This window comes from Gallibacterium genomosp. 2 (assembly GCF_000771895.1).
GTDB lineage: Bacteria > Pseudomonadota > Gammaproteobacteria > Enterobacterales > Pasteurellaceae > Gallibacterium.
In genome coordinates, this window is sequence record NZ_JPXY01000008.1 from 1 (window position 1) to 48371 (window position 48371).

Below are 48371 nucleotides of genomic sequence, written 5' to 3' on the forward strand. Positions count from 1 at the left end.
CTTGCCGACCGCAACCAGAGAACCATTTTATTTATCCCCATAAGCCCCGAAAAATTGGAGCAAGGCTTAGATAATCTGTTTGAATACATCAATCACAATCCAACGCCGATTTTGCCCAAAACCGCCATTACCCATTTGGAATTTGAGGCCTTGCACCCCTTTCAAGACGGCAACGGACGCATTGGGCGAATGCTGATTACATTAATGTTATGGCAGGCAGGGGCAATTAGCGAACCGCATTTTTATATCAGCGGTTATTTTGAAGAACATAAAGAAAACTATTTAGCCTTAATGCGACAAGTGTCTGAAAATGGCGACTGGATAGCGTGGTGTGAGTTTTTTTTGCAGGCGATTGCCAATCAAGCCCATCACAATTTAACCATTGCTCAAAGTATCAGCGATTTATACGAAAAGATGAAACCCATTTTTAGCGAAACACTATCCTCAAAATGGGCGATGACGGTGCTGGATTTTGTCTTTACTTATCCTGTATTTCGTGGCAACCAATTAAGCGAAAAAACCGAGATTTCCCCAGCTTCTGCTAATCGCTTTGTCCGCACCTTGCACGATAAGGGACTTTTGATGCTAAAAGAAGAAAGTGCAGGCAGAAAATCGGCTCTGTATTCTTTTGAACCGATGATGAATTTGGTACGAGTTTAATTTTAGGGTAAGACGATGACAAATAAAACAATACCAGTGCCGAAAGGGTGGGAAATAAATTTATTAAAGTGTTTGTGTAGTATCAAAACTGGCGATAAAGATGTTAATCAAGGTAATGAAAATGGAATATACCCTTTTTTTACCTGTGCTCAAGAAATCTCAAACTCCGACACTTTTAGCTTTGAAGGAGAAGCGATTTTAATCGCAGGCAATGGTAACTTTAATGTTAAATTTTATAGTGGTAAATTTGAAGCATATCAACGTACTTATGTGTTACAGTCATTTAAAAATGTTAATGGCAAATATCTCTTTTATTTTATAAAAAATAAACTTAATGATATTACAAAAGGCAATCGTGGTAGTACGATTAAATACATTCGTTTAGGTGATATTGCTGATTACCCTATTATTTATCCAACTAATAAAGCCACCCAACAAGCCATCGTCAATAAAATCGAAAGCCTATTTGCCGAAATTGACGCAGGCATAGGGCATCTGAAAATCGCAGAGCAACAGCTCAAACAATACCGCCAAGCCTTGCTGAAAAACGCCTTTAACGGCGAACTCACCAAACAATGGCGAACTGAACACGCCGAAAGCTTGCCCACCGCAACGGAATTACTCGAACACATTCAGACGGCACGCGAACAGCACCACGCCCAACAGCTTGTCGATTGGCAAAGTGCGGTGAAAAATTGGGAAGAAAACGGCAAACAGGGCAAAAAACCGAGTAAGCCGAAAACCTTGAGAAAAATTACTGCTGATATAGCCGATGATGAATTAACAATACCTAAAGAAAATTGGGTTATAGGATTATTCGGTGATTTGGTTGAAATTAAAAGTAATCTTGTTCAACCTGAACAATATTTAGATTTTCCGCATATAGCACCCGATAATATAGAGAAAGAAACTGGGAAATTATTGCCTTTTAAGACTATTCGAGATGATGGTGTGATAAGTCCTAAACACTATTTTTATGCTGGACAAATCATTTATTCAAAAATTCGCCCTAATCTATCCAAACTAACATTAGTGGATTTTGATGGTTTATGTAGTGCTGATATGTACCCATTAGAAAGTGATGTATTTGACCATCATTTTTTAAAACATATGATGCTATCAAGATATTTTGTAAAAAGAGCATCTACGGCTGGTTCTCGTTCAGTATTGCCTAAAATTAATCAATCTGAACTAAGTATGATTCCGTTGCCACTTTGCTCACTTGCCGAACAAGCCCAAATCGTTGCCATTTTAGAAAGCAAACTCACCGCCTGCGACCAGCTTGCCAACGAGATTACAGCCCAACTCAAACAAGCCGAATTGCTCAAACAAGCAGTGCTAAAAGCCGCATTTTCAGGCAAACTACTGGAGCCATCGGAATGAAGCAACAAAAAAGCTGGAAAAGTTTCCAAGAGTAACTGGAAAGGTTACAAAAGAAAGTCCCCAACCTTGTGGATCCAACCACTTAGGTTGGCAAAGTAGGGGGAGTTATTGAGGCGGATTGTAAGCAGATTGAACTGTTAGGTCAAGCCAAATCATCTATTTAAAAAGAAGCGATTTGTTTAACCGTTGCTTAACCAAGAGCTGTTTTTTTAACCAAAAATAAAGCGTGATTTAAATAAAATCAATAAGTTACAAAATAAATTTTGTTTAACCGTTGTTTAACCAGCAGGTCATTTTTTATACCAAAGAGAATGTAAATGAACCATAAAGATATACACCAATTACAATATTTAACTGATGAATTGGTTAAATTACCTAAAGAAAATGAATGGGTTGAGTTTAAAATCAATAACGATGATCCCAAAATGATAGGCCCAGCTATTTCTGCCCTCGCTAATAGTGCTGCGTTGTTAGGCAAACTCTCTGCTTATATGATTTGGGGTGTGGAAGATGTCAACCATAAAATCGTAGGCTCAACATTTCAACCATCAACAGCCAAACATAATCAACAAGAATTAGAAAGCTGGTTATTACAAAAACTTGAACCAAAAATTGATTTTCATTTTTGGGAGTTTGAATATCAAGGTTTTGCTTTAGTCATTCTTGAAATTCAAGCGGCTATCCACAAACCAGTAAGATTTGATGGTACAGAATACATTCGTATTGGATCTTATACTAAAAAACTGCGTGATTTTTCAGAAAAAGAGCGAGAATTATGGCGTATTTTGGATCGTGTTCCCTTTGAAAGACAAATAGCTCTAAAATCTGTAAGTAGTGAAAGAGTGCTTCAATTACTTGAATTTACTAAATATTTTGATATGACCAAGCAACCGTTACCTGATACTTTATCGGGTATTTTGGCTAAATTGCAAGACGATCAATTGATTATTGAAAATGCTGGAATGTGGGACATTACCAATTTGGGGGCGATTTTATTTGCCAAACGTCTTTCTGATTTTGACCACTTAGCTAAAAAAGCGGTACGAATTATTCGCTATCAGGGCAATAATAAATTTACCACAGAAAAAGAAATCAACAGTTTATCAGGCTATGCGGTTGGTTTTGAGCAGATTATGCAAAGTATAAAATCACTGCTCCCCTCTTATGAGGAAATTGGATTAACTTTTCGTAGAGAGATAAATGCTTACCCTGAGATTGCATTACGTGAATTGGTGGCTAATGCTCTTATTCATCAAGATTTCAATATTTCTGGCACATCACCAATGATTGAAATTTTCTCACATCGTTTGGAAATTACGAATACAGGCTCACCACTCATAGAAGTTGATCGCTTTATGGATAAGCCACCTTGTAGCCGTAATGAGCATTTAGCTGCACTGATGCGAAGATTAGATATTTGTGAGGAGCGAGGCACAGGAATTGATAAAGTTATTTTACAAATTGAACTTAATCAAATGCCAGCCCCTTATTTTGAAGACTTAGATCACTATACAAAAGTGGTATTATTCACTTATCGCCCTTTTTCAGATATTACAAAGGAAGAACGTTTAAGGGCTTGTTATTGGCATTGTGTATTTAAATATATCAATCGTGAACAAATGAGTAATACAAGTTTGAGAGAGCGTTTTGGTAATGCAGTGAGTAGTGCGATGATTAGCAAAATTATTAAAGAAGCTCAAGAAAAAGGATTAATTAAAGTTTTTGACGAAGAGGCAGGCTTTAAAGCTAAGAAATATATTCCAATATGGGGCTAATTAATCAATTTGTTTAACCGTTGTTTAACTAAATTATTTTTAAAATTTAAGAGATTGTTATGACCACAACACAAACCTCAAACGCCATTGTTCAAAAAGTGTGGAGCTTTTGCCACATGCTCCGTGATGATGGCGTAAGCTATGGCGATTATTTAGAACAGATTACCTATCTGATTTTCTTAAAAATGGCATTTGAATACAGCCAACCGCCTTATAAACGCGATGTAGGCATTCCCACTGAATACAATTGGCAAAGCCTCACCGACCGCACAGGAGCAGAACTGGAAAGCCATTATCTTGCTCTATTGCGTAATTTAGGTCAGAAAAAAGGCTTGCTGGGGCAAATTTTTACCAAAGCACAAAACAAAATCCAAGATCCTGCTAAATTATCCCGCTTGGTGGCGATGATTGATGAAACCAAATGGACACGCTTGGGCGTGGACGTGAAAGGCGATATTTACGAGGGCATTTTAGAAAAAAACGCCGAAGACACCAAATCAGGTGCAGGGCAATATTTTACCCCTCGATCTTTGATTGAAGCCATAGTGCAATGCGTTCGCCCACAAGCGGATACCCTGATTGCCGACCCTGCTTGTGGCACAGGCGGTTTTTTACTGGCGGCATACGGCTATTTAGAAAAACACGCCAATTTAAATGCCGAGCAAAAAGTGCGGTTAAAAAATGGCACATTTTTTGGTAACGAAATCGTTGCCAATACACGCCGTTTATGTTTAATGAATCTATTTTTACACGGCATTGGGGAAATGAATGGCGAAAGTCCGATTAGTTCCGATGATTCTTTGGTTGCCCCTAGCAAACATAAAGTTGATTTGGTGTTAGCCAATCCCCCTTTTGGCAAAAAAAGCAGTATGACCATCACCAACGCTGAGGGCGAAGCCGAAAGCGAAGATTTTGTTTATAACCGCCAAGACTTTTGGGCGACCACCTCAAATAAACAAGTGAATTTCTTACAGCATATTTACACGATGTTGAAAAACAACGGGCGAGCGGCGGTGGTTGTGCCTGATAATGTGTTGTTTGAGGGCGGGGCAGGCGAAACCGTGCGGAAAAAATTATTGCAGATGACCGACTTGCACACCATTTTACGCTTGCCAACGGGCATTTTTTACGCCAACGGCGTGAAAGCCAATGTATTATTTTTTGATAACCGCCCTGCACAAAATGGCGATGTTACCCAAGAAATCTGGGTGTATGACTACCGCACCAATGTGCATCACACCTTAAAGAAAAAGCCAATGCAATTAGCGGACTTACAAGACTTTATCGACTGCTATTGCCCTGAAGACCGCTCAAAGCGTGCGGAAACCTACCACGCGGAAAATAATCCGAATGGGCGTTGGCGTAAATTCAGCATTGATGAAATCACAAGCAGAGAAAAAACCAGCTTGGATATTTTTTGGCTGAAAGATCACTCGCTCACCGATTTAGACAACTTGCCTGAACCCGATATTCTCGCCGATGAAATCATTGAAAATATCGAAGCAGCATTGGTGAATTTTCGTAGTGTTTCGGGGCAGTTGTCGGGGTGAAAGAAGGGTTAAACAGGCGGTATTTTGGTTATAAAGACAGGGAAACAATATTATCAAGGGTGAATGTTGTTAAGATATTGATTTTTAACAAGAAAATGATAATAGGATTGTGCGTCAGCATATCGGCAAGGAACGACCTTATAAGAAAATCCGTCTGAAATTAAATTCCAGACGGATTGTTATTATTGGATAGAAGTTGTTATTCTTTCTTTTTCCAAGTTTTAGAAAAAGAAGCGCTTCTAGATTCAGGTTTAAATGCAGGCATTTTAATTTTAACTTTCATCGGAAAAGGGAAATCTACACCCAGCAATAAGCATTCGCCTTGTCCCAACACAGGTAAAAAAGAGGCTGAACGATAGTCGATAGATCCGACAGCTTTTTTCACAATTTCCTGATCTTTATCATTCGTTAGGCGATGCACAATAAGTGTACCAATTTGACTTAGCACATCTTCGGGAATATCTCGTGGGCGTTGAGTAGCAATCGTAACATTTAAACCATATTTTCGTCCTTCTTTTGCGATATCACCAAATGCCGTTAAATTCATTTTGCTGACTTCATCACCAATAGATTTATTCAGGAATTGGTGAGCTTCATCAATAAATACAATCAAAGGATTTTCATAAGAAATTTTACCTTCTCTAGCACAGGAAAGTAATTTTCGTCCTATTGCATTTACCAATAATTCTCGGGCATTCGCTTCAAATGGAACAGCAGATAGATCTAAACGAACAATTTTATTTTCTGATGAACATAAACTATCAATAATACTTGGGATAGTTTTTAAAGTATCATCACAATCTAGCATCCATTTTAGATGAAGATTATTTTGCATTGCTTTAATTCTTGATATTAAACTTAAGCAATACCCAATGTCATTATCGGCTCGTTTTCCCCATCTTGTAGGATCTGGAGTATTGATTGTCCCTGCTGTTGGATATACACACTCTGCAATAATCTGCTCCGCTAAATTAGAGAACTTCCATGAAATATTTGTTATATTGCTATTAATATTTTTTACAGCAGTTTCAAATGGCTGTTTTAATTTTTCTGATTTTTCTAGATTATATGTTTGAGTAATAGATAATCCATGATTTGGGATTTTCCAATAACTTGTAACAACTTTTAGACTCCGAATGGCTTCCTCTAATTTGGGAGCTTGGCTTTGCGCTGATGGTCTAAGTAAAGCTCTTATATCTGAATCAGTAAACATCCAATGTGGGTAGGTTACTTTATTTTCATCTGTTGCTTTAGTATGCTCACCAACATAATAATGTTCATAGGGCGAATTTGCATACTCCCCTGTTGCATCTAACAGTAATACTTTACCTCCGTTTTGGTAAATATTATTGATGAGATTTGCCATAGTATAACTTTTGCCACCGCCTGTTGAGCCTAAAATAGCACAATGTCGAGAAAATAATTTTTCAGGGGTAAGGTTAATCGTAACAGATGAATCACCAGCTATTTCCGCAATAGGAAGTTTAATATCATCACTAACATTATTGATTTTTCCTTCTGCTAATAATGAAATTAGCTTTGGATGAGCTGAATAAATTTGAGCACCTAGTTTAGGATATTGTCTTATCCCTTTACGGTTAAAGCCTGTTTCAGTATCTATACTAACCAGTAATTGAACTAATCCAATAGGATTATTATTTGCATAACTATCATCTAAACTATCAACGCTTAATCTTTCTCCATTTTCTAACCAGACTTTTATAACTCTACCTAAAATACAATCTTGCCCACAATCAATAAACACATATTCATTTACTTCACCAACTGGAATGCGATTGCCCAATAACCATACTTGTTCGCCTGTGCCAGCTTTGGTTAAGTTGATTTTCGCTTCTGTTGCGGATATTTCTATAAGGCTACCAATTCTGCGTGTAATATCACAAGGTGAGAACCAATCATTCATGATTTATTCCCCATTGCGAGCTCTTGAAAGATTTTAAAAATATCTTCTTCTGGTGTTGATTTATTTCTATCTGGTAACTGATTTACAAAAGTAGAAAAATCACTATCAACTAAAGAAATTCTTGAATCTCCAGCTTTTACGGCATTCATAAGTAGCGAGCGAATTTCTTTATTGAAAGATCCTTTTTCATCAAATAAAGATCGGGTTCCCACCATTAATAATAATTCAGGATTTGTTCTTAATGCCATAGTTATGGCATTATTAATATGCTTATCATTAAATCCAAAACCTAAGCATAAAATAGCAGTGTTAGGTTGCTGTATCGCATTTAAAAAACTAGCTACCATGTCTAAATAAGGTGATTCATAAGATGTTTGGTATTTATTGCTACTTGGATAAATAATAACAGGCTCACCTTGCTGTTTTTCATTTCTTTTTTTCTGAATGCCTTGCTCGGTTTTTATCCAATCAACTGAACCATGAATTTTATAGAGATGAAATACATTCGGTAAATAGCTCGTTGATTTATCGCTAGATTGTGTTCTGTGTACAATGTCATAAGTAAACCAAGACGGATTAAATCGGTATGGCATAGAATATTCAAAACCATCAATTACCGTCATACCAATATTAGAAGCAGCGGTTTCGAATGCAAGATCATAATTTGTTGTGAATACTTTCAATCTTTTTTGCTTAGCCTGCCTTTTACCTAGTACACGAAGTAATTTTTCATGGTCTTTCCAACTCGAAAGGTCTGTGATTTTTTCGGTGAAATCAGTAACTTCTAGGATTTTTTCTTTAGCATCTTTAATAAATTTAGCTAATTGTTTTAATCTTCTATTAGATAGATTTTCTAATGTTAAGAAAGTATCACATCGGGATAAGAATAATTCAATATCTTCAGCAGTTTTTTCTTCACCTTTTTCATTTTGCCATTTTTCTGCAAAATTATCGTACTCAGTATATGATCTAATATCATCAAATACGTTTTCATTTATTTCTCGGCAATGATTCCATAAATCAGACATACTGGGGGCAATTTTCTCATCATTCTTATTAAAAGTAAGAGATGTGCCTGAGCCTGCTAATACAATAATATTTTCTGCATCTAAAATTTGATTTAAACGGTTTTGTAGTAACGCAAGATACTCTTTTTGATTATCATCTGATAGTGTATTTATAGAAGTAGGTTTCCCTTCTGGGATATCTGAAGATAAAAATTGAATATCCATATGATTTCCTTCGGTAGAAATTTATAGTCTTAATTATAAATTTTGTGGAAAAGTAAGTCATTAGTTATCTAGATTGTAGAGAGAATTTATTTATATCTAAAGATCCTCCTTTAATATCCTAATTTTTTATTTTCCGATGCTAAATCAAGTAATAGGGCAGCTGGTCAAATGGGGAGTAGATTAATACCTAATACTACACCATCTTTGCTATCAACCATTTGCACTATTCACCATTTCAGTAAAAGCCATTATTGAGATATTTAATGACACCTCAACGCCAGAATCAAGCCGCCAAAGGTTAAGATGAGGCTGGCGAAATAGAGCCGAAGGTGGTCTGGTAATGGCAGGCTTGTTGCATTCTCTCGGGATGAGTAAGTAAGCGGTAAAGCACGCTGAGCATCATCACCAGCCAGGTTTTCACTAATGGCGAGTGGGTGTATTGGGCGATAAAAGCGGCGATTTTTTGGTCTTTGCCGATGGGGTGATCTACAATGCCGTGTTCGCGTTTGGCAGGGGCTTTTCGCCAGCCTTCTGCACCTGTGTCAGCCTGTCCCCAACCGTTGAAATTGAAATCCACCGCAGCACGTTTGCCGTTTTCATCACGCACAAACAGCGGAGCGGTGTCACGTACCCATAAATCATTGAGCGGTGCGGCGATTCGCATTAAATCTGCCCGAGCCGCACGGCGTGCCATTCCGTATGCACCTGTCGTCCCCTACGCACCAGCTGTTGCACCATATGCCATCCAAGTGGCTTGATGGGTTGCACTTTCAAACGGCATTACGCTAATTCACGGCGATGACGCATCATTAAATCGGCAATGGGTTTAGTAATTAGTCATTGTTTGCTTTAGCTATCCCATTGTTTATTCAGGCTGCCTGAAAAGTGCGGTGCATTTTTCAAGCTGTTTTTTATAGTAGTTATGAGAACGCCGTGCGATATTCCATATTCCACACGGCGTTTTTCAATCTGGTTTTACCCTCTCGCTTGTGCCAACCATTGCACCATTTTTGGATCGCGGTGATCGAAGATGATTTCATCACGATTCAGCGTGGCGATGGCGGCGAGGTCTTGTGCGTCAAGGGTGAAATCCAAAATGTCGCGGTTTTCACGCATTCTTTCCGCTTTCACCGATTTTGGAATAATGGCGATACAGCGTTGGTTGAGCCAGCGTAACACCACTTGGGCGACCGATTTGCCGTGTTTGGCGGCGATTTCGCTTAACACGGGGTTGTGGAAAATATCGAATTTGCCTTCAGCCAGCGGGCCCCAAGATTATTGCAAAATGCCCAGTTCTTTATGGAAGTCTAATTCCGCTTCACGCTGGTAGAACGGGTGGGTTTCGATTTGGTTCACGGCTGGCACGGTGTCGTGGCAGGTGATGAGGTCGGCGAGGCGATCCATATGGAAATTGCTCACGCCAATGGCACGGGTTTTGCCTGCTTTCAACGCGGTTTCCATTGCACGCCATTCTTCGTGTACATCGCCGAAAGGTTGGTGCATTAAATAGAGATCCACATAATCCAAGCCTAAACGGCACAAGGATTCGTCAAGGGCTTTTTGCGTGCCGTTGAAGGCATCTTGGCGTTGAATCCACAATTTGGTGGTAACGAAAATCTCTTCACGGGCAATACCGCTGGCTTTAATCGCACATCCTACGCCCGCTTCGTTGCCGTAAATGGCAGCGGTGTCGAGCAAGCGGTAGCCTTGTTCGAGAGCGGATAAGACGGCTTTTTCCGTTTCTTCATCGCTCACTTGATACACACCAAAGCCGATCATTGGCATTTCAATACCGTTGTTTAATGTTGCTGTTTTCATTTTTTACTCCTATGTGCTTTGAATAATGACATTATAGAGAGAAAATATTGTTTTGATTAGTGGGTTATTTTTTGATAGCCTGTTGAATATTTTTCAACAATCAAAGAGAGCCAAGATGATTGAAAATATGAATGAATTACGCAATTTTATTATTGTTGCACAAACTGCCAGTTTTACTAAAGCTGCTGCATATTTAGGCGTATCGACCTCAGCGTTAAGCCATTCTATGCGGAAATTGGAAGAACAGCTGAAAATAAAATTGTTTCATCGAACAACTCGCAGTGTTGCCACTACCGAAGCAGGTGAACAACTTTTTAAACAACTTTTTCCATTATTTGAGAGTATTGAAGATAATGTTAATGCATTAAGTCATTTTCGTAACACGCTAAATGGAACATTACGTATTAATGGGGCTGATCACGTTTTTCTCTATGTTATTTGGGATAAGTTATTAAGATTTATGGAAAAATATCCCGAAGTAAAATTAGAGCTAATCAGCGATATGAAATTTACTGATATCGTGGCTGGGCGTTTTGATGCGGGGATTCGTTTAGGCAAAGAAGTAGATAAAGATATGATCGCCATCAGAATTTCAGATGATATGCAAATGGCATTAATTGCAACGCCACAATATTTAGAACAATACGGAATTCCAAAAACAATTGATGATTTAACTTCACATCAATGTTTGTGTGTACGAATGCCAACTTCTGAAGGTATTTTTCCTTGGGAATTTTGTATGCCAAAAGGTAAAGAAGTGGTTAAATTTATGCCATCGGGTCGATTAGTGGTGAATAATAATTTTCTTGCGAAAAAAGCCTGCTTATCTCATTTGGGGTTGGCATTAATGCCGAAAGACAGAGTACTAAAAGAGCTTAAATCTGGTGAGATAGTCGAGGTGTTACAAAATTATGCGATGCGTTACGAAGGCTATTATCTTTATTATCCTAATCGGAGACAGGATTCTCCGTTGTTTAAGGCTTTGGTGGAATGTATAAAATAAAGCAATATATCCAAACAAATATTAAAAAGAGAAACCTCTTTTTTATAAAGGTTTCTCCTAATGTTTTATAATTTATTTTGATAATATAAGAATGCTTAGAATGGCATATCATCATCAAAATCAGCGGTATCCGGATTTACTGCCGCTTGAGGTGCTTTCGCTACTGTCGGTTGTGCAAATTGGTTAGGTTGTGCCGGCTGATTATAAGACGGTTGTGCAAACTGATTTTGTGGTTGAGCCATTGGTGCTGACATATCAGCCCCCATACGATCACTGCGACTATCCAACATCTGTAACGTATCCGCCTGAATTTCAGTAGTATAACGATCCTGACCGTTTTGATCCTGCCATTTTCGAGTACGTAATTTCCCTTCTACATAAACTTTTGATCCTTTACGCAAATATTGTCCGGCAATCTCTGCTAAACGGCGGAATAAAACAATACGATGCCATTCAGTAATTTCACGCCATTCTCCGCTCTGTTTATCTTGCCAACGCTCACTAGTTGCTACGCTGATATTGGCAACTGCATCACCATTTGCAAAGGTTCTTAATTCAGGATCATTTCCCAAATTTCCCACAATAATTACTTTATTAACGCCTGCCATAATTTTTCCTCTTAAATTAAATTAAAACTTCGCTATCTTACCGTAAATCCCCTATGAAAAAAATAAAATAATACTGGATATTTGCACAGTTTTTTCGATTTTGCGATAATCATCGACGTTTTTATTTTTTGATCAGCTATTATGAACAATATCGAAATTCGGGGCGCAAGAACCCATAATTTAAAAAATATTAATTTAACTATTCCTCGTAACAAATTGGTCGTTATCACTGGTTTATCCGGTTCGGGAAAGTCTTCGTTGGCATTTGATACGCTTTATGCCGAAGGGCAGCGTCGTTATGTGGAATCACTTTCCGCTTATGCTCGACAATTCCTTTCTTTGATGGAAAAACCGGATGTGGATCATATTGAAGGTTTATCTCCGGCAATCTCAATTGAACAGAAATCCACTTCACATAACCCTCGATCTACTGTCGGCACTATTACCGAAGTTTATGATTATTTAAGACTGTTATTCGCTCGAGTCGGAGAACCTCGCTGTCCAACGCATAACATTCCATTGGCAGCTCAAACTATCAGTCAAATGGTGGATAAAATTCTTTCCTTGCCAGAAGGCAGCAGAATGATGCTACTTGCACCGGTGGTGAAAGCTCGCAAAGGTGAACACACTAAACTGCTAGATAGCATTTCTGCGCAAGGCTATATTCGTGCAAGAATTGACGGTGAAATCTGCGATCTTTCCGATCCTCCACAACTGGAACTGCAAAAGAAACATACTATCGAAGTGATTGTCGACCGTTTCAAAATCCGCCCTGAATTATCAACACGTTTAGCTGAATCACTAGAAACTGCCTTAGAACTTTCTGGTGGTATTGTTGTTGTTGCTAATATGGATAACAGTGATGCGGAAGAGTTGGTTTTCTCTGCCAATTTTGCTTGCCCACATTGTGGGTATTCTTTACCAGAATTAGAACCACGAATGTTTTCATTTAATAATCCGGCAGGCGCTTGCCCTAGTTGTGATGGATTAGGCATTCAACAATATTTTGATGAACATCGTGTAGTCCAAAATCCAAGTTTATCACTTGCCAGTGGAGCAATTCGCGGCTGGGATCGTCGCAACTTCTACTACTATCAAATGTTAACGTCGTTAGCACGTCATTATCATTTTGATATTGAAACACCTTTTGAAGAATTACCGAAACAAATTCAGCATTTAGTACTTCACGGTTCCGGTCACGAAAAAATTGAATTTCAATATATCAATGATCGTGGAGACACAATTGTGCGTCATCACCCATTTGAAGGCGTATTAAACAATATGGCTCGCCGTTACAAAGAAACTGAGTCAATGTCAGTACGTGAAGAATTGGCAAAATATATCAGTACTCGCCCTTGTAAATCGTGCCACGGCTCTCGTCTAAAAGAAGAGGCTCGCCACGTCTTTATCGACGAAACCACGTTACCACAAATTTCTGAAATGAGTATCGGTGAGGCATTGCATCATTTTGAACAATTACAGTTTGAAGGGCAAAAAGCAAAAATCGCTGAAAAAATTTTAAAAGAGATTAAAGAAAGGCTACATTTTTTAGTCAATGTTGGTTTGGAATATCTATCTTTATCCCGTTCTGCTGAAACACTCTCTGGCGGTGAGGCTCAGCGTATCCGTTTGGCTAGCCAAATCGGGGCAGGCTTGGTCGGAGTAATGTATGTATTGGATGAGCCTTCTATCGGGCTACATCAACGCGATAATGAGAGGTTGTTAAATACACTGATTCATTTGAGAAATTTAGGCAATACTGTGATTGTGGTTGAACACGATGAAGATGCAATCCGTACTGCTGACTATATCATCGATATTGGCCCTGGAGCTGGTGTACACGGTGGTGAAGTGATAGCACAAGGCACCGCTCAGCAGATTATGAAAAATCCAAATTCTCTTACCGGTCGTTTTCTTTCCGGTAAAGAAAAGATCGAAATTCCAGCAGAGAGAACGGCTGTAGATTCACAAAAAATATTACGACTAATTGGGGCAAGCGGTAACAATTTAAAAAATGTAGATTTAGAAATTCCTGTCGGATTATTTACCTGTATCACTGGTGTATCCGGTTCGGGGAAATCCACCTTAATTAACGACACTTTATTCCCAATAGCACAAAATGCGCTTAATCGTGCTGAAAACCAGCAACACGCTCCCTTTAAAGCAATTGAAGGATTAGAATTTTTTGATAAAGTAATCAATATTGATCAAAGCCCAATCGGACGCACACCACGTTCTAATCCTGCAACCTATACTGGAGTTTTCACGCCTATTCGTGAACTTTTCGCCGGTGTGCCAGAAGCTCGAGCAAGAGGATATAATCCGGGGCGCTTTAGTTTTAATGTACGTGGCGGTCGTTGTGAAGCTTGTCAGGGCGATGGGGTAATTAAAGTCGAAATGCACTTTCTACCAGATATTTATGTTCCGTGTGATCAATGTAAAGGAAAACGTTATAACCGAGAAACATTGGAGATCCATTATAAAGGTAAAACTATTCATCAAGTTTTGGAAATGACGGTTGAAGAAGCTCGAGAATTTTTTGATGCTGTGCCAATGATCGCTCGTAAATTACAAACATTAATTGATGTTGGCTTGTCTTATATTCGCCTTGGTCAAGCTTCAACAACCCTGTCAGGTGGCGAAGCACAAAGGGTTAAATTGGCATCAGAACTATCTAAACGTGATACTGGAAAAACACTCTATATTCTTGATGAGCCTACAACCGGACTGCATTTTGCCGATATTAAACAATTATTGGAAGTACTTCATCGTTTACGCGATCAAGGCAACACCATTGTTGTAATTGAACATAATCTGGATGTGATCAAAACTGCCGATTGGATCGTTGATTTAGGGCCAGAAGGTGGCAATGGAGGTGGCGAGATCATTGCAAAAGGCACACCGGAACAGGTCGCGGAAATGACACATTCTCACACAGCAAGGTTTTTAAAACCTATTTTAGATAAACAAAAATAGATCTTGTAATTTATTAAAACCTATCCATTTTCAAATCAAAAAGAGTTGCTAATAGTGTTAATAGATCATCTTTAGCAACTCTTTATTTTCTACCATCACTTATAAAAATGTCTTAATTGTACAATATATTTATATAAAAAGTACTTAATCAATAATTTCAGAATAAAGGATATTATCTGAATGAGTTTAATATTAGCTAAGAAATATTCCAAACAACAGATTAATTTATTAAAAGTAATAGAAGATGGTAGATATATAGAAATGGCTATTATTGGAGAAGAATATTCTGTAATAGATGATATCACCAAGAAAACACCTGAAGATATCATATTATTCAGGCAAGGCAATAATCTGATTATCAGTAGTAAAAATGAAAATATAGATGTAGTTATTCACCAATTTTGGCATAAAGCAGTACCTAGCAAACCTTGCTTTGCTATCTTTGATCTACCAGCAGAGGAAGAAAATCAATCCAATAAATTGATTGTTACGGAAGTAAATGAACAGTTAATTGATCTTATTAGAGATTGTACCGGTAAAAATATAGTAATAAATTTAGCTAATAATCAGCGTATTATGCTTAAAGAACACAAAATATCAGCATCTGATTTAAGTAATACCTCTCTTAGAAACAATTGCACTGAAGAGGATTTTAGAACTAAAGAGACTATAGATGCATTGCGAAAAAAAATCGAATTAATTCAAGATAATCAACGTAATCAAATTGCTCATCTACAAAATAAATTGGTTGGAAAATAATAGAACTTAAGACGATTTAATGTTTTCATCTACAATTAATGGAATACAAAGTAAAATTCAATATAGTTATTCAAAAACTTAAAAGTTTCATTCCCCTACATACTAAAAACCCCACAAGCCAAATCAGATTGTGGGGCGACGAAGATGAATAATTAGCAGAATAAATTAAACATTTTCAATTTGACCGATTAATGAACGTAAACGTTCTTGCCAACGTTGTTGTTCTTCTTTTAATTGCGCATTTTCAGCATTAAGTTGATCTTTTTCAGATTGAAGCGCTTGATTCGCTTGTTCGACATTTGCCTTTTGCTCTTTCAATTCTTCAATTTCCATTTGCAGTAGTTGAATGGTTTCAACCGCTTGTTTAATTTTGGCTTCAAGTTGATCTAAAATTTCTAAAGACATAATTATTATTCCTCATTTGTTGTCCAATACATCAGAATGGATAACATTCTATCCTAGATAGCGCCTTATTTCATCAAAAACCTTCTAAATGATTGAAAGCTCGCCGTTATTGCACAAGGCTTTATCTGTTGTGCTGTGAAGAAATTAAAAAACTTTAATAAATCATTTAAGCAAACGTTTGCTAGGTGCTAGAATGAGGCAATTTTTTGGTTAACTCAATAAGGAAAGTATATGAAAAGAGCATTGGCTATCGAATTTTCTCGTGTTACGGAAGCAGCTGCGCTTGCCGGTTTTGCTTGGTTAGGGCGTGGTGATAAAAATGCAGCTGATGCTGCCGCAGTAAAAGCAATGCGCACAATGTTGAATCAGATCGAAATGAACGGTGAGATCGTCATTGGTGAGGGTGAAATCGATGAAGCACCTATGCTCTATATCGGTGAGAAATTAGGCAAAGGCGGCAATGAAGAAGATATTGCGATCGCGGTCGATCCTATTGAGGGAACTCGTATGGTGGCAATGGGGCAGGCAAATGCTATTGCGGTGTTGGCTGCCGGTGGTAAGGAAACTTTCTTACGCGCACCGGATATGTATATGGAAAAATTGGTGGTTGGTCCTGAGGTGAAAGGAATGATTGATCTCAATCTGCCATTGGAACAAAACTTACGCCGTGTTGCCTCTAAAATGGGGAAACTACTTTCTCAACTGACTGTGGTAACACTGGATAAACCTCGTCATCAAACCGTGATTTATAAAATGCAACAGCTCGGCGTAAAAGTATTAGCGATTCCGGATGGTGATGTTGCTGCGGCGCTTCTCTGTTGTTTGCCGGATACCGGTGTGGATATGATGTATTGTATCGGTGGTGCGCCGGAAGGTGTGGTCGCTGCCGCCGGTATTCGTGCATTGGGCGGTGATATTCAAGCGCGCCTGTTAACCAGAGAGGTGGTGAAAGGCGACAGTGAGGAAAATCGTGCTTTTGCTGAAAGCGAACGCCGCCGTTGTCAGGAAATGGGAGTAGAGGTAAATAAAGTCCTCACTTTGGATCAGCTTGTTCGTGATGATAATTTGGTTTTCTCCGCCACCGGTATTACGCACGGCGATTTGTTAAAAGGTGTTCATCGTAAAGGTGATGTTGCTACCACTGAAACCTTGCTGATTCGCGGACATTCACGCACCATCCGCCGTATTCAATCCTTCCACTATTTAGATCGCAAAGATCCTGAAATTTATCGTTTGATTAATGAGTAGTTGAAATTCCCCTTGTGTAGCAAGGGGAATTTTTTATTTGAACACTTTTAAAGCAATTTCTTTAATATTCTGTTCCGACAACGTTTCTTTTTTAAAGAAATTCTTTAACCAATTTATCCGTTTTTCTAGTGTTTTTGGATAATGTTTTTTCTCTATTGTCTGTAAATGAGCTACGGCACGTTTAATATATGATATTAAAGTGTTCTCTGGAAAACTTACCTGTTCCATAATAAATTTTATCTGTTTATCCGATAAATCTTCCTCTTTTAACACGTTTTTTATCCAATTTAGACGACTTTTTTCTTTTTTCGGTATGGAACGAATTGATTTCACACTAATTTTTATAAGCTGTTGTTGGACTTTAAGGATAGCTTGTTCAATGCTGGTAGGGTATGAACGTTCCTCTGATCTTACCTTTGTAGGGTTCGGTGCTATAAGAGCACAAGGAGAAGTTAATAACGGAAGAGATAATCTATCTGAGATTACATTATTCTCTACTCTTAACGAATTTAATTCTTCAATATCATCAACACGTTTAGCAAAGGCGACTCGTTTTAAAGTTAAATAATGAGAAATAATAGAATCAAACCCTTTATCTTTGGATACAATATAAAGCTCATCGAAGTGTCGTTCTGTTGTAATCCTTGCCATTGTGTCGATAATAATAAAATCTAATGCATTTTTACCTACTCCATAACTCTCAATAATTTGACAATTCTGTCCAAAATGAATTAGCGATTTTACTAACTCTAACGGTAACATCTTCTGTTTTACCCCGACACACACCACAACAAAACTCTCTTCCGGTAACAAAATATTTATCGTTTCCGGCTGAACATTTTCATAATCAATTAATACTAACTTCATCAAAAACTCCCAAACGGATTACTCAGTGCTTAATATATTTAGTGATAGGAAAAAACATAGTTTTTACAGATTAGAAATTATAAAGCAACATTTTATATACTGCTCTATAAATTTAAATATTATTTGAACGGCATAAAAAAATACCGAACGGATTGCTCCATTCGGTATTTTTACTAGAAATTAGCAGCAGAGTTAAATTAATCTTCTACCATATTGAGCATTTCTGCCAAGTTCGCTGTCGCTTCTTCCGCAGTAATGGTTGGTTCTTCCGTTACCAATTCATTGCCGTTATTATCCGCCACAGCACGTTTTTTCGCTTTGCTTTGGTGGTAGGCAAAACCTGTTCCCGCAGGAATTAAGCGTCCAACAATCACGTTTTCTTTTAAGCCGCGCAATTCATCACGTTTACCGGCAACTGCTGCTTCAGTAAGGACACGTGTTGTTTCTTGGAACGATGCCGCAGAGATAAAGGATTCTGTTGCCAATGACGCTTTAGTGATACCAAGCAATTCACGTTGGAATTCTACTAACGGTTTACCTTCTTCCGCACGTTTACGGTTCACCACTTTCACACGAGCCACTTCAACCTGTTCTCCTTCAAGGAATTCAGAGTCGTATGGGTTTGTGATGATACATTTACGCAACATTTGGCGCACGATAACTTCGATATGTTTATCGTTAATTTTTACCCCTTGTAAGCGGTAAACATCTTGAACTTCATTAACGATATATTCAGTAACCGCACGCACACCGCGTAAGCGTAAAATATCGTGTGGTGATTCCGGACCATCAGAAATAATATCCCCACGTTGAACCATCTCACCTTCAAACACGTTAAGTTGACGCCATTTAGGAATCATCTCTTCGTGTGCTTCGCCTTCGTTCGGTGTGATAACCAAACGGCGTTTACCTTTGGTTTCTTTACCGAATGAAACTACCCCGGAAATTTCTGCAAGGATTGCCGGTTCTTTCGGTTTACGCGCTTCAAACAAGTCTGCAACACGTGGAAGACCACCGGTAATATCTTTAGTACCTGATGATTCTTGTGGAATACGTGCTAAAGAGTCCCCGATATTCACTTCGGCATTGTCATCTAATGTTACAATGGCTTTACCCGGTAGGAAGTATTGCGCTGCAACATCTGTACCCGGAATTAAGACATCATTGCCTTGAGCATCTACTAATTTCAATGCCGGACGAAGATCTTTACCAGCTGTCGCACGTTCACCGACATCTTGAACAACAATAGAAGACAAACCGGTCAATTCATCAGTTTGACGAGTTACGGTTAGACCATCAACGATATCAACAAATTTTACGAAACCTTGCGCTTCTGAAACAACCGGCATTGTGTGCGGATCCCAGTTAGCTACGGTTTCACCGGCGGTAACTTCATCACCGTTCGCTTTGCTTAACACAGAACCGTATGGCAATTTATAATGCTCTTTAGTACGTCCGAAAGTATCGATCACGGTTAATTCGGTATTACGTGAAGTAATCACCAATTTGCCTTCGTGATTAGTTACGAATTTCGCATTGGTTAAACGGATAGTACCGGTATTTTTAACCTGAATGCTTGATTCTTTCGCTGCCGCAGACGCCGCACCACCGATGTGGAAAGTACGCATTGTCAACTGTGTTCCCGGTTCACCGATAGATTGTGCCGCGATAACACCGATTGCTTCACCTTGGTTAATTAAGTGACCACGTGCAAGATCGCGTCCGTAACATTTCGCACAAACACCGAAATCAGTATCACAAGTTACAACAGAACGCACTTTAATGCTATCTACAGAGTATTTATCAATCACTTCACACCATTTTTCATCTAATAGTGTATTACGAGGGATTAATACTTGTTCTGTACCCGGTTGCAACACATCTTCTGCTGTTACACGACCCAACACCAACTCTTTCAAGCTGACTTTTTCATCACCGCCTTCGATTAATGGGGTCATCACGATACCTTCGTGAGTACCACAGTCATCTTCAACAACGACTAAATCTTGTGCCACATCAACCAAACGACGAGTCAAGTAACCTGAGTTTGCCGTTTTTAATGCGGTATCCGCCAAACCTTTACGCGCACCGTGGGTTGAAATAAAGTACTGCAATACGTTCAAACCTTCACGGAAGTTTGCTGTAATCGGGGTTTCAATGATCGAACCATCCGGACGAGCCATCAAACCACGCATACCGGCAAGCTGACGAATCTGAGCTGCAGAACCACGCGCACCGGAATCAGCCATCATAAAGATGCTGTTAAATGATGCTTGTTTTTCTAATTCACCTTGACGGTTAACCACTTCTTCTGTTGAGAGGTTTTCCATCATCGCTTTGGCTACACGTTCGTTAGCTGCCGCCCAAATATCGATCACTTTGTTGTAACGTTCGCCGGCAGTTACCAAACCTGAATTAAATTGTTCTTGAATTTCAGCAACTTCTTCTTCGGCAGAAGAGATAATTTCATATTTCTTCTCCGGAATAACCATATCATCAATACCGACTGATGAACCTGAACGTGCCGCATAAGCGAAACCGGTATACATAATTTGGTCGGCAAAGATTACACTGTCTTTCATTCCTAAACGGCGATAACTTTCGTTGATCAATTTAGAAATCTGTTTCTTACCTAATGTTTGGTTGAACAAGCTGAACGGCATCCCTTTCGGTGCAATCATCCACAAAATTGCACGACCGACAGTGGTATCTGTTAATGTGGTTTTCGCTTCAAATTCACCGTTTTCATTCTTCTCATATTCGGTAATACGCACTTTGACACGGGAATGAAGCTCTGCACGACCGGTACGATACGCTTTTTCAGCTTCACGTGGATCTTGCAACAACATTCCTTCGCCTTTACCGTTCACTTTTTCACGGGTCATATAGTAAAGACCCAATACCACGTCTTGTGACGGAACGATAATCGGATCACCGTTTGCCGGAGATAAAATGTTATTGGTAGACATCATTAACGCACGCGCTTCCAACTGTGCTTCCAACGTTAATGGTACGTGAACCGCCATTTGGTCACCATCGAAGTCCGCGTTGAACGCCGCACAAACTAATGGGTGTAATTGAATCGCTTTACCTTCAATCAAAATCGGCTCAAATGCCTGAATACCTAAACGGTGCAAAGTCGGTGCACGGTTAAGAAGGATTGGATGTTCGCGAATAACTTCTGCCAAAATATCCCAAACAATCGCATCTTCACGTTCAACCATTTTCTTCGCTGCTTTAATGGTTGATGCCAAACCACGGCTTTCTAATTTTGCATAGATAAATGGACGGAATAATTCCAATGCCATTTTTTTCGGTAAACCGCATTGATGCAAGTGTAAGTATGGCCCTACTGTAATTACAGAACGACCGGAATAGTCAACACGTTTACCCAACAAGTTCTGACGGAAACGACCTTGTTTACCTTTAATCATATCCGCTAATGATTTTAATGGGCGTTTATTTGAACCTGTGATTGCACGACCGCGACGACCGTTATCCAACAATGCATCAACAGATTCTTGCAACATACGTTTTTCATTACGCACGATGATGTCCGGCGCAATAAGATCTAATAAACGTTTTAAACGATTGTTACGGTTGATCACGCGACGATATAAATCGTTCAAATCAGATGTCGCAAAACGACCACCGTCAAGCGGAACTAATGGACGTAAATCCGGTGGCAATACCGGCAATACGGTCAACACCATCCATTCCGGTTTGTTGCCAGATTGAATAAATGCTTCCAATAATTTCAAGCGTTTAGTAATTTTTTTACGTTTGGTTTCTGAATTAGTTTCTTGTAACTCTTCGCGCAATGTTTCACATTGATGTTCAAGATCCATATCACGAAGTAAGGCTTGAATAGCTTCCGCACCCATCTTCGCTTCAAATTCATCGCCCCAACGCTCTTCCGCTTCTAAGAATTGTTCTTCTGTAAGCAACTGACCTTTTTCTAAATCGGTCATTCCTGCTTCAATAACAATATAAGATTCAAAATAAAGCACGCGTTCAATATCACGCAACGGCATATCCAATAATAAACCGATACGGGATGGCAACGATTTTAAGAACCAAATATGTGCGACAGGTGAAGCCAGTTCAATATGTCCCATACGTTCACGACGAACTTTAGCTTGAGTAACTTCAACACCACATTTTTCACAAATCACACCACGATGTTTTAAACGTTTATATTTTCCACATAAACATTCGTAGTCTTTGACCGGCCCGAAAATACGCGCACAGAATAGACCGTCACGTTCCGGTTTAAAAGTACGGTAATTGATTGTTTCCGGTTTTTTTACTTCCCCATATGACCACGAACGAATCATATCAGGTGAAGCTAAACCGATTTTGATCACATCAAAATCTTCTCTTGATTTAGATTGTGTTTTTAAAAACTTAACTAAGTCTTTCACAGATTTGCTCCCATCGGAGTTAAACTTAATTCAAGTGCGGCTTATACCGCACTTGGGCTAATTTTGAACTTGATTATTCAGCTTGTTCGTCGTCCAAATCAATATTAATTGCCAAAGAACGAATTTCTTTAAGCAATACATTAAATGATTCAGGCATACTCGGATCCATTTGGTGAGTACCGTCAACGATATTTTTATACATCTTGGTACGACCGTTCACGTCATCCGATTTAACCGTCAACATCTCTTGTAAGGTATAGGCAGCACCGTATGCTTCCAATGCCCAAACTTCCATTTCACCGAAACGTTGACCACCGAATTGTGCTTTACCACCAAGAGGTTGTTGTGTAACAAGACTATAAGAACCGGTTGAACGAGCGTGCATTTTATCGTCAACTAAGTGGTTCAATTTGAGCATATACATATAACCTACAGTTACCGGACGCTCAAATTTCTCACCGGTACGACCGTCATAAAGTGTAATCTGTCCGGAAGTTGGTAAACCTGCTAATTCCAACAAGCCTTTAATCTCTTTCTCTTCCGCACCATCAAACACCGGTGTTGCAAGAGGTAAGCCTTTACGCAAGTTTTGCGCCAAACGCATCACTTCTTCATCAGTAAAGGTGCTGAGATCCACTTTTTGACAAGCATCGCCTAAGTCATACGCTTTTTGGATATATTCACGTAATTTGGCAACTTCCTGTTTCTCTTTGATCATACGGTTAATCTGATCACCGATACCTTTTGCCGCAAAGCCTAAGTGAGTTTCCAGGATCTGACCGATATTCATACGAGATGGTACCCCTAATGGGTTCAACACGATATCCACTGGTTGTCCGTTTTCATCATATGGCATATCTTCAATCGGATTAATCTTAGAGATAACCCCTTTGTTACCGTGGCGACCTGCCATTTTATCTCCCGGCTGAATTTGACGTTTCACCGCAAGATATACTTTAACGACTTTCAACACACCCGGTGCAAGATCATCACCTTGGATAATCTTATTACGTTTAACCTCTAATTTATGATCAAATTCTTTGCGTAACTCATCCAATTGTTCGGAAAGCTGTTCCAACTGAGCTTGTTTCTCTTCATCTGCAAGAGATTGTTCAAGCCATTTCATACGATCCATCTGTTCAAGCTTATCGGCACTAAATCCGTTCGCCAACAATAAATTACGCACGCGAGTAAATAAACCGGCTTCAAGAATATCCAATTCCGCAGTTAAATCTTTCTTCGCTTGTTTTAACTGCATTTCTTCGATTTCTAACGCACGTTTATCTTTATCTACACCGTCGCGTGTAAACACTTGAACATCGATAACAGTACCTGTGGTGCTGTTCGGTACACGTAATGAAGAATCTTTTACATCAGACGCTTTTTCACCGAAGATAGCACGTAATAATTTTTCTTCAGGCGTAAGTTGTGTTTCACCTTTTGGTGTCACTTTACCTACAAGAATATCGCCGCCTTTTACTTCCGCACCGATATAAACGATACCGGATTCATCCAGTTTGCTTAATGCCGCTTCGCCGACATTCGGAATATCCGCAGTGATTTCTTCCGCACCTAATTTCGTATCACGAGCAATACAGGAAAGTTCCTGAATATGGATAGTGGTGAAACGATCTTCCTGAACCACACGTTCGGAAACTAACATTGAGTCTTCGAAGTTATAACCGTTCCAAGGCATAAACGCCACGCGCATATTCTGACCTAATGCCAATTCACCTAAGTCAGTTGACGGACCGTCTGCCAACACTTCGCCACGTCCGATAGGTTCCCCTAAAGAAACACAAGGCACTTGGTTAATACAGGTATTTTGGTTTGAACGGGTGTATTTAGTTAAATTATAAATATCAATACCAGCTTCACCCGGAATGGTTTCATCTTCATTCACTTTAACCACGATACGAGAAGCATCAATGTATTGAATATAACCACCACGTTTAGCAACCACTGTTACCCCGGAATCCACCGCAACTGCTTTTTCAATACCGGTTCCGACTAATGGTTTATCGGATCTTAATGTAGGCACTGCTTGACGTTGCATGTTCGCTCCCATCAAAGCACGGTTCGCATCATCGTGCTCTAGGAACGGGATCAACGCTGCCGCAACAGATACGATCTGTTGGGTTGAAATATCCATATATTGGATCTCTTCCGGACGATATAAACCGGATTCACCGTGCTCACCACGTGCAGTAACGAAAGTGTCGGTAAAGCGGAAATTTTCATCCAAATTAGAGTTTGCCTGCGCAATAACATAATTACCTTCTTCAATTGCAGACAAATATTCAATTTCTTCAGTTACCTGACCGTTAACCACTTTACGATATGGTGTTTCTAAGAAACCGTAATCATTGGTACGCGCATAAACGGATAATGAGTTAATCAAACCGATATTCGGACCTTCAGGGGTTTCGATCGGACAAACACGACCATAGTGAGTTGCGTGAACGTCACGCACTTCAAAGCCGGCACGTTCACGGGTTAAACCACCCGGACCTAATGCAGAAATACGGCGTTTATGAGTAACTTCTGAAAGCGGGTTGTTTTGATCCATAAACTGAGAAAGCTGTGATGAACCAAAGAATTCTTTAACCGCTGCTGAAATTGGTTTTGCATTGATTAAATCCTGCGGAGTAACAGAATCAAGATCGCCTAATGAAAGACGTTCTTTAACCGCACGTTCAACACGTACCAAACCGATACGGAATTGGTTTTCTGCCATTTCGCCCACTGAACGGATACGACGATTTCCTAAATGGTCAATATCATCCACTTCACCTCGACCGTTACGAATGTCGATTAATTTCTTCATTACAAGGATAATATCTTCTTTACTTAGGATACCTGTGCCTTCGCCTTCAGGGATATCTAAAGAACGGTTAAATTTCATACGTCCGACCGCAGAAAGATCGTAACGATCTGATGAGAAGAAGAGATTATCAAATAATCCTTCCGCCGCTTCTTTTGTAGGCGGCTCACCCGGACGCATCATACGATAAATTTCAACTAAAGCACTAAGACGATCGTAAGATGGATCTACTCTTAATGTTTCTGAAATATATGGACCATAATCAAGATCATTGGTGAATAGGGTTTCGATTGTGTTATAACCGGCTTGGCTTAAATTCGCCAATAATTCTAAACTTAATTCCGCATTTGCCGGACAAATAATATCGCCAGTGGTTAAATCTACATAATCTTTAGCGGCAACTTTGCCAACAATGTATTCCGGTGGAACAACAACCTGAGTAACACCATCTTTCTCTAATTGACGAATATGACGCGCAGTAATACGGCGACCACGTTCGACATACACTTTACCATTAGCTTCGATATCAAATGTTGCGGTTTCACCACGCAATCTGTCCGGAACTAAGGTCATTAATAATTGATTATCTTTAATTTCAAATACAATTTTTTCGAAGAATAAATTTAAAATTTCTTCGGTTGTATAACCTAATGCACGCAAAATGATTGTTGCCGGCAATTTACGGCGGCGGTCAATACGCGCAAAGAGATTATCTTTCGGATCAAATTCAAAATCTAACCACGAACCACGATAAGGAATAATTCGTGCGTTATATAAAATTTTTCCTGAAGAATGTGTTTTACCTTTGTCGCTATCAAAGAATACGCCCGGACTACGGTGTAACTGAGAAACAATAACACGCTCTGTTCCATTGATCACAAATGTACCATTATCGGTCATCAATGGAATTTCACCCATATACACATCTTGTTCTTTTATGTCTTTTACTGTGCCGGGTGCAGCATCTTTGTCATAGCTAACAAGGCGTAGTTTCACACGTAATGGCGCTGCATAAGTTGTGCCTCGAATTTGGCATTCTCTAACATCAAATACAGGCTCACCTAACTTATAATCTACATATTGCAACTCAGTATTACCATTGTTGCTCACAATTGGAAATACTGAACGGAATGCAGCCTCTAAACCTTGCTGACCTTCAGGATCTTTCTGGATAAACTTCTCGAAAGAGTCTATTTGGATAGTTAATAAATAAGGGATATTTAGAACTTGCGGACGTTTGCCGAAGTCTTTACGAATACGTTTTTTCTCGGTATAGGAGTAAACCATAGGTTCCTCTGCTTGCTGTTCAGACCCACAATCCACACACTCTCGCTGTATTATACAAGGTGGCAGTGTAAAATTGATACCGTTAGGATTGTTTTATATAAAAAACAATAACTTAAATTCCGTCATCACTGACTTCATTTTCACTACAACTATGAGCGTTAAACGGTAATTTCTCATAGTTTCTGAAAGGCACAAAATGGCTGATGATAAAATCACCAGCCATTTTTGCTAAAAATCAAATAATATCAATTATTTAATTTCAACTTTCGCACCAGCTTCTTCTAGATCTTTCTTAAGAGCTTCAGCTTCTGCTTTAGCAAGACCTTCTTTCAAGGTTGCAGGTGCAGATTCAACTAAGTCTTTAGCTTCTTTTAATCCTAAACCAGTTGCGCTACGAACTGCTTTGATTACTGCAACTTTGTTTGCACCAGCTTCTGCTAATACAACATCAAATTCAGTTTTTTCTTCTGCTGCCGCTGCGTCACCGCCTGCTGCTACTGCTACTGCTGCTGCCGCTGCAGAAACACCGAATTTTTCTTCCATTGCAGAGATAAGTTCTACAATTTCCATTACTGATTTTTCAGCAATTGCTTCAATGATTTGTTCGTTAGTTAATGACATAACAATCGTTTCCTAAAATAAGTAAAAGTTTTAAACCAATAAACCGCTAATATTAAGCAGCTTCTTTTTGATCGCGAATCGCCGCAATAGTACGTACAAGTTTTCCAGCCGCAGCTTCTTTCATTGTACCCATTAAACGTGCAATTGCTTCTTCGTATGTTGGTAGAGTTGCTAGACGATCGATAGCTTTTGCTTCGATGAACTCACCTTCAAAGGCTGCGCCTTTAATTTCGAACTTATCGTTTGCTTTAGCAAATTCTTTGAACAAACGTGCTGCAGCACCTGGATGTTCGTTAGAGAATGCGATAAGAGTCGGACCTTTAAACGTATCTTTCATGCATTCAAATGCGCTACCTTCTACGGCACGACGTAATAAAGTATTACGTACAACACGCATATACACGCCAGCTTCACGAGCTGATTTACGTAATTCAGTCATTTTGTCTACTGTTACACCGCGAGAATCGGCAACAACAGCAGATAACGCACCCTTGGCAACTTCGCTTACTTCAGCAACAACTGCTTGTTTATCTTGAAGATTTAATGCCATTGGCTTTTAGCTCCTGAAATACATCAATCTAGTTTCCTAGACATAAAAAACCCTATCTGACAACTTAACAGAAAGGGACGAATTTCGGTGCCAGAAGCAGAAAAATTCTTATCTGTACACCATCTACGTAGGATAATTAAGAAATTACTTTCCCCTACGGTCTTGGATGAGGCTTGAATAGGTCAAGCACCAACCAGAATCTTACTAAAAAGTTAAGGTCGTAGATTATAGAGATAACCTACGACAAAGTAAAGCAGATTATAAGCTGCTTTGATCGATTTCAACACCAGCACCCATAGTTGTTGAAAGGCTCACTTTCTTGATGTAAACACCTTTCGCTGTGCTTGGTTTTGCTTTGTTTAATGCAGCCAACAATGCTTGTAAGTTTTCTTTGATTTGATCAGCTTCAAAGTTTGCTTTACCGATAGTAGTGTGGATGATACCGTTTTTATCATTACGGTAACGAACCTGACCGGATTTTGCATTCTTAACAGCTTCTGCAACATTTGGAGTTACAGTACCCACTTTAGGGTTTGGCATTAAACCACGTGGACCAAGGATTTGACCTAATTGACCAACAACACGCATCGCATCCGGAGAAGCGATAACTACGTCGAAGTTCATTTCGCCTTTTTTCACTTGATCTGCTAAATCTTCCATACCTACTAAATCAGCGCCAGCTTCTTTAGCTGCTTCAGCATTTGCACCCTGTGTAAATACTGCAACACGTACAGAACGACCTGTTCCGTGTGGCAATACAGTTGCACCACGAACGTTTTGATCTGACTTACGCGCATCAATACCTAAATTTACAGCTACATCAACACTTTCAACAAATTTAGCTGTTGCCAATTGTTTTAATAAAGCAACCGCTTCGTTAATTTCGTACGCTTTAGTTGAATCTACTGCTGCTTTGATCGCTTTCATACGTTTGGTTAGTTTAGCCATTGATTAGTCCTCCACTACCAAACCCATTGAACGTGCAGTACCTTCAATAGATTTCATCTTAGTTTCAATTGTTGCACCAGTCATATCAGCCGCTTTAAGTTCTGCAATTTCACGGACTTGTTGACGAGTTACTTTACCCACTTTATCTTTGTTCGGTTTACCTGAACCAGATTTAATACCAGCTGCTTTTTTCAATAATACTGCTGCCGGAGGAGTTTTAGTGATAAAAGTAAAAGAACGGTCTGCATAAACAGTAATAACAACAGGAATCGGTAAACCTTTTTCTAAGCTTTCAGTACGCGCGTTGAATGCTTTACAGAATTCCATAATATTCACACCTTGTTGACCTAATGCTGGACCAACTGGTGGTGAAGGGTTAGCCATACCTGCTGCAACTTGCAACTTAACGTAGGCTTGAACTTTCTTTGCCATTTTAATTTCCTCGTTATGGGTGATAACGCTTTTCAGCTCCCCGTTGTTTCAAAAGCTCGCTATTCTAAATAAAGAAATAGCGTTTTTCAAGTAAATCAGTTAAAAAATTAGCTCAATTTTTCAACTTGACTAAAATCCAATTCGACAGGTGTTGCTCGACCGAAAATAGAAACGGACACTTTCAAGCGGCTCTTTTCATAGTCCACTTCTTCTACTGTTCCATTAAAGTCGGCAAATGGTCCTTCTTTAACACGCACCTCTTCTCCAGGCTGGAACATTGTTTTTGGTCTTGGTTTATCGCTGCTCTGCTCTAAACGATTTAGGATCATTTCTGCTTCACGATTGGAAATTGGTGCTGGATTATCCGGTGTTCCGCCGATAAATCCCATCACTCTAGGAACACTACGCACTAAATGCCAAGTATCATCATTCATTACCATTTGAACCAATACATAGCCCGGGAAAAATTTTCTTTCACTCTTTCTGCGTTTTCCACCCACATTTTCAACAACTTCTTCAGTTGGAACTAACACTTCACCGAACAGCTCTTCCATATTGTGCAACTTAATATATTCACGCAATACAGTTGCAACACGTGATTCAAAACCTGAAAACGCCTGCAACACATACCAACGTTTTTGTGTTGTATTTTCACTCATAATTAGAACCTCAAGTTGGTGATAAAGTTAATCAAAGAAACAATGATCGAATCTAATCCCCACAAAATTAAAGAAACGACTACTGTTACTCCCATTACGATTAACGTAGTTTGTGTTGCTTCTTGGCGAGTAGGCCAAATAATTTTTCTTAACTCAATGCGAGATTCTTTTAAAAATGTTCTTGCAATAGTTCCCTGATTAGTGATTGCCGCAACAAATAATGCCAACAACAATAGCACAACCATTGCTGGAACACGCACAACAGAAGAGAATTGATCACCAAAATAGATATTACCGACCGCTGCAATAAGAACTAATATCACACAGCCAATCCATAATGTGCTATTAAGCCCTTTGCTTTTCACTCCATCCTCTACCGAGGATGCAGATGCTTTCTTTTTCTCGATTTCTACACTCATTCTAAACCCACTAAAACCTAATAACTAACTTATAGGGAGATTTTTTAAGCTCGCAATTCTAGCATTTTATTGCCAGTTTTCATACAAAAATTATTTGTTGTTTTAATTTTTGCTCAATCACACCATAAAAGCGCATTCTATCTTTAAACCACAGGTTTTCTGCGGTAGAAGAGTTGTCCTGGCAGTGCCAAACCAAATACCAACGCTGCAAGAATAAAACCGGTTTTAATGAAATATTCCAATGCCTGTGCCAATAACGCTTCGCTATAGCTGTAATGGTGAATTTGTACAATCGCAATCATTGCTTTATAAGCATAAACACCGGGAATCATCGGAATAATAGCAGCAACAGTAAACACTTTCGGATGAGCCAAAAAACGTTGTGAAAGATAAACTCCAATAAAACCGATCAATGCTGCCGCAAAAAATGTGCTGAAAACTACTGGAACATCACAATAATTCACCAGAACAGTTCTAAAACAATGCCCCAATGCACCTAGAGTAGCACAATATTTCAAAGCCTTAGGAGGTACATTAAAAATTAAAGCAAAACCGACCGCCGGTATCGCAGCAAAAAAAAGATCATCTAGCAATGTTAATAAAATATCCATTTTACCCCCAAGCATTAATATGCAGAAACGCTAATGCAAACACGATACCAATACAAGCTCCGAATGTCAGTACTGTCGCAACTGCCCAACGACTGATTCCCATACTGACATATCCTTTTAATACATCTGAAAGTGAATTAATTAATGGAAAACCGGGAACCAATAATAATACGCTCGATGCTAAAGCAATTTCAGGAGCGTTTCCTAGATGATGAAGTAATGCTTGACCGGAAATACAGGAAGCCACAAAAGCGGTTACCGAGAAGTTAATTAACGGATTATAATGACGTTTACCAATCTCCTGTCTGACAAACATTGCCACTGCAGAAGCCCAAAAAGTAATAAAAGAGATCATTACATCACCTCCAGCCAATCTAGCAAAACTGGCACAGGACAATCCCACCATTAACACGACAAACCAGCGATTATATTTCAACGGTTTCACTTGCTCTAACTTTTTATGTACTTGATATATACCATAAATTTTATGTTCAGCCGCAATTATTATGCGCTGAACCTGTGTCACTACCGCCATATTAATTCCGCTATCATAATTTCTTCTAGTTGTGGTAATACAATGATCCTGATAACGTGTAGTGACAACAATTGCATTCGGTGTTAAAGCACATTCAACGCTATCCATTCCCAAAGCCATTCCTAATCTAGTCGCAGCCTGATCGACTAAAATACTTTCTGCGCCATACTGCAACATTAACAATGCCGCTTTAGCGCAAAGTCGCGTTATCTCTTGCTGATCTTCTTGTGATAATTTAGCCATACTTTTTACCCTATAAATTTTGAGTCGCTATTATAAAAGAAACTTTCCTTAACAACACTTAACCCAGATCAAACCTTTTTAAAGCTACATTTTTCTACTCTGAATAAATGAAAAATCAGTATACGAAGTTTTCATTAAGTACTACTATTAGCCGACGCTCAGAAATACAATAAATAAAAAATAGGAACAGTTAATTTAGATGTTAGCCAAAAATGTTGTTCGCCGTATTGAATATACTCGTGTCATTGTAATGGCATTTGCTGCTTTTGTATTCAATACCACAGAATATATTCCTGTCGCGCTCTTAAGCGATATTGCTGGCAGCTTTCATATGCCGATTTCCGAAGTAGGCTTGATGATCACTGTATATGCTTGGATTGTTGCATTAATGTCATTGCCTTGTATGTTAATGACTTCAGCATTGGAGCGACGTAGTTTACTGGTTAAGCTCTTTATTGTTTTTATTGCTTGTCATATCATATCCGCCTGTGCTTGGAACTATTGGATTTTATTATTGTCCCGAGCCGGTATCGCCCTAACTCATTCAATATTTTGGTCAATCACAGCTTCCTTAGTAATGCGTGTTGCACCACGAGATAAGCGCACTCAGGCATTAGGTTTATTGGAAATGGGTACAGCATTAGCAATGGTTCTTGGTTTACCACTGGGCAGAGTGATAGGGCAATGGTTAAGCTGGCGCACTACCTTCGCCATTATAGCCATCGCTGCGATAATCATTATGATCACTATTGCTAAATTACTTCCTCACCTGCCAAGTAAAAACGCGGGTTCAATCGAAAGTTTGCCAATATTAGCTCGCCGTCCAATGTTAATGGGTATTTATCTACTCACTGCCATTGTGATTGCCGCCCACTTCACGGCTTACAGCTACATTGAACCGTTTATGATACAAATCAGTCATATCTCTGACAATGTAGCAACAGCAGCATTATTAATTTTTGGGTTATCTGGCTTAGTCGCCAGTCTATTGTTTAACCTTTTTTATCATCTTAACCCAAATAAATTTCTACTCAGTTCGATGCTGATATTACTGCTGTCTCTCGCACTATTAAACCAAATCGGAACACATTCAACAGCGATATTTTTATTAGTATTTATATGGGGGATCGGCATCTCAGCTCTCGGTTTAGGTATGCAAATGCGTGTTCTACAACTGTCTCCCGATGCAACTGATGTAGCAACATCTATTTTTTCCGGTATCTATAATGTTGGTATTGGTGCAGGTGCGTTGATAGGCAATCAGGTAATGCACTATTTAGGACTGAGTTATATTGGTTCAATCGGTGCACTCCTAGCCATTATTGCAGTACTCTGGTTTATCTTTATACAGCTCAAATTTGCACATACGTTAGTAAAAATACCGCATAAAAATTAGCGTGTCCGAAAACGTACCTCCTATATCTTAAACACGTTGACTTTTATTCGCTTTTTAAAGTATTTAATGCTAACTTAATCGCTTTCAAATCAATCACTCGTTATTATGAAAACTATTGTCTTAAAATTCGGTACCAGCGTACTGACTCAGGGCTCATCAAAACTGAATCGACCACATATGCTTGAAATCGTACGTCAATGTGCCACGCTACATCAGCAAGGCTATCGTCTTATTATTGTCACTTCCGGTGCAGTTGCTGCCGGTCGTTATTATCTGAACAATCCGCAATTACCGGCAACAATTGCCTCTAAACAGTTATTAGCTGCCGTTGGTCAAAGCCAGCTCATTCAAACTTGGGAGCAGCTATTCCAAATTTATGATATTAAAATCGGGCAAGTTCTATTAACTCGTGCTGACTTTGAAGATCGAGAACGTTTTCTTAATGCACGCGACACACTAATGGCAATGTTAGAAAATCAGATTATCCCTGTAATCAATGAAAATGATGCCGTGGCAACAGCAGAAATTAAAGTCGGTGATAATGACAATCTCTCAGCATTAACTGCAATTTTAGCACACGCTGATCAGCTCTATTTATTAACCGACCAACAAGGTTTATTCAATTGCGACCCACGCAATAACCCAAATGCAAAACTGATTCCTGTTGTAGAGAAAATTACTGAAGATACCAAAGCAATTGCCGGCGGAAGCGTGTCCGGCTTAGGCACCGGAGGAATGTCTACAAAAATTACCGCTGCCGATATTGCTACTCGTTCCGGTATCGAAACCATTATCGCACCTGGCGGACGTAAGAATGTGATTATTGATTTAGCCCATAATTTAGAAATCGGCACAAAATTTACAGTAGCGTCACATGGTGTCGAAAGCCGTAAACAGTGGTTATTTGCCGCACCGATTACCGGTTATATAACGGTCGATAATGGTGCAGAGCAGGCATTGACGATACAACATAAATCATTACTACCGGCTGGGATTCGTATTGTTGAAGGTACTTTTTCTCGCGGAGAAGTGGTACTGTTACAAAACCAGCAGGGTAAAGCTTTAGCCAGAGCAATGGTGCGCTATAACAGCGATGCACTGCAACGTATTAAAGGGCAACAATCAAGCAAAATTAACGATATTCTAGGTTATGAATATGGATCGGTAGTAGTGCATTGTGACGATCTCGTTTTATTATAAGGAATGGAAATGATAGATTTACAACAAATAGGGCAACAAGCCAAACAGGCTTCTTATCAGCTTGCAACGCTCTCTCATCAACAAAAAAACAGTGCTTTGGCAAAAATTGCCGAACAATTAAAAGATCGTCAGAGTGATATTCTTGCCGCCAATGCTAAAGATATTGAAAATGCGCGCCAACAAGGGCTTAGCGAAGCATTAATCGATCGACTACTCCTTACAGAAAGTCGCTTGGACAATATTATTCATGAAGTAAAACATATTATTTCTCTCACTGATCCAATTGGAAATATTATTGACGGTGCTGAGTTGGATAGTGGTATTCACATTCAGCGTAAACGTGTGCCGATAGGCGTTATCGGTGTAATTTATGAGGCCAGACCAAATGTTACCGTAGATGTTGCCTGCTTATGCTTAAAAACTGGAAATGCTGTTATTTTGCGTGGCGGTAAAGAAACTACTCACAGCAATAAGATTTTAGTTGAGATCATTCAACAGGCATTGATTCAAGCTCAACTACCAGCAACTACAGTACAAGTAATTACTAATCCGGATCGAAACTTAATCACACAATTATTAAAACTTGATCGTTATATCGATATGATTATTCCTCGTGGTGGTGCTGGTTTACACAAACTATGCAAAGAACAATCCACTATTCCTGTAATAGTCGGCGGTATTGGCGTTTGCCATCTTTTTGTTGAAGAAAGCGCTAATCTTGAAAAAGCATTAGCAGTTATTCATAACGCTAAAACGCAACGCCCTAGCACCTGTAATACGTTAGAAACTTTATTGGTTCAAGAAAGTATTGCTGAAACTTTCTTACCTAAACTTGCTGCTTATGCTAAAACGCCGAACATCAACTTCCACGCTGATGCGACAGCTAAAGCAATTCTGCAACAACATTGTGATCGCGTACATACTTTGCAAGAAAACTCTCTCTCTGAAGAGTGGTTATCTTACGATTTGAATGTAGTGATCGTGAAAGATATTAATCAAGCAATCGCTCATATCCGCCGCTATGGAAGTCAACACTCTGACGGCATTTTAAGTCAAAATCCACAACGATTAATGCAATTCGTCCAACAGGTTGACTCAGCTGCTGTTTATCTCAATGCAAGTACACGCTTCACTGACGGAGGCGAGTTCGGCTTAGGTGCAGAAGTTGCGGTCAGCACTCAAAAACTGCACGCTCGAGGCCCGATGGGATTGGAAGCACTCACCACCTACAAATGGATCTGCCAAGGCGATTACGCCACCAGAGCTTAACATCCCCCGCCTTAAAGGGCGGGGATTTATAGATTATTCTGATAAATAGAAAAAATGTTACATAGTAATTTATTCATAAAAAAACCACCCTATTTATCTCTATGTTCAAAACAAAATAAGGTGGTTTTTATCAAAATATTTTTTAACTAAGAGCGTTTCATCGCTTCAAAAAATTCTTCATTGGTTTTAGTCATTGATAATTTATCAATTAAGAATTCCATCGCTTCAATTTCACCCATAGGATGCACAATTTTGCGTAAAATCCACATTTTTTGTAATTCATCTGGAGTAGTAAGCAACTCTTCTTTACGTGTACCAGAACTATTGAAATCAATTGCTGGGAAGACGCGTTTTTCTGCAATTTTACGAGAAAGATGAAGCTCCATATTACCCGTGCCTTTAAACTCCTCGTAAATCACTTCATCCATCTTAGAACCGGTATCGACCAATGCGGTAGCAATAATTGTTAAACTACCACCTTCTTCAACATTACGCGCAGCACCAAAGAAACGTTTAGGGCGATGCAAGGCATTTGCATCCACCCCGCCAGACAATACTTTGCCCGAAGCCGGTGTTACCGTGTTGTAAGCACGCGCCAAACGTGTTATGGAATCTAACAAAATTACCACATCTTTTTTATGCTCAACCAAACGTTTTGCTTTTTCAATCACCATTTCAGCCACTTGAACGTGGCGTGCTGCTGGTTCATCAAAAGTAGAAGCTACCACTTCACCCTTCACTAAACGTTGCATTTCAGTCACTTCTTCTGGACGTTCGTCAATCAACAACACCATTAAAATACATTCCGGATAGTTATAAGTGATGCTTTGTGCAATGTTTTGCAAAAACATTGTTTTACCTGCTTTTGGTGGTGCAACGATTAACGCACGTTGACCTTTACCAATTGGTGCTGCCAAATCAAGAATACGTGCGGTTAAATCTTCGGTTGAACCATTACCGCGTTCCATTCTTAAACGGTAATTAGCGTGAAGCGGAGTTAAATTTTCAAATAGGATTTTATTACGAGAAATTTCAGGACGGTCGTCATTGACTTGATTCACTTTCAATAAAGCAAAATAACGTTCACCTTCTTTGGGCGGTCTGATTTTACCCTCAATCATATCCCCAGTACGTAAATTAAAACGGCGAATCTGACTCGGCGAAACATAAATATCATCTGGTCCAGCCAAATAAGAACTATCTGCGGAACGCAAAAAACCGAAACCGTCTGGCAAAATTTCCAAAACACCATCTCCAAAGATGTCTTCTCCGCTCTTTGAATGCTGCTTTAAAATAGCAAAAATAATGTCCTGTTTTCTTAGACGTGCTAAATTTTCTAGCCCCATTTGTTCTTCGCCTAATTTAACTAGCTCAGAAACGGGCATATTTTTTAATTCTGTTAAATTCATAATGACTGAAATGTTGTTAGATTAGATTAAAAAACGAATTGTAAAGTTGGATATGAGAAAAATTTAATGGCGCAAAGTTACCATTAAATAAGACTAATGTCCAGTTTTAGAGTAGAATTTCTCACCGAATTCAGCCTATTTAGCAGAGATTTTTTAATTTATTATGGAACATCAATATTTAACTTCAACAAAATTCAGTGATTTTAATCTTCATCCAAACATCCTCTCAGCCTTGCAAAAAATGGGAATGGAGTATTGCACACCGATTCAAGCCAATTCCTTGCCTTACTCATTAGCAGGCAGAGATATTGCTGGACAAGCACAAACAGGAACAGGGAAAACTGTTGCCTTTTTAACTGCACTTTTTCAGAAACTCATTCAAGAACCATCATCACACCATACATTAGCTGCCATTATCCTCGCACCGACACGTGAGCTTGCCGTACAAATTTATCATGATGCTCAACATTTTGCGCAAACAACAGGATTAAAACTTGGTTTAGCTTATGGCGGCGATGGTTACGACAAACAACTTCAAGTTTTACAACAAGGTGTCAATATTCTGATCGGTACAACCGGTCGTGTAATTGATTATATAAAACAGCGTATTATTTCTCTTAACCACATTCAATGTATCGTGCTTGATGAAGCAGATAGAATGTTTGACCTCGGCTTTATCCGCGACATTCGATACATTTTACGCCATTGCCCACCACCAAGTGAACGCCTAACAATGTTATTTTCCGCCACACTCTCATTTAAAGTTCGCGAGTTAGCATTTGAAGATATGAATGATCCACATTACATTGAAATTGAATCGATGTATAAAACAGCGGATACAATAAAAGAAGAACTGTTTTATCCATCTAATCAAGACAAAATGAGATTACTATTAACGCTTATAGAAGAAGAATGGCCAGAACGTTGCATCATTTTTGCTAATACCAAGCATCAATGTGAAAAAATTTGGCAATATTTAGTTGCTGATCAACTAAGGGTCGGCTTATTAACTGGCGATGTTCCTCAGAAAAAACGTTTTGACTTACTAGAACAATTTGCTAATGGACAACTAGATATTCTTGTTGCTACGGATGTTGCTGCTAGAGGATTACACATTCCGCAAGTAACGCACGTTTTCAATTATGATTTACCCGATGACTATGAAGATTATGTACACCGTATCGGTCGAACTGGACGTGCCGGAGAAAACGGAATTTCAATCAGTTTTGCTTGTGAAGATTATGCGGTTAATCTGCCAGCGATTGAACAATACATTGGACATTCCATTCCGGTCAGTCATTACGATTCATCCGCACTCTTGCCACTTCCTAAACGGAAATTTCCACGCAAAGCAAGATCGTGATACAATTCGCGCCTTAAAATTTTAATTAGGACTATTTTTTAACCAAAAAAGGGTTTTTACGTGTTAGAAACTATTGTCGAACAACTGGACAATCTAAAAGCAAAAGATATTTTAGTACTTAATGTAAAAGGAAAATCTCCGATCACCGATGATCTTATAATCTGTACTGGTAATTCGAGTCGCCACGTCGCCTCTCTAGCTGAAAATTTGATTGCTTATTGTAAAAAACATCAAATTGAGAGTTTCGGTGCAGAAGGCTTTAATACTAGCGACTGGATTGTGGTCGATTTTGGGCAAGTGATGGTACATATTATGCAAGAAGAGGCTCGTTCTCTTTACCAATTAGAAAAACTGTGGGCATAAAAATGAAATTACAGTTAATTGCCGTAGGTACAAAAATGCCTACTTGGGTTAATGAAGGTTTTATTGAATATCAACGCCGCTTCCCGAAAGATTTACCCTTAGAGTTAATTGAAATTCCTGCCGGTAAACGCGGAAAAAACGCAGATATAAAACGCATTTTAGAGAAAGAAGGCGAGGCAATGCTAGCAGCTTGCCCTAAAAATAGCTTAATTGTAACCCTTGATATTCCCGGTAAGACTTGGACAACACCTCAATTAGCACAACAACTTGAAAGTTGGAAACAGGACGGGCGTGATGTCTGTTTATTAATCGGTGGACCTGAAGGTTTATCTCCTGAGTGCAAACAGGCTGCTGAACGCAGTTGGTCACTTTCTGCACTCACTATGCCGCACCCTTTAGTACGTATTGTAGTTGCAGAAAGTTTATATCGCGCTTGGAGTTTAACTGCCAATCACCCCTATCATCGAGAATAATCCAGATGAAATTAATGAAATTTTTGCAAGAAAAAGAGACTATTCGTGACAATCAAGCAGAAAGCAATCTGTTTGCTCGTCGTGCATTAATTTCATTTATCGGTGTACTCATTCTCACCGGAGTACTTTTAACGAATTTATACAATTTACAGGTTGTTAATTACGACACCTACCAAACACGTTCCAACGGTAACCGTATTAAACTACTACCTATTGCCCCAACTCGTGGCATTATTTATGATAGAAATAACAAAATCTTAGCGGAAAACCTCACGTTTTTCGGTTTATACATCATACCGGAAAAAGTGGATAATTTAGAACAAACATTCAATCAATTACGGCAAATTGTTGGCTTGACTGATGACGATATTGATGCTTTTAAAAAAGAACGTCGCCGTTCACAACGTTATACACCGATTTTATTAAAAGCTGATTTAAGCGAAGATCAAATTGCACGTTTTTCCGTTAATCAATATGCATTTCCAAGTTTAGAAGTAAAGCCTTATTTTAAAAGACATTATCTATATGGCGAGCCACTCACACATATTCTCGGTTATGTTGCACGAATTAATGACCGTGATGTTGAACGCTTGAAACAAGAAGAAAAAGAAGCCAATTATTCTGGCACACACGACATCGGCAAACTCGGTATTGAACGTTATTATGAAGATGAACTACACGGTCAAGTCGGTTTTGAAGAGGTGGAAGTGAACAGCCAAGGCAAAGTTATTCGTAAATTACGTGAACAACCTGCTGTTGCTGGTAAAAATATTCGTTTAACCTTAGATGTTGATTTACAACGTTATATTTTTAATCTCCTCGGCAATCAAAAAGCAGCGGTCGTGGTAATGAACCCAAAAGACAGCAGCATTTTAGCGATGGTTTCAACACCAAGCTATGACAATAATCTATTCGTGGACGGTATTTCCTATCAAAATTATCAAAGATTATTGAATAATCCAGAGCGTCCATTATACAGTCGTGCATTACAAGGTGCTTATCCACCAGCATCAACAGTAAAACCTTTTATTGCGGTTGCCGCATTAACCGAAGGTGTTATTACACCCAATACCACTTTCTATGATCCCGGCTATTTTATGATTCCCAATACCAGTAAACGTTTCCGCGATTGGTTAAAAACCGGACACGGTGCCACCAACGTTATCAAAGGGATTACCGAATCTTCCGATACTTTTTTCTATAACGTAGCTTATCAAATGGGCATTGATCGCCTATCAGACTGGATGACCAAATTTGGTTTCGGACAATCTACCGGCGTTGATATTTTAGAAGAAACCAACGGCGTGATGCCAACCAGAACGTGGAAACAGAAACGCTATAAAAAACCGTGGTTTCAAGGAGATACTATCCCGGTCGGCATCGGACAGGGCTACTGGACGGCAACACCGCTACAGTTGGCGAAGGCTTTATCAATCCTGATTAATAACGGCAAAGTCAATACGCCACATTTAATGCAAGAAATTATCGGTAATCAGGTCGAACATTATCAAGATAAACATCAGTATCCTGATATTACCGAACCGAATGAGGCTTATTGGAATATTGCAAAACAGGGAATGTACGGCGTAGTAAACAGCCCAAACGGCACGGCGCGTAAAGCATTTGCCGGCACGCCTTACAAAGTGGCAGGCAAATCAGGGACAGCACAGGTGTTCAGTTTAAAAGAGAACGAAACTTATAACTCAAAAAACTTGTCTAAACACCTGCACGATCACGCTTGGTTTAATGCTTATGCACCATTTAATGATCCAGAAGTAATTGTAACCATTATTATGGAAAACGCTGGCGGAGGCTCTGGTAATGCCGCACCTATCGTCAGACAAATTTTTGATTATTATTTTGCGCATCAACCACAAACATCCCCAGTTAATCCAAGCGGAGTATCGACACAATGACAGAAAAGCATACAATAACGACTTTGTGGCAGAGATTGCACATTGATTTAAAGCTACTTTTAGGCTTAATAATCGTGGTAATTTATGGTTTAATTGTGCTTTACAGTGCTTCAGGTGGCAGTGAAAAAATGTTCGATAATCGAATAATGCAGGTAGCAATGGGGTTTACCGTGCTATTTGTTTTTGCACAACTGCCGCCCCGCTTCTATCAAAAATTAGCACCGTACTTATATTTAGTCGGTATTATCTTGCTGATTTTGGTAGATTTAATCGGTACAACCAGTAAAGGCGCACAACGTTGGTTGGATTTAGGGCTATTTCGCTTCCAGCCATCAGAACTGATAAAATTGTCGGTGCCGTTAATGGTGGCGACTTTTTTAGGTAAACGGCAATTACCGCCCAGCTTCGGCAATACTATCATTGCCTTAGCCTTAATTATTGCGCCTACGCTATTGGTGGCAATACAGCCCGATTTAGGAACGTCTATTCTTGTTGCGGCATCTGGCATTTTTGTGGTATTTCTTGCCGGAATGAGTTGGAAATTGATCGCAACAGCCGTTATCGGTGTTGCCGGTTTTATTCCCGTGTTATGGTTTTACTTAATGCACGATTACCAAAAAACACGGGTATTAACCCTGCTTGATCCTGAAAAAGATCCTTTAGGTGCAGGGTATCACATTATTCAATCAAAAATCGCTATCGGTTCAGGAGGTTTGTTCGGTAAAGGTTGGATGATGGGAACACAATCTCAGTTAGAATTTCTACCTGAGCCTCATACTGACTTTATTTTTGCAGTATTAAGTGAAGAGTACGGATTAATTGGGATTATCGTTTTATTAATCATTTACTTATTTATTATTGGGAGAGGATTAATCATTGGTGCGAAAGCACAAGACGCCTTCGGTCGAATTTTGACCGGCGCTTTAACATTGATATTCTTTGTTTATGTCTTTGTTAATATTGGTATGGTGAGTGGTATTTTGCCTGTTGTTGGTGTTCCATTACCGCTAGTCAGCTATGGTGGAACATCGTTTGTGACATTAATGGCTAGTTTCGGCTTAATTATGTCAATTCATACACATCGACGAATGCTTTCTCATGGAAGCTAATTTCCATTTGAGCAATCAAAGAAAGTTAGGGAACATATTTAATATGAAACTAAAGAAACATTTTGCTATGTTGGCTATTTTGCTTTTTCTTTTTCAAAGTTCTTTTGCAATAGCCAAAACAGGAACACATAACGAAACAAAAAAAATTTATGGTATTGCAGGGCCGAAACTGCAATATCATCCTAAAAAAACAAAAAGTAAAACTTACACCGTCAAAGGAGTACGTTATCGCACAGTTTCCACAAAAGAGGCTAAAACTTATGCCAAACAAGGAAAAGCTAGCTTTTATCATCCTAAATTTGTGGGGCAAAAAACCTCCAGCGGTGAAGTCTATAATGAAAAGCTGTTTACTGCAGCACATAAAACATTACCTTTAAACAGTTACGTGCTGGTAACAAACTTACGCAATCACAAAAAAGTGGTTGTCAGAATTAACGATCGAGGTCCATTCCATTCAAATAGGATTATTGATCTATCAAAAGCAGCAGCCAAAGAACTGGGAATGACCAGTCACGGCGTTGCTAATGTAAAACTTGATATGGTGATTATTGACCGTAACGGTAATCTCTCTGGTAAAGGCGGAAAAACACTCATTGCCTCTCGCCTTAATACACAGAAAGAGAACAACGTTATTGTTAATAACCAAAGGGTAAGCAAACAATTTAGATTGACTGCCAATAACATTGTAAGCAAAGAGAAAGCGGAACAGCTAATTTCTGCATTAGCTATTGATGATATAAAAACAGAAATTACCCAAGAAGGGGATAAATATAACATTCATATTGGGCCTGTTCTCGACCCCAATAAAGTAAACAGCATCAAACTCGCTTTTTCTCGTTTACAGACGGAGGATAGTCAACTCTATACTTATCGCTACTAATTAACGTTGTAAGGATGAAAAAATGTCGTTGTATTCTAAAAAACTGAAAAAACTCGCCTTTGCCGGTTTACTCGGTTTTTCCAGTATCTCTGTTGCTTTTGCGGAAGGTCTTTATGATATTGCTCCACCGCAAATTAACGCACAAACCTATATCTTGATGGATTACAATAGCGGTGCCGTGTTGGCGGCACTCAACCCAGATCAGAAACATTATCCGGCATCATTAACCAAAATGATGACAAGTTATGTTATCGGTCAAGCCTTGAAAGAGGGAAGAATCCATAATACCGATATGGTAACGATTGACGAAGAATCTTGGGGGAAAAATTTCCCAGGATCATCAAAAATGTTTTTGAATGTCAATCAACAAGTTTCCGTTTCCGACTTAAATCGGGGCATTATTATTGCTTCAGGAAATGATGCTTGCGTAGCAATGGCAAAATACCTTGCAGGCTCTCAAGCAAATTTCATCAATATGATGAATCAATATGTCGATCAATTCGGCTTAAAGAATACACACTTTGAAACAGTACACGGTCTTGATCACGAAAATCAATACTCCACCTCACGAGATATGGCACTTATCGGCGCACGAATTATTCGTGATTTACCGGAAGAGTATCATATTTATGCCGAAAAAGAGTTCACTTTCAATAATATCAAACAACCTAACCGTAATGGCTTATTATGGGATAAAAACCTAACTGTTGACGGCTTAAAAACCGGACATACCGATGAAGCAGGTTATAATTTAGTCGCTTCCGCAGTTAACAATAATATGCGTTTAATCTCGGTGGTTATGGGTGTCAACTCGTTTAAAGGCCGTGAAATTGAAAGCAAAAAACTATTGCAATGGGGCTTCGCCAATTTTGAGAATGTGAAACCGCTCGCTGCCAATCAAGTTGTTTCCGAACAGCCGGTTTATTACGGTAAAGAAAGCAAAATCAAACTCGGCACACTTTCCGATGTTTATTTAGTTATTCCGAAAGGCAAAAGTCAAGCCATTAAAGCACGCTACCAACTCAATCAAAAATTCCTTGAAGCACCGTTAAAACAGGGGCAAGTTGTCGGTTCTATCGTTTATCAACTTGATGGTAAAGATATTCAAAAAGCCGATCTTCAAGTAATGAACAATGTTGAAGAAGCCGGTTTCTTTGGCAAAGCGTGGGACTGGCTGGTGCTTACAGTAAAAAGTATGTTTAGTTAGATAAGTCTTCCTTAACACTTTTTTAACACCACGACTTGAAATTTTGCTAACCCACCTTATTTAGGGTGGGTTAAATGCCATTATCTGTTGGATGTTTTAATTTGCAGAATAACGCTCAGAGCGTTGTACAGCTATTTTTAAAAATGACCTTTTGCTGTCGTGAATGGCAAGGTTAATCGGCATCCAAAGATAAAATCAATGTTAAGAGAGGAAATTATGCAACAACAAGAACAACCAAAACTTAAAGATTTACTCGAATTCCCGTGTGATTTCCCATACAAAGTTGTTGGACTCGCACATCCTGAACTCACTGATCGCGTCCTTGCCGTTGTACAACAACACGCACCGGGCGATTACACTCCTTCTGTAAAGCCAAGCCGAAATGGTAAATATCACTCTGTTTCCTTTACCATTAACGCTCAGAATATCGAACAGATAGAACGTTTATATAAAGAATTGGCTGAAATTGAATTAGTCAAAATGGTGTTATAACCAAGGTAGTACTATGGAAAGTACAATAGAACAGATTAAGCAAAAAGTGATTATTCGTCAGCTTGGTGTGCAACCTTATGACACTGTTTGGCATCGTATGCAACAATTTACTGATCAGCGTACTGCCGACACCATTGATGAAATCTGGCTAGTACAGCATCCTCCTGTATTTACCCAAGGTCAAGCAGGAAAACCGGAACATATTTTAACCAGAACTAACATTCCTATTGTTAAATCCGACCGAGGAGGTCAAGTTACCTACCACGGACCGGGGCAACAAGTGATGTACATTCTGGTTGATATTAAACGCCGCAAAGCGATTGATAAATTATCCGGTAAAGAATCGCCGCTTTCAGTAAGAGATTTAGTTACCGATCTGGAACAATGCGTAGTGAACACGCTGGCTGATTACGGCATTGAAGGCTACCCAAAACCGGATGCACCGGGTGTTTATATCAACGGCAAAAAAATCTGTTCTCTCGGCTTACGTATCCGCAAAGGTTGCTCATTCCACGGATTAGCCTTTAATATTCATATGGATCTTTCGCCGTTTCATAACATTAATCCTTGCGGCTATGCCGGCTTGGAAATGTGTCAACTACAAGATTTTGTTAAAGAACCTATTACCTGTGCCGATGTCGCACCTAAATTAATCGAACATTTCACCCGCTTAATCGGCTATCAACAACTCACCTTTGTTGATGGTCTGGACAACACACAATAAGGAAAAAATATGGGCACTCCGTTTAAAATGGAACGTGGCGTTAAATATCGTGATGCCGCTAAGACTTCAATTATTCCAGTAAAAAATATTGATCCGCACCAAGAGCTATTACCCAAGCCAGAATGGATGAAAATTAAACTTCCAGCGAATACTGAAAAAATCTTAAATATCAAAAAGGCAATGCGTAAGAACGGCTTGAACTCTGTATGTGAAGAAGCCTCTTGCCCAAACCTTGCTGAATGCTTCCATCACGGCACTGCAACTTTTATGATTTTAGGCGCAATCTGTACTCGTCGCTGCCCGTTCTGTGATGTAGCACACGGCAAACCGTTACCACCTGATCCGGAAGAACCAAAAAAATTGGCACAAACTATTCACGATATGGGATTACGTTATGTAGTAATCACTTCTGTCGATCGTGATGATCTTCGTGACGGTGGAGCCGGTCATTTTGCCGAATGTGTGAAAGAAATCCGCGCCTTAAATCCAAATATTAAAATTGAAATTTTGGTGCCGGATTTTCGTGGCCGTATTGAAGTAGCACTTGAAAAATTAGCTCAAAATCCACCGGATGTTTTTAATCATAACCTTGAAAATATTCCTCGCTTATATAAAGAAGTTCGTCCGGGTGCAGATTACCAATGGTCTTTACGCTTACTGCGCGAATTTAAACAAATGTTCCCGAACATTCCAACTAAATCAGGCTTAATGGTTGGCTTAGGTGAAACCAACGAAGAAATTTTACAAGTAATGCAAGATTTACGTGATAATGGCGTAACAATGTTAACGTTAGGTCAATATTTACAACCAAGTCGCCACCACTTACCAGTAGCACGTTATGTGCCACCAAGTGAATTTGACGAATTCAGAAGCAAAGCAAAAGCGATGGGATTTGAACACGCAGCTTGTGGCCCTTTCGTTCGTTCCTCCTATCACGCCGACTTACAAGCAAAAGGCGTAGAAGTTAAATAATTTCATTAATGATGGGTAGAAAATAGCGCCCATCATTATCACAAAATTTTCTTTTTTCGATCATCATCACAAAACTACTCACAACGCTTTTCTATATTTGCACTTTTTCTCTATGCTTGTCCTTATTTTGCATTGAGGAATGTTATGTCATTAGCAGTTGTTTACAGCCGTGCCTCTATCGGCGTACAAGCACCATTAATCACAATTGAAGTCCATATGAGTAACGGCGCACCGGGATTAACTTTGGTTGGGCTACCAGAAACAACAGTAAAAGAAGCCCGAGATCGTGTTCGTAGTGCATTAATGAATGCTAATTTTATCTATCCGACTCAACGAATCACCGTTAATCTTGCACCAGCAGATCTACCGAAAGAAGGAGGAAGATTTGATTTACCAATTGCATTAGGTATCTTAGCAGCTTCAGGGCAAATCGATGCTCAAAAGCTACAATCCTTTGAATTTATTGGAGAACTAGCACTAACAGGCAAGTTACGTAGTGTTCAAGGCGTTATTCCAGCTATCTTAGCCGCAAATAATGCTAAACGTGAATTAATTATTGCTAAACAGAACGCACAAGAAGCAACCTTAGTTGCCAACACACAAACCTATTTTGCCGACTCGCTATTAGATGTTGTCAGTTTTTTGAATCAGCAACAAAATTTGCCGATAGCACAACAATTACCGCCACTATCCCATTCTGAAAACACACATTTACTGGATATGACCGATATTATCGGACAACAACACGCTAAACGAGCTTTACTCATTGCAGCTGCCGGACAGCATAATCTCCTCTTTTTAGGGCCACCCGGTACAGGCAAAACTATGTTGGCAAGTCGATTAACAACACTGCTGCCGGAAATGACGGAACAGGAAGCAATTGAAACCGCTGCAATTAACAGTCTGGTTCAACATCGTTTGGATTATCATAATTGGAAACAACGCCCATTCCGCTCACCACATCACAGTGCCTCAATGGCGGCGTTAGTTGGTGGTGGCACTATTCCTAAACCGGGAGAAATTTCTCTTGCTCATAATGGTGTACTTTTTTTAGATGAATTACCGGAATTTGATCGAAAAGTGCTTGATGCCTTGCGAGAGCCATTAGAGAGTGGCGAAATTATTATCTCTCGTACGGCAGCTAAAGTTACCTTTCCAGCAAAATTTCAACTCATTGCCGCAATGAACCCTAGCCCAACAGGGCATTATCAAGGCACACATAACCGCACATCTCCTCAACAAATTATGCGTTATCTCAACCGTCTTTCTGGCCCTTTTTTAGATCGATTTGATCTCTCAATTGAAGTGCCTTTATTGCCTCAAGGCACGTTACAACAATTGCCTAAAGACGAAAACAACAGTGAAAAATTAAAACATATCGTGATACAGGCGAGGAAAAAACAACTCTCTCGTTGCGGAAAAATTAATGCCCATTTATCTGGCAAAGAGATCGAACAATATTGCAAATTAATACAAGATGATGCCATTTTTCTTGAAAATGCATTGAATAAGTTAGGGCTTTCTGTTAGAGCCTATCATCGCATTTTACGAGTTTCTCGCACTATCGCCGATCTGGCAGGTGAAGAACAAATCCAACGCATTCATCTAGCTGAAGCACTAGGTTATCGTGCTATGGATCGATTATTACAGCGTTTAACCGCTAATATCAATAACGCCATTTAACCGCCAATTATTCTCAAATTTCACAAACACAACAGGAAGCTTTCCCCACTTGTCGCCATCTTAAATTTAAAGGTACTACCTTCTACCTAACAAAATCTTAAAAAAACCCACCAAGCTCAGCTTGATGGGTTCATTATCAGTTTATTTATCAGAT

39 protein-coding genes and 1 pseudogene are annotated in these 48371 nt (G+C 39.2%); 22 read left to right on the plus strand and 18 right to left on the minus strand.

The features are described 5' to 3' along the window. From P375_RS01720 to P375_RS01735, 4 genes are all read left to right on the plus strand, one after another. On the plus strand, positions 1-660 hold a 660-nt coding region (locus P375_RS01720; protein ID WP_039133662.1), incomplete at its 5' end, for a Fic family protein. 15 nt (positions 661-675) lie between these two features. Continuing rightward, complete coding sequence (locus tag P375_RS01725; RefSeq protein WP_052121772.1) at positions 676-2043, plus strand: restriction endonuclease subunit S; 1368 nt, start codon at positions 676-678, stop codon at positions 2041-2043. Between the two features lie 317 nt (positions 2044-2360). Then, positions 2361-3818 (plus strand): ATP-binding protein, encoded by a 1458-nt coding sequence (locus P375_RS01730; RefSeq protein ID WP_039133665.1) that lies wholly within the window; start codon positions 2361-2363, stop codon positions 3816-3818. Between the two features lie 59 nt (positions 3819-3877). Continuing rightward, the gene (locus P375_RS01735; protein WP_039133668.1) at positions 3878-5368 is read left to right on the plus strand and encodes an HsdM family class I SAM-dependent methyltransferase; all 1491 of its coding nucleotides are present in this window, start codon (positions 3878-3880) and stop codon (positions 5366-5368) included. Between the two features lie 199 nt (positions 5369-5567). Here P375_RS01735 and P375_RS01740 read toward each other — a convergent pair whose 3' ends face one another. The 4 genes and pseudogenes from P375_RS01740 to P375_RS01755 form a co-directional block, all read right to left on the minus strand. Then, the gene (locus P375_RS01740; RefSeq protein WP_039133671.1) at positions 5568-7292 is read right to left on the minus strand and encodes an ATP-binding protein; all 1725 of its coding nucleotides are present in this window, start codon (positions 7290-7292) and stop codon (positions 5568-5570) included. Then, entirely contained in the window at positions 7289-8524 is a 1236-nt protein-coding gene (locus P375_RS01745) for an SIR2 family protein (RefSeq protein ID WP_039133674.1), read from the minus strand. Before P375_RS01745 ends, P375_RS01740 begins: the two co-directional genes overlap by 4 nt. Positions 8525-8822: 298 nt before the next feature. Next, positions 8823-9218: an agmatine deiminase family protein gene (locus P375_RS01750; protein ID WP_039133676.1), complete on the minus strand. Its 396-nt coding sequence runs from the start codon at positions 9216-9218 to the stop codon at positions 8823-8825. A 281-nt stretch (positions 9219-9499) separates the two neighbouring features. Beyond that, positions 9500-10342: pseudogene (locus P375_RS01755) on the minus strand (aldo/keto reductase). 115 nt (positions 10343-10457) lie between these two features. Here P375_RS01755 and P375_RS01760 point away from each other — a divergent pair. Then, the gene (locus tag P375_RS01760) at positions 10458-11345 is read left to right on the plus strand and encodes a LysR family transcriptional regulator (RefSeq protein WP_039133679.1); all 888 of its coding nucleotides are present in this window, start codon (positions 10458-10460) and stop codon (positions 11343-11345) included. 95 nt (positions 11346-11440) lie between these two features. On the opposite strand, the gene ssb is transcribed toward P375_RS01760, so the two are convergent. Next, the gene (ssb, locus tag P375_RS01765) at positions 11441-11953 is read right to left on the minus strand and encodes a single-stranded DNA-binding protein (protein WP_039133681.1); all 513 of its coding nucleotides are present in this window, start codon (positions 11951-11953) and stop codon (positions 11441-11443) included. A gap of 141 nt (positions 11954-12094) precedes the next feature. Between ssb and uvrA the strand changes: the two genes are divergently transcribed. Continuing rightward, complete coding sequence (gene uvrA / locus P375_RS01770; RefSeq protein ID WP_039133684.1) at positions 12095-14929, plus strand: excinuclease ABC subunit UvrA; 2835 nt, start codon at positions 12095-12097, stop codon at positions 14927-14929. Positions 14930-15109: 180 nt separating this feature from the next. Next, positions 15110-15688, plus strand: coding sequence for a hypothetical protein (locus P375_RS11950; RefSeq protein ID WP_052121773.1), 579 nt, complete (start codon positions 15110-15112; stop codon positions 15686-15688). A gap of 165 nt (positions 15689-15853) precedes the next feature. On the opposite strand, the gene zapB is transcribed toward P375_RS11950, so the two are convergent. After that, positions 15854-16093 (minus strand): cell division protein ZapB, encoded by a 240-nt coding sequence (zapB, locus tag P375_RS01780; protein WP_013746170.1) that lies wholly within the window; start codon positions 16091-16093, stop codon positions 15854-15856. A gap of 231 nt (positions 16094-16324) precedes the next feature. On the opposite strand from zapB, the gene glpX reads away from it, so the two are divergent. Then, positions 16325-17341: a class II fructose-bisphosphatase gene (gene glpX, locus P375_RS01785; protein ID WP_013746169.1), complete on the plus strand. Its 1017-nt coding sequence runs from the start codon at positions 16325-16327 to the stop codon at positions 17339-17341. Between the two features lie 33 nt (positions 17342-17374). Here the strand turns inward: glpX and P375_RS01790 are convergent, their stop codons facing one another. The 11 genes from P375_RS01790 to P375_RS01840 all read right to left on the minus strand — a co-directional run bounded on the left by P375_RS01790 (position 17375) and on the right by P375_RS01840 (position 31761). After that, entirely contained in the window at positions 17375-18208 is an 834-nt protein-coding gene (locus tag P375_RS01790) for a PIN domain-containing protein (protein WP_039133686.1), read from the minus strand. Positions 18209-18405: 197 nt separating this feature from the next. Beyond that, positions 18406-22632 carry a DNA-directed RNA polymerase subunit beta' gene (gene rpoC, locus P375_RS01795; protein WP_039133688.1) on the minus strand — a complete coding sequence of 1409 codons (4227 nt, stop codon included), beginning with the start codon at positions 22630-22632 and terminating at the stop codon, positions 18406-18408. Between the two features lie 73 nt (positions 22633-22705). After that, positions 22706-26743 carry a DNA-directed RNA polymerase subunit beta gene (gene rpoB / locus P375_RS01800; RefSeq protein ID WP_039133691.1) on the minus strand — a complete coding sequence of 1346 codons (4038 nt, stop codon included), beginning with the start codon at positions 26741-26743 and terminating at the stop codon, positions 22706-22708. A 249-nt stretch (positions 26744-26992) separates the two neighbouring features. Beyond that, on the minus strand, positions 26993-27364 hold the full coding sequence (gene rplL / locus P375_RS01805) for a 50S ribosomal protein L7/L12 (RefSeq protein ID WP_013746165.1): 372 nt from the start codon (positions 27362-27364) through the stop codon (positions 26993-26995). A 52-nt stretch (positions 27365-27416) separates the two neighbouring features. After that, positions 27417-27914 carry a 50S ribosomal protein L10 gene (gene rplJ / locus P375_RS01810; RefSeq protein WP_013746164.1) on the minus strand — a complete coding sequence of 166 codons (498 nt, stop codon included), beginning with the start codon at positions 27912-27914 and terminating at the stop codon, positions 27417-27419. Between the two features lie 258 nt (positions 27915-28172). Beyond that, positions 28173-28862 carry a 50S ribosomal protein L1 gene (rplA, locus tag P375_RS01815; RefSeq protein WP_018346336.1) on the minus strand — a complete coding sequence of 230 codons (690 nt, stop codon included), beginning with the start codon at positions 28860-28862 and terminating at the stop codon, positions 28173-28175. A gap of 3 nt (positions 28863-28865) precedes the next feature. Then, the gene (gene rplK, locus P375_RS01820; protein ID WP_039133696.1) at positions 28866-29294 is read right to left on the minus strand and encodes a 50S ribosomal protein L11; all 429 of its coding nucleotides are present in this window, start codon (positions 29292-29294) and stop codon (positions 28866-28868) included. Between the two features lie 107 nt (positions 29295-29401). Further along, positions 29402-29953 (minus strand): transcription termination/antitermination protein NusG, encoded by a 552-nt coding sequence (nusG, locus tag P375_RS01825; RefSeq protein ID WP_039133699.1) that lies wholly within the window; start codon positions 29951-29953, stop codon positions 29402-29404. Positions 29954-29955: 2 nt separating this feature from the next. After that, complete coding sequence (gene secE, locus P375_RS01830) at positions 29956-30372, minus strand: preprotein translocase subunit SecE (protein ID WP_039133702.1); 417 nt, start codon at positions 30370-30372, stop codon at positions 29956-29958. Between the two features lie 143 nt (positions 30373-30515). Further along, a complete protein-coding gene (locus P375_RS01835) occupies positions 30516-30983 on the minus strand; it encodes a threonine/serine exporter family protein (RefSeq protein ID WP_039133705.1) in 468 nt (155 codons plus the stop codon). 1 nt (position 30984) lies between these two features. Continuing rightward, positions 30985-31761: a threonine/serine ThrE exporter family protein gene (locus tag P375_RS01840; protein ID WP_039133707.1), complete on the minus strand. Its 777-nt coding sequence runs from the start codon at positions 31759-31761 to the stop codon at positions 30985-30987. Between the two features lie 199 nt (positions 31762-31960). Between P375_RS01840 and P375_RS01845 the strand changes: the two genes are divergently transcribed. The 3 genes from P375_RS01845 (at position 31961) to proA (ending at position 35626) form a co-directional block, all read left to right on the plus strand. Then, the gene (locus P375_RS01845) at positions 31961-33157 is read left to right on the plus strand and encodes a sugar transporter (RefSeq protein ID WP_039133710.1); all 1197 of its coding nucleotides are present in this window, start codon (positions 31961-31963) and stop codon (positions 33155-33157) included. A 105-nt stretch (positions 33158-33262) separates the two neighbouring features. Further along, entirely contained in the window at positions 33263-34357 is a 1095-nt protein-coding gene (gene proB / locus P375_RS01850; RefSeq protein WP_039133713.1) for a glutamate 5-kinase, read from the plus strand. 9 nt (positions 34358-34366) lie between these two features. After that, entirely contained in the window at positions 34367-35626 is a 1260-nt protein-coding gene (gene proA, locus P375_RS01855; RefSeq protein ID WP_039133716.1) for a glutamate-5-semialdehyde dehydrogenase, read from the plus strand. A 146-nt stretch (positions 35627-35772) separates the two neighbouring features. Here proA and rho read toward each other — a convergent pair whose 3' ends face one another. Next, the gene (gene rho / locus P375_RS01860) at positions 35773-37035 is read right to left on the minus strand and encodes a transcription termination factor Rho (protein WP_013746151.1); all 1263 of its coding nucleotides are present in this window, start codon (positions 37033-37035) and stop codon (positions 35773-35775) included. A 163-nt stretch (positions 37036-37198) separates the two neighbouring features. On the opposite strand from rho, the gene rhlB reads away from it, so the two are divergent. The 11 genes from rhlB (at position 37199) to P375_RS01915 (ending at position 48217) form a co-directional block, all read left to right on the plus strand. Beyond that, positions 37199-38398, plus strand: a complete 1200-nt coding sequence (rhlB, locus tag P375_RS01865) for an ATP-dependent RNA helicase RhlB (RefSeq protein ID WP_039133719.1) — start codon at positions 37199-37201, stop codon at positions 38396-38398. A gap of 60 nt (positions 38399-38458) precedes the next feature. Beyond that, entirely contained in the window at positions 38459-38761 is a 303-nt protein-coding gene (gene rsfS / locus P375_RS01870) for a ribosome silencing factor (RefSeq protein WP_039133722.1), read from the plus strand. A 2-nt stretch (positions 38762-38763) separates the two neighbouring features. Next, on the plus strand, positions 38764-39234 hold the full coding sequence (gene rlmH / locus P375_RS01875) for a 23S rRNA (pseudouridine(1915)-N(3))-methyltransferase RlmH (RefSeq protein ID WP_039133725.1): 471 nt from the start codon (positions 38764-38766) through the stop codon (positions 39232-39234). Positions 39235-39239: 5 nt separating this feature from the next. Beyond that, a complete protein-coding gene (mrdA, locus tag P375_RS01880; protein WP_039133727.1) occupies positions 39240-41150 on the plus strand; it encodes a penicillin-binding protein 2 in 1911 nt (636 codons plus the stop codon). Further along, entirely contained in the window at positions 41147-42259 is a 1113-nt protein-coding gene (rodA, locus tag P375_RS01885) for a rod shape-determining protein RodA (RefSeq protein ID WP_013746146.1), read from the plus strand. Before mrdA ends, rodA begins: the two co-directional genes overlap by 4 nt. Positions 42260-42302: 43 nt before the next feature. Further along, positions 42303-43139, plus strand: coding sequence for a septal ring lytic transglycosylase RlpA family protein (locus P375_RS01890; RefSeq protein ID WP_039133729.1), 837 nt, complete (start codon positions 42303-42305; stop codon positions 43137-43139). A gap of 22 nt (positions 43140-43161) precedes the next feature. Continuing rightward, positions 43162-44346 (plus strand): serine hydrolase, encoded by a 1185-nt coding sequence (locus P375_RS01895; RefSeq protein ID WP_039133732.1) that lies wholly within the window; start codon positions 43162-43164, stop codon positions 44344-44346. Positions 44347-44562: 216 nt separating this feature from the next. Then, the gene (ybeD, locus tag P375_RS01900) at positions 44563-44838 is read left to right on the plus strand and encodes a DUF493 family protein YbeD (protein WP_039133744.1); all 276 of its coding nucleotides are present in this window, start codon (positions 44563-44565) and stop codon (positions 44836-44838) included. 13 nt (positions 44839-44851) lie between these two features. Continuing rightward, a complete protein-coding gene (gene lipB / locus P375_RS01905; protein ID WP_039133735.1) occupies positions 44852-45562 on the plus strand; it encodes a lipoyl(octanoyl) transferase LipB in 711 nt (236 codons plus the stop codon). A 9-nt stretch (positions 45563-45571) separates the two neighbouring features. Next, entirely contained in the window at positions 45572-46534 is a 963-nt protein-coding gene (gene lipA / locus P375_RS01910) for a lipoyl synthase (RefSeq protein WP_039093123.1), read from the plus strand. Between the two features lie 144 nt (positions 46535-46678). Then, entirely contained in the window at positions 46679-48217 is a 1539-nt protein-coding gene (locus tag P375_RS01915) for a YifB family Mg chelatase-like AAA ATPase (RefSeq protein WP_039133738.1), read from the plus strand. Positions 48218-48371: the final 154 nt, after the last annotated feature.

Excerpts from the sequence above, each read along its gene's own strand:
- P375_RS01725 (WP_052121772.1), top strand. The coding sequence starts at position 676 with ATGACAAATAAAACAATACCAGTGCCGAAAGGGTGGGAAATAAATTTA.
- P375_RS01730 (WP_039133665.1), top strand. The coding sequence starts at position 2,361 with ATGAACCATAAAGATATACACCAATTACAATATTTAACTGATGAATTG.
- P375_RS01735 (WP_039133668.1), top strand. The coding sequence starts at position 3,878 with ATGACCACAACACAAACCTCAAACGCCATTGTTCAAAAAGTGTGGAGC.
- P375_RS01740 (WP_039133671.1), bottom strand. The coding sequence starts at position 7,292 with ATGAATGATTGGTTCTCACCTTGTGATATTACACGCAGAATTGGTAGC.
- P375_RS01745 (WP_039133674.1), bottom strand. The coding sequence starts at position 8,524 with ATGGATATTCAATTTTTATCTTCAGATATCCCAGAAGGGAAACCTACT.
- P375_RS01750 (WP_039133676.1), bottom strand. The coding sequence starts at position 9,218 with ATGGCACGCCGTGCGGCTCGGGCAGATTTAATGCGAATCGCCGCACCG.
- P375_RS01760 (WP_039133679.1), top strand. The coding sequence starts at position 10,458 with ATGATTGAAAATATGAATGAATTACGCAATTTTATTATTGTTGCACAA.
- ssb (WP_039133681.1), bottom strand. The coding sequence starts at position 11,953 with ATGGCAGGCGTTAATAAAGTAATTATTGTGGGAAATTTGGGAAATGAT.
- uvrA (WP_039133684.1), top strand. The coding sequence starts at position 12,095 with ATGAACAATATCGAAATTCGGGGCGCAAGAACCCATAATTTAAAAAAT.
- P375_RS11950 (WP_052121773.1), top strand. The coding sequence starts at position 15,110 with ATGAGTTTAATATTAGCTAAGAAATATTCCAAACAACAGATTAATTTA.
- zapB (WP_013746170.1), bottom strand. The coding sequence starts at position 16,093 with ATGTCTTTAGAAATTTTAGATCAACTTGAAGCCAAAATTAAACAAGCG.
- glpX (WP_013746169.1), top strand. The coding sequence starts at position 16,325 with ATGAAAAGAGCATTGGCTATCGAATTTTCTCGTGTTACGGAAGCAGCT.
- P375_RS01790 (WP_039133686.1), bottom strand. The coding sequence starts at position 18,208 with ATGAAGTTAGTATTAATTGATTATGAAAATGTTCAGCCGGAAACGATA.
- rpoB (WP_039133691.1), bottom strand. The coding sequence starts at position 26,743 with ATGGTTTACTCCTATACCGAGAAAAAACGTATTCGTAAAGACTTCGGC.
- rplL (WP_013746165.1), bottom strand. The coding sequence starts at position 27,364 with ATGTCATTAACTAACGAACAAATCATTGAAGCAATTGCTGAAAAATCA.
- rplJ (WP_013746164.1), bottom strand. The coding sequence starts at position 27,914 with ATGGCATTAAATCTTCAAGATAAACAAGCAGTTGTTGCTGAAGTAAGC.
- rplA (WP_018346336.1), bottom strand. The coding sequence starts at position 28,862 with ATGGCTAAACTAACCAAACGTATGAAAGCGATCAAAGCAGCAGTAGAT.
- rplK (WP_039133696.1), bottom strand. The coding sequence starts at position 29,294 with ATGGCAAAGAAAGTTCAAGCCTACGTTAAGTTGCAAGTTGCAGCAGGT.
- nusG (WP_039133699.1), bottom strand. The coding sequence starts at position 29,953 with ATGAGTGAAAATACAACACAAAAACGTTGGTATGTGTTGCAGGCGTTT.
- secE (WP_039133702.1), bottom strand. The coding sequence starts at position 30,372 with ATGAGTGTAGAAATCGAGAAAAAGAAAGCATCTGCATCCTCGGTAGAG.
- P375_RS01835 (WP_039133705.1), bottom strand. The coding sequence starts at position 30,983 with ATGGATATTTTATTAACATTGCTAGATGATCTTTTTTTTGCTGCGATA.
- P375_RS01840 (WP_039133707.1), bottom strand. The coding sequence starts at position 31,761 with ATGGCTAAATTATCACAAGAAGATCAGCAAGAGATAACGCGACTTTGC.
- P375_RS01845 (WP_039133710.1), top strand. The coding sequence starts at position 31,961 with ATGTTAGCCAAAAATGTTGTTCGCCGTATTGAATATACTCGTGTCATT.
- proB (WP_039133713.1), top strand. The coding sequence starts at position 33,263 with ATGAAAACTATTGTCTTAAAATTCGGTACCAGCGTACTGACTCAGGGC.
- proA (WP_039133716.1), top strand. The coding sequence starts at position 34,367 with ATGATAGATTTACAACAAATAGGGCAACAAGCCAAACAGGCTTCTTAT.
- rho (WP_013746151.1), bottom strand. The coding sequence starts at position 37,035 with ATGAATTTAACAGAATTAAAAAATATGCCCGTTTCTGAGCTAGTTAAA.
- rhlB (WP_039133719.1), top strand. The coding sequence starts at position 37,199 with ATGGAACATCAATATTTAACTTCAACAAAATTCAGTGATTTTAATCTT.
- rlmH (WP_039133725.1), top strand. The coding sequence starts at position 38,764 with ATGAAATTACAGTTAATTGCCGTAGGTACAAAAATGCCTACTTGGGTT.
- mrdA (WP_039133727.1), top strand. The coding sequence starts at position 39,240 with ATGAAATTAATGAAATTTTTGCAAGAAAAAGAGACTATTCGTGACAAT.
- rodA (WP_013746146.1), top strand. The coding sequence starts at position 41,147 with ATGACAGAAAAGCATACAATAACGACTTTGTGGCAGAGATTGCACATT.
- P375_RS01890 (WP_039133729.1), top strand. The coding sequence starts at position 42,303 with ATGAAACTAAAGAAACATTTTGCTATGTTGGCTATTTTGCTTTTTCTT.
- P375_RS01895 (WP_039133732.1), top strand. The coding sequence starts at position 43,162 with ATGTCGTTGTATTCTAAAAAACTGAAAAAACTCGCCTTTGCCGGTTTA.
- ybeD (WP_039133744.1), top strand. The coding sequence starts at position 44,563 with ATGCAACAACAAGAACAACCAAAACTTAAAGATTTACTCGAATTCCCG.
- lipB (WP_039133735.1), top strand. The coding sequence starts at position 44,852 with ATGGAAAGTACAATAGAACAGATTAAGCAAAAAGTGATTATTCGTCAG.
- lipA (WP_039093123.1), top strand. The coding sequence starts at position 45,572 with ATGGGCACTCCGTTTAAAATGGAACGTGGCGTTAAATATCGTGATGCC.
- P375_RS01915 (WP_039133738.1), top strand. The coding sequence starts at position 46,679 with ATGTCATTAGCAGTTGTTTACAGCCGTGCCTCTATCGGCGTACAAGCA.